This window comes from Micromonospora sp. RTGN7 (assembly GCF_033804645.1).
In the GTDB taxonomy this organism is placed as follows: domain Bacteria; phylum Actinomycetota; class Actinomycetes; order Mycobacteriales; family Micromonosporaceae; genus Micromonospora.
The window spans coordinates 1-57,006 of sequence record NZ_JAPZLF010000007.1; the positions used below are offsets into that span (position 1 = coordinate 1).

General features: G+C 72.3%; 52 protein-coding genes, 1 rRNA gene and 2 pseudogenes (1 of these 55 only partly in view). 42 read left to right on the top strand and 13 right to left on the bottom strand.

Translation table 11 applies throughout. The features are described from left to right. Nucleotides 1-102 (top strand): 5S ribosomal RNA (rrf, locus tag SNR22_RS11980); the annotation flags it as partial. Nucleotides 103-272: 170 nt separating this feature from the next. Here rrf and SNR22_RS11985 read toward each other — a convergent pair. Beyond that, the gene (locus tag SNR22_RS11985; RefSeq protein ID WP_320066606.1) at nt 273-956 is read right to left on the bottom strand and encodes a hypothetical protein; all 684 of its coding nucleotides are present in this window, start codon (nt 954-956) and stop codon (nt 273-275) included. Nucleotides 957-1,025: 69 nt separating this feature from the next. Here SNR22_RS11985 and SNR22_RS11990 point away from each other — a divergent pair, with 69 nt between their 5' ends. The 3 genes from SNR22_RS11990 (at nt 1,026) to SNR22_RS12000 (ending at nt 5,469) form a co-directional block, all read left to right on the top strand. Next, the gene (locus SNR22_RS11990) at nt 1,026-3,644 is read left to right on the top strand and encodes a valine--tRNA ligase (protein WP_320066607.1); all 2,619 of its coding nucleotides are present in this window, start codon (nt 1,026-1,028) and stop codon (nt 3,642-3,644) included. A 143-nt stretch (nt 3,645-3,787) separates the two neighbouring features. Continuing rightward, nucleotides 3,788-5,083: a folylpolyglutamate synthase/dihydrofolate synthase family protein gene (locus SNR22_RS11995; protein WP_320066883.1), complete on the top strand. Its 1,296-nt coding sequence runs from the start codon at nt 3,788-3,790 to the stop codon at nt 5,081-5,083. Then, entirely contained in the window at nt 5,080-5,469 is a 390-nt protein-coding gene (locus tag SNR22_RS12000) for a DUF4233 domain-containing protein (RefSeq protein WP_320066608.1), read from the top strand. Before SNR22_RS11995 ends, SNR22_RS12000 begins: the two co-directional genes overlap by 4 nt. 187 nt (nt 5,470-5,656) lie before the next feature. On the opposite strand, the gene SNR22_RS12005 is transcribed toward SNR22_RS12000, so the two are convergent. Further along, nucleotides 5,657-6,982, bottom strand: coding sequence for a VOC family protein (locus SNR22_RS12005; protein ID WP_320066609.1), 1,326 nt, complete (start codon nt 6,980-6,982; stop codon nt 5,657-5,659). 144 nt (nt 6,983-7,126) lie between these two features. On the opposite strand from SNR22_RS12005, the gene ndk reads away from it, so the two are divergent. Beyond that, nucleotides 7,127-7,552, top strand: a complete 426-nt coding sequence (ndk, locus tag SNR22_RS12010; RefSeq protein ID WP_320066610.1) for a nucleoside-diphosphate kinase — start codon at nt 7,127-7,129, stop codon at nt 7,550-7,552. 237 nt (nt 7,553-7,789) lie between these two features. Then, a complete protein-coding gene (locus tag SNR22_RS12015; RefSeq protein ID WP_320066611.1) occupies nt 7,790-8,491 on the top strand; it encodes a lysophospholipid acyltransferase family protein in 702 nt (233 codons plus the stop codon). An 18-nt stretch (nt 8,492-8,509) separates the two neighbouring features. On the opposite strand, the gene SNR22_RS12020 is transcribed toward SNR22_RS12015, so the two are convergent. Then, nucleotides 8,510-10,063 (bottom strand): hypothetical protein, encoded by a 1,554-nt coding sequence (locus SNR22_RS12020; RefSeq protein WP_320066612.1) that lies wholly within the window; start codon nt 10,061-10,063, stop codon nt 8,510-8,512. Between the two features lie 220 nt (nt 10,064-10,283). Here SNR22_RS12020 and SNR22_RS12025 point away from each other — a divergent pair, with 220 nt between their 5' ends. The 7 genes from SNR22_RS12025 (at nt 10,284) to obgE (ending at nt 19,416) form a co-directional block, all read left to right on the top strand. Further along, on the top strand, nt 10,284-12,260 hold the full coding sequence (locus SNR22_RS12025) for a TIGR03960 family B12-binding radical SAM protein (RefSeq protein ID WP_320066613.1): 1,977 nt from the start codon (nt 10,284-10,286) through the stop codon (nt 12,258-12,260). A gap of 168 nt (nt 12,261-12,428) precedes the next feature. Continuing rightward, the gene (locus tag SNR22_RS12030; RefSeq protein ID WP_320066884.1) at nt 12,429-13,142 is read left to right on the top strand and encodes a TIGR03936 family radical SAM-associated protein; all 714 of its coding nucleotides are present in this window, start codon (nt 12,429-12,431) and stop codon (nt 13,140-13,142) included. A gap of 138 nt (nt 13,143-13,280) precedes the next feature. Then, nucleotides 13,281-16,424 (top strand): Rne/Rng family ribonuclease, encoded by a 3,144-nt coding sequence (locus tag SNR22_RS12035; protein WP_320066614.1) that lies wholly within the window; start codon nt 13,281-13,283, stop codon nt 16,422-16,424. A gap of 117 nt (nt 16,425-16,541) precedes the next feature. Then, complete coding sequence (locus SNR22_RS12040) at nt 16,542-17,069, top strand: hypothetical protein (RefSeq protein ID WP_320066615.1); 528 nt, start codon at nt 16,542-16,544, stop codon at nt 17,067-17,069. A gap of 198 nt (nt 17,070-17,267) precedes the next feature. Beyond that, nucleotides 17,268-17,582, top strand: a complete 315-nt coding sequence (rplU, locus tag SNR22_RS12045) for a 50S ribosomal protein L21 (RefSeq protein WP_320066616.1) — start codon at nt 17,268-17,270, stop codon at nt 17,580-17,582. Nucleotides 17,583-17,593: 11 nt separating this feature from the next. Then, the gene (gene rpmA / locus SNR22_RS12050; RefSeq protein WP_161691815.1) at nt 17,594-17,851 is read left to right on the top strand and encodes a 50S ribosomal protein L27; all 258 of its coding nucleotides are present in this window, start codon (nt 17,594-17,596) and stop codon (nt 17,849-17,851) included. An 89-nt stretch (nt 17,852-17,940) separates the two neighbouring features. Continuing rightward, the gene (gene obgE / locus SNR22_RS12055; protein WP_320066617.1) at nt 17,941-19,416 is read left to right on the top strand and encodes a GTPase ObgE; all 1,476 of its coding nucleotides are present in this window, start codon (nt 17,941-17,943) and stop codon (nt 19,414-19,416) included. A gap of 166 nt (nt 19,417-19,582) precedes the next feature. On the opposite strand, the gene SNR22_RS12060 is transcribed toward obgE, so the two are convergent. Beyond that, entirely contained in the window at nt 19,583-20,062 is a 480-nt protein-coding gene (locus SNR22_RS12060) for a DUF4383 domain-containing protein (RefSeq protein WP_320066618.1), read from the bottom strand. A 190-nt stretch (nt 20,063-20,252) separates the two neighbouring features. Here SNR22_RS12060 and SNR22_RS12065 point away from each other — a divergent pair, with 190 nt between their 5' ends. From SNR22_RS12065 to SNR22_RS12075, 3 genes are read left to right on the top strand one after another with little or no spacing between them, the layout of a single operon-like run. Continuing rightward, nucleotides 20,253-21,050: a hypothetical protein gene (locus SNR22_RS12065; RefSeq protein ID WP_320066619.1), complete on the top strand. Its 798-nt coding sequence runs from the start codon at nt 20,253-20,255 to the stop codon at nt 21,048-21,050. 31 nt (nt 21,051-21,081) lie between these two features. Continuing rightward, complete coding sequence (locus SNR22_RS12070; protein ID WP_320066620.1) at nt 21,082-21,546, top strand: phage holin family protein; 465 nt, start codon at nt 21,082-21,084, stop codon at nt 21,544-21,546. After that, entirely contained in the window at nt 21,543-22,193 is a 651-nt protein-coding gene (locus tag SNR22_RS12075; protein WP_320066621.1) for a DUF3618 domain-containing protein, read from the top strand. The genes SNR22_RS12070 and SNR22_RS12075 overlap by 4 nt, the downstream gene beginning before the upstream one ends. Nucleotides 22,194-22,302: 109 nt before the next feature. Here the strand turns inward: SNR22_RS12075 and SNR22_RS12080 are convergent, their stop codons facing one another. Beyond that, complete coding sequence (locus tag SNR22_RS12080) at nt 22,303-23,352, bottom strand: glycosyltransferase family 2 protein (RefSeq protein ID WP_320066622.1); 1,050 nt, start codon at nt 23,350-23,352, stop codon at nt 22,303-22,305. A gap of 286 nt (nt 23,353-23,638) precedes the next feature. Between SNR22_RS12080 and SNR22_RS12085 the strand changes: the two genes are divergently transcribed. After that, the gene (locus SNR22_RS12085; protein WP_320066623.1) at nt 23,639-24,052 is read left to right on the top strand and encodes a hypothetical protein; all 414 of its coding nucleotides are present in this window, start codon (nt 23,639-23,641) and stop codon (nt 24,050-24,052) included. Between the two features lie 106 nt (nt 24,053-24,158). Here SNR22_RS12085 and SNR22_RS12090 read toward each other — a convergent pair whose 3' ends face one another. Beyond that, nucleotides 24,159-24,377 carry a DUF397 domain-containing protein gene (locus SNR22_RS12090; protein ID WP_320066624.1) on the bottom strand — a complete coding sequence of 73 codons (219 nt, stop codon included), beginning with the start codon at nt 24,375-24,377 and terminating at the stop codon, nt 24,159-24,161. A gap of 67 nt (nt 24,378-24,444) precedes the next feature. Between SNR22_RS12090 and pepN the strand changes: the two genes are divergently transcribed. The 9 genes and pseudogenes from pepN to SNR22_RS12135 all read left to right on the top strand — a co-directional run. Then, a complete protein-coding gene (pepN, locus tag SNR22_RS12095) occupies nt 24,445-26,961 on the top strand; it encodes an aminopeptidase N (RefSeq protein ID WP_320066625.1) in 2,517 nt (838 codons plus the stop codon). 66 nt (nt 26,962-27,027) lie between these two features. Next, the gene (gene nadD / locus SNR22_RS12100; RefSeq protein WP_320066626.1) at nt 27,028-27,624 is read left to right on the top strand and encodes a nicotinate-nucleotide adenylyltransferase; all 597 of its coding nucleotides are present in this window, start codon (nt 27,028-27,030) and stop codon (nt 27,622-27,624) included. 110 nt (nt 27,625-27,734) lie between these two features. Next, on the top strand, nt 27,735-28,145 hold the full coding sequence (gene rsfS / locus SNR22_RS12105) for a ribosome silencing factor (RefSeq protein ID WP_320066627.1): 411 nt from the start codon (nt 27,735-27,737) through the stop codon (nt 28,143-28,145). Next, nucleotides 28,142-28,771, top strand: a complete 630-nt coding sequence (locus tag SNR22_RS12110; RefSeq protein ID WP_320066628.1) for a histidine phosphatase family protein — start codon at nt 28,142-28,144, stop codon at nt 28,769-28,771. Before rsfS ends, SNR22_RS12110 begins: the two co-directional genes overlap by 4 nt. Nucleotides 28,772-28,818: 47 nt before the next feature. After that, on the top strand, nt 28,819-29,700 hold the full coding sequence (locus SNR22_RS12115) for a DegV family protein (RefSeq protein WP_320066629.1): 882 nt from the start codon (nt 28,819-28,821) through the stop codon (nt 29,698-29,700). 227 nt (nt 29,701-29,927) lie between these two features. Next, nucleotides 29,928-30,821, top strand: coding sequence for an SGNH/GDSL hydrolase family protein (locus SNR22_RS12120; protein WP_320066630.1), 894 nt, complete (start codon nt 29,928-29,930; stop codon nt 30,819-30,821). A 230-nt stretch (nt 30,822-31,051) separates the two neighbouring features. Continuing rightward, on the top strand, nt 31,052-31,387 hold the full coding sequence (locus SNR22_RS12125; protein ID WP_320066631.1) for a hypothetical protein: 336 nt from the start codon (nt 31,052-31,054) through the stop codon (nt 31,385-31,387). A 20-nt stretch (nt 31,388-31,407) separates the two neighbouring features. Beyond that, entirely contained in the window at nt 31,408-32,019 is a 612-nt protein-coding gene (locus tag SNR22_RS12130) for a hypothetical protein (RefSeq protein ID WP_320066632.1), read from the top strand. Between the two features lie 443 nt (nt 32,020-32,462). Beyond that, nucleotides 32,463-33,380 (top strand): annotated as a pseudogene (locus SNR22_RS12135) (ISAs1 family transposase); the annotation flags it as partial. Nucleotides 33,381-33,545: 165 nt separating this feature from the next. Here the strand turns inward: SNR22_RS12135 and SNR22_RS12140 are convergent. Continuing rightward, a pseudogene (locus SNR22_RS12140) lies at nt 33,546-34,080 on the bottom strand (IS5/IS1182 family transposase); the annotation flags it as partial. Nucleotides 34,081-34,651: 571 nt separating this feature from the next. Here SNR22_RS12140 and SNR22_RS12145 point away from each other — a divergent pair. The 4 genes from SNR22_RS12145 (at nt 34,652) to SNR22_RS12160 (ending at nt 39,410) form a co-directional block, all read left to right on the top strand. Next, nucleotides 34,652-35,428, top strand: coding sequence for a helix-hairpin-helix domain-containing protein (locus SNR22_RS12145; protein WP_320066885.1), 777 nt, complete (start codon nt 34,652-34,654; stop codon nt 35,426-35,428). A 29-nt stretch (nt 35,429-35,457) separates the two neighbouring features. After that, nucleotides 35,458-37,845, top strand: a complete 2,388-nt coding sequence (locus SNR22_RS12150; RefSeq protein WP_320066634.1) for a ComEC/Rec2 family competence protein — start codon at nt 35,458-35,460, stop codon at nt 37,843-37,845. Nucleotides 37,846-37,968: 123 nt separating this feature from the next. Beyond that, on the top strand, nt 37,969-38,949 hold the full coding sequence (holA, locus tag SNR22_RS12155) for a DNA polymerase III subunit delta (protein ID WP_320066635.1): 981 nt from the start codon (nt 37,969-37,971) through the stop codon (nt 38,947-38,949). 26 nt (nt 38,950-38,975) lie between these two features. After that, a complete protein-coding gene (locus tag SNR22_RS12160) occupies nt 38,976-39,410 on the top strand; it encodes a hypothetical protein (protein WP_320066886.1) in 435 nt (144 codons plus the stop codon). Nucleotides 39,411-39,511: 101 nt separating this feature from the next. Here the strand turns inward: SNR22_RS12160 and rpsT are convergent, their stop codons facing one another. Then, a complete protein-coding gene (gene rpsT, locus SNR22_RS12165; RefSeq protein WP_320066636.1) occupies nt 39,512-39,778 on the bottom strand; it encodes a 30S ribosomal protein S20 in 267 nt (88 codons plus the stop codon). A 112-nt stretch (nt 39,779-39,890) separates the two neighbouring features. Continuing rightward, nucleotides 39,891-40,940: a phosphotransferase family protein gene (locus SNR22_RS12170; RefSeq protein WP_320066637.1), complete on the bottom strand. Its 1,050-nt coding sequence runs from the start codon at nt 40,938-40,940 to the stop codon at nt 39,891-39,893. A 166-nt stretch (nt 40,941-41,106) separates the two neighbouring features. On the opposite strand from SNR22_RS12170, the gene SNR22_RS12175 reads away from it, so the two are divergent. The 8 genes from SNR22_RS12175 (at nt 41,107) to SNR22_RS12210 (ending at nt 48,909) form a co-directional block, all read left to right on the top strand. Then, a complete protein-coding gene (locus SNR22_RS12175; protein WP_320066638.1) occupies nt 41,107-41,640 on the top strand; it encodes a DUF4240 domain-containing protein in 534 nt (177 codons plus the stop codon). 156 nt (nt 41,641-41,796) lie between these two features. Beyond that, on the top strand, nt 41,797-43,674 hold the full coding sequence (gene lepA, locus SNR22_RS12180; RefSeq protein WP_320066639.1) for a translation elongation factor 4: 1,878 nt from the start codon (nt 41,797-41,799) through the stop codon (nt 43,672-43,674). A gap of 342 nt (nt 43,675-44,016) precedes the next feature. Next, nucleotides 44,017-44,304: a GlsB/YeaQ/YmgE family stress response membrane protein gene (locus tag SNR22_RS12185; protein WP_320066640.1), complete on the top strand. Its 288-nt coding sequence runs from the start codon at nt 44,017-44,019 to the stop codon at nt 44,302-44,304. A 218-nt stretch (nt 44,305-44,522) separates the two neighbouring features. Next, nucleotides 44,523-44,804 (top strand): GlsB/YeaQ/YmgE family stress response membrane protein, encoded by a 282-nt coding sequence (locus SNR22_RS12190; RefSeq protein ID WP_320066641.1) that lies wholly within the window; start codon nt 44,523-44,525, stop codon nt 44,802-44,804. Between the two features lie 215 nt (nt 44,805-45,019). Further along, entirely contained in the window at nt 45,020-46,309 is a 1,290-nt protein-coding gene (locus tag SNR22_RS12195; protein WP_320066642.1) for a sugar ABC transporter substrate-binding protein, read from the top strand. After that, nucleotides 46,306-47,292 carry a sugar ABC transporter permease gene (locus tag SNR22_RS12200; protein ID WP_320066643.1) on the top strand — a complete coding sequence of 329 codons (987 nt, stop codon included), beginning with the start codon at nt 46,306-46,308 and terminating at the stop codon, nt 47,290-47,292. The genes SNR22_RS12195 and SNR22_RS12200 overlap by 4 nt, the downstream gene beginning before the upstream one ends. 11 nt (nt 47,293-47,303) lie before the next feature. Further along, complete coding sequence (locus SNR22_RS12205; RefSeq protein WP_320066887.1) at nt 47,304-48,137, top strand: carbohydrate ABC transporter permease; 834 nt, start codon at nt 47,304-47,306, stop codon at nt 48,135-48,137. A 127-nt stretch (nt 48,138-48,264) separates the two neighbouring features. Further along, nucleotides 48,265-48,909 carry an MOSC domain-containing protein gene (locus tag SNR22_RS12210; protein WP_320066644.1) on the top strand — a complete coding sequence of 215 codons (645 nt, stop codon included), beginning with the start codon at nt 48,265-48,267 and terminating at the stop codon, nt 48,907-48,909. A gap of 70 nt (nt 48,910-48,979) precedes the next feature. On the opposite strand, the gene SNR22_RS12215 is transcribed toward SNR22_RS12210, so the two are convergent. The 3 genes from SNR22_RS12215 to SNR22_RS12225 form a co-directional block, all read right to left on the bottom strand. Next, a complete protein-coding gene (locus tag SNR22_RS12215; protein WP_320066645.1) occupies nt 48,980-49,882 on the bottom strand; it encodes a phytanoyl-CoA dioxygenase family protein in 903 nt (300 codons plus the stop codon). A gap of 260 nt (nt 49,883-50,142) precedes the next feature. Then, nucleotides 50,143-51,006, bottom strand: coding sequence for a hypothetical protein (locus tag SNR22_RS12220; RefSeq protein ID WP_320066888.1), 864 nt, complete (start codon nt 51,004-51,006; stop codon nt 50,143-50,145). Between the two features lie 144 nt (nt 51,007-51,150). Continuing rightward, entirely contained in the window at nt 51,151-51,933 is a 783-nt protein-coding gene (locus SNR22_RS12225) for an enoyl-CoA hydratase-related protein (protein WP_320066646.1), read from the bottom strand. A gap of 18 nt (nt 51,934-51,951) precedes the next feature. Here SNR22_RS12225 and hemW point away from each other — a divergent pair, with 18 nt between their 5' ends. Beyond that, the gene (gene hemW, locus SNR22_RS12230; RefSeq protein ID WP_320066647.1) at nt 51,952-53,175 is read left to right on the top strand and encodes a radical SAM family heme chaperone HemW; all 1,224 of its coding nucleotides are present in this window, start codon (nt 51,952-51,954) and stop codon (nt 53,173-53,175) included. Nucleotides 53,176-53,219: 44 nt separating this feature from the next. Here hemW and SNR22_RS12235 read toward each other — a convergent pair whose 3' ends face one another. Next, the gene (locus SNR22_RS12235) at nt 53,220-53,873 is read right to left on the bottom strand and encodes a DUF4870 domain-containing protein (protein ID WP_320066648.1); all 654 of its coding nucleotides are present in this window, start codon (nt 53,871-53,873) and stop codon (nt 53,220-53,222) included. Nucleotides 53,874-54,126: 253 nt separating this feature from the next. Between SNR22_RS12235 and hrcA the strand changes: the two genes are divergently transcribed. From hrcA to SNR22_RS12250, 3 genes are all read left to right on the top strand, one after another. Beyond that, nucleotides 54,127-55,149 (top strand): heat-inducible transcriptional repressor HrcA, encoded by a 1,023-nt coding sequence (gene hrcA, locus SNR22_RS12240; protein WP_320066649.1) that lies wholly within the window; start codon nt 54,127-54,129, stop codon nt 55,147-55,149. 73 nt (nt 55,150-55,222) lie between these two features. After that, nucleotides 55,223-56,362 carry a molecular chaperone DnaJ gene (dnaJ, locus tag SNR22_RS12245; protein WP_320066889.1) on the top strand — a complete coding sequence of 380 codons (1,140 nt, stop codon included), beginning with the start codon at nt 55,223-55,225 and terminating at the stop codon, nt 56,360-56,362. 47 nt (nt 56,363-56,409) lie between these two features. Further along, nucleotides 56,410-57,006: the 5' portion of a 16S rRNA (uracil(1498)-N(3))-methyltransferase gene (locus tag SNR22_RS12250; protein WP_320066650.1), read on the top strand. 138 nt of this gene lie beyond the right edge of the window; 597 of the gene's 735 nt are visible here — the first part of the coding sequence; it begins with the start codon at nt 56,410-56,412; its stop codon lies off the right edge, out of view.

Consider the following 57,006-nt stretch of genomic DNA (forward strand, 5'->3'; position numbering starts at 1 on the left):
GGAGGGGAAACGCCCGGTCACATTCCGAACCCGGAAGCTAAGCCCTCCAGCGCCGATGGTACTGCACTCGTGAGGGTGTGGGAGAGTAGGACACCGCCGGACAATCTTTCCGTCAGGGCCACCCCTTTGAAGGGGTGGCCCTGACGCGTTTCCCGACCCAGGGCCGACCCAGGGGCCGGTGACCGAACTATGGCTGGCTCGGGGGCCGAACCACGGGCTCGGGGCCGCCGAGGCGTCTGGTGTCCTACCCGGCCCGGGGGCAGACAGGGCCGTCAGTTGCGGGTCTGGACGTCTTCGCGGATACGGCGCATCAGCTCGGCGGCGGCGTCCACCGGGCGCCCCGGGAACATCGCCAACGCGACGCTGCCGTGGTCGGCCCAGCCGCAGATGGCGAAGTCGCCGCCGTCACCGCTGGTGGTCCCGCACTTGATCACCCCGCCGAGCCGGCCGGCCGGCACCTCGCGCAGCCCGGTCACCTTCCCGGTCTCGTCGGCCATCAGTCCGAAGAGGATGTCCAGTTCGCGTTCGGGCTGCCAGAGCAGGGTCGTACCGCCGAACAGCAGCACGGAGCGCTTGTCGTCCGCCGGGTCGCGGTACACCGTGCCGAGGCTGCGGTCCAGGTCGATGTCGGCCGACAGGCCGTCGCGCAGGTAGTCGGCGGTGCTGCGGGCGCGTTCGCTGTCGTCTCGTCGCAGGTCGGCGGCGGTGGTCGGAGCGGACAGCCGGGCGTCCTTCTGCTGCACCACCCGCCAGCCGGCGACGCCCAGCGCGCCCGCCCCGGCGAGGCCGGCCGCCAAGACCACCGAGAGGACGATCCGTCGGCGCCGGGACCGGGGCGCGTCCCGTCGCGGAGCATCCTCCGAGTCCCGGTTGCTGAGCCGGATCGGTTCCTCGCTGAGGTTGATCGGCTCCGGCTCGTCGGCGAACGAACGCTCGGTGAGATGTGCGTCGGACATAGCCGACACCGTACGCGAATGGCAGGTGGCGCACGTGGGGTCCGCGGAAGCGCTCCGTAGACTCGTAGAGTGACCGACAGACTGGATGCCCGACGCCCCGACGCCCCGACCCTGCCCGCTCAGTACCACCCGGGCGAGGTAGAGCAGCGACGGTACGAGCAATGGGTAGCCGACGGTCACTTCCGGGCGTCGGCCCGCAGCGACAAGCCTCCGTTCGCCATCGTCATTCCCCCGCCGAACGTCACCGGGTCGCTGCACATGGGCCATGCGTTCGAGCACACGCTGATGGACGCGCTGACCCGCCGCAAGCGGATGCAGGGCTTCGAGGCGCTCTGGCTGCCGGGCATGGACCACGCCGGCATCGCCACCCAGAACCTGGTCGAGCGGCAGCTCGCCGGCGAGGGCCTGTCCCGCCACGGCCTGGGCCGGGCGGAGTTCGTCGAGCGGGTGTGGCGGTGGAAGACCGAGTCCGGTGGGGCGATCCTGGGCCAGATGCGGCGCCTCGGCGACTCCGTCGACTGGGACCGGGAGCGCTTCACCATGGACGCGGGCCTGTCCCGGGCCGTGCAGACCATGTTCAAGAAGCTCTTCGACGACGGGCTGATCTACCGGGCCAACCGGATCATCAACTGGTGCCCGCGGTGCCTCACCGCACTCTCCGACATCGAGGTGGAGCACACCGACGACGACGGTGAGCTGATCTCCATCCGGTACAGCGACGAGGTCGTGGTGGCCACCACCCGGGCCGAGACGATGCTCGGTGACACCGCCGTGGCGGTGCACCCGGACGACGAGCGGTACCGGCACCTGATCGGCACCGAGGTGGCCCTGCCGCTGACCGGCCGGCGCATCCCGATCGTGGGCGACGCGCACGTCGACCCCAGCTTCGGCACCGGCATGGTGAAGGTGACCCCGGCGCACGACCCGAACGACTTCGAGATCGGCCAGCGGCACGGCCTGCCGGCGCTGACGATCATGGACGAGCGGGGCGTCATCACCGCGCCCGGCCCGTTCGAGGGCTTGGACCGGTACGAGGCCCGGCCGGCGATCGTCGCGGCCCTGCGCGAGCAGGGCCTCATCGTGGCCGAGAAGCGGCCGTACGTGCACGCGGTGGGGCACTGCTCCCGGTGCCGGACCACGGTCGAGCCGAGGCTGTCGCTGCAGTGGTTCGTCAACACCGCCCCGCTGGCGAAGGCGGCCGGCGACGCCGTGCGCGACGGCCGGGTGAAGATCGAGCCGGCCGAGCTGGCCAAGCGCTACTTCGCCTGGGTCGACAACATGCACGACTGGTGCATCTCCCGGCAGCTCTGGTGGGGCCACCGCATCCCCGTCTGGTACGGGCCGGCGGGCGAGATCGTCTGCGTCGGCCCGGACGAGGAGCCGCCGACCGGCGAGGGCTGGCACCAGGACGAGGACGTGCTGGACACCTGGTTCTCCAGCGGCCTGTGGCCCTTCTCCACCCTCGGCTGGCCGGAGCAGACCCCGGACCTGGCGAAGTTCTACCCGACCAGCGTGCTGGTCACCGGGTACGACATCCTCTTCTTCTGGGTCGCCCGGATGATGATGTTCGGCCTGTACGCGATGGACGGGAAGCCGCCGTTCGACGTGGTCGCCCTGCACGGCATGGTCCGCGACGAGCACGGCAAGAAGATGTCGAAGTCGTTCGGCAACGTGGTGGACCCGCTGGACTGGATCGACCGGTTCGGCGCCGACGCCACCCGGTTCACCCTGGCCCGGGGTGCCAACCCCGGCCAGGACGTCCCGGTCAGCGAGGACTGGTGCCAGGGCTCCCGCAACTTCTGCAACAAGCTCTGGAACGCCACCCGGTTCGCGTTGATGAACGGGGCGCACACGGGCGGCCCGCTGCCGGCGGCCGAGCAGCTCTCCACCGTGGACCGGTGGATCCTGTCCCGGTTGGCGCACGTCACCGCTGAGGTGGACGAGCAGTTCGAGGCGTACGAGTTCGCGAAGGTCTGCGACCTGCTGTACCACTTCGCGTGGGACGACGTCTGCGACTGGTACGTCGAGCTCGCCAAGCCGGTGCTCGGCGAGGGCGGGGCGGCGGCCGACGCCACCCGTCGGGTGCTCGGGCACGTGCTGGACCAGCTGCTGCGGCTGCTGCACCCGGTGATCCCGTTCGTCACCGAGGAGCTGTGGATCGCCCTCACCGGCGGGGAGACGGTCATGACGGCCGAGTGGCCGGTCGCCGACCGTACCGGAATCGACGACGCCGCGGAGGGCGAGGTCGGCGCCGTCCAGCGGGTGGTGACCGAGATCCGGCGGTTCCGGTCCGACCAGGGGCTGCGGCCCACCCAGCGGGTGGTCGCCCGGCTCGACGGCCTGGCCGCCGCGGGCATCGCCTCCCACGAGCGGCTGATCCGCTCGCTGGTCCGGCTCGACCCGGCCGACGACGACTTCCAGGCCAGCGCCACCCTCGCCATGCCGGGCGAGGTGAGCGTCGCGCTGGACACCCGGGGGACGATCGACCTGGCCGCCGAGCGGGCCCGACTGACCAAGGACCGGGCGGCCGCTGAGAAGGAGGCCGGCCAGGCCCGGGCGAAACTGGACAACCCGGCGTTCGTGGGGAAGGCCCCGGAGCCGGTGGTCGCCAAGATCCGGGACCGACTCGCCACCGCCGAGGCCGATCTGCTCCGCATCAACGCCGCTCTGGAGGCGCTCCCCTCGTGACCGAAAGTAACGAACACATCGACAGTGACGAACGCGCCGAGCGGGCCCAGCGCGCTGAGATCGTCGGCCGTGCCGCTGCTCGCCTCGACCGGGCTGGTCGCGGCGACGGCGGCGACCCTCAGTTCGCCACCGTCGACGCCGAGCTGGCCGCGCGCGGCTTCACCCGGCTGCACTTCGAGCTGGACCGGATCGAGAGGCTGCTCGACCTGCTCGGCAGCCCGCAGCGGGCGTACCCGTCGATCCATCTCACCGGGACCAACGGCAAGACCTCGACCGCCCGGATGATCGACTCGCTGCTGCGGGCGTTCGGGCTGCACACCGGCTGCTACACCAGCCCGCACCTGGAGACCGTCCGGGAGCGGATCAGCCTGGACGGGGAGCCGGTCAGCGAGGAACGCTTCGTGACCACGTACCGCGAGGTGGCGCCGCTGGCCGAACTGGTCGACGAGCGCTCCGCCGAGCCCCTGACCTACTTCGACATGACCACCGCGCTGGCGTTCGCCACGTTCGCGGACGCCCCGGTCGACGTCGCGGTGGTCGAGGTGGGGTTGGGCGGAGTGGAGGACGCCACCAACGTGATCCAGGCCGGGGTGGCGGTGCTCACCCCGATCGGCCTCGACCACACCGAGTGGCTGGGCGACACGCTCCAGGACATCGCCCTGCACAAGGCCGGCATCATCTACCCGGGCGCCACGGTCGTCTGCGCGGCGCAGGAGGAGGAGGCCGCCCGGCCGATCCTGGAACGCTGCGCCGAGGTCGGTGCGACCGTCGCCCGGGAGGGGGTGGAGTTCGGCGTGCTGCGCCGGTCGGTCGCGGTCGGCGGCCAGGTGCTCAGCCTCCAGGGCCTGGGCGGGGTGTACGAAGACGTGTTCGTCCCGCTGCACGGCGCGCACCAGGCGCAGAACGCCGCAGTGGCGCTCGCCGCCGTGGAGGCGTTCCTCGGGGCGGGGGCGAAGCGTCAGCTCGACGTGGAGATCGTCCGGGAGGGTTTCGCCATGTCGAGCTCGCCCGGCCGGCTGGAGAAGGTCCGCACCTCGCCGACCATCCTGCTCGACGGGGCGCACAACCCGCACGGGATGGCGGCCACCGTTACCGCCCTCCAGGAGGAGTTCGCGTTCAGCAAGCTGGTCGGGGTGCTCGCCGTGTTCGGCGACAAGGACGCGATGAGCCTGCTGGAGCTGCTGGAGCCGGTGCTCGACTACCTGGTGGTCACCCGCAACAGCTCGCCCCGGGCCATGCCGGCCGAGGAGCTGGCCGAGCTGGCCTGGGAGGTCTTCGGGCCGGCGCGGGTGGAGGTGGCCGACAACATGCCCGACGCGATCGAGGCGGCGGTGGCCCAGGCCGAGTTCGAGGTCCCCGGCGAGTTGGCCGGGGTCGGCGTGCTGATCACCGGCTCGGTGGTGACCGTGGCCGAAGCCCGCCGGTTGCTGAAGCGATGACCACTCCCGACGAGAACCGTGGAGAGGCCGGCGGGCCGGGTCAGCGGCGCTCCGGGCTGCGTAACCCCGCTGGGGCGGTGCGTGGCCTGGGCGCCGGGACGCTGGGCCTGGAGGCGCTGGTGCTGCTGCTCGCGATCCAGCCGATCCGGGTCGTCGGCGGTGAGCTGAGTGGCGTGGCCATCGCGGTAATCGTGGCGCTGGCCGTGGCGGCGGTGGTGCTCGCCGGAATGATGCGCCGGCCGTGGGCCTGGTACGCCGGCACCGCGCTCCAGGGGGCGCTGCTGCTCGCCGGGTTGCTGCACTGGTCGCTGCTCGCGCTGGGGATCATCTTCGCCCTGGTCTGGGGGTACGCCCTGCACGTGCGCCAGGTGATCCTCGGCCGCTGAAGCCGGGCCCCGGGGCTCGGGCTCACCTCGGCGGCCTCAGCCGGCTGGGCGGTGGTCAGCGGCTGCCAGGGCGGGCCCCCTGCCCACGCGGCAGGTGTCGAGCCGCAGCGGCGCGGACGCGGCCGGGACCACGGAGCCCCCTGTCCTGCCCATGCGGCAGGCGTGCACAAGGGGCCCCGCGCACATCTCAGGCGTCGGCGCGGGTGCGCCACTCGGTGAGGGCGATGCCGTGGCCGTCCGGGTCGCGGAACGCCGCCGCCCAGACATCCAGCTTGGTGCCCCGGTTGACCACCCGCGGGGCGTACGTGAAGCGCACGCCCGAGTCGCGCATCCGCTCGTACGCGCCCTGGATGTCGTCGACCTCCAGGTTGACGTGCACCAGGCGCCGGCTGATCGGGGCCGCGCCGGTGACCTCGCGCAGCACCAGTCGGGTCGCCCCGGAGGCGAGCACGGCGTTGCCGGAGCCCCGGTCGACCTCCTCGAAGCCGAGGGTGTCCCGGTAGAACTCCATCGACCGGTCCAGGCCGGTGACCAGCAGGGTGATGCCGACGCCGTTGATCGGGGCGGCCCCATCGGCGGGCTCGGCCACCGGGTCGTAGCCGAAGATCGCCTCGTCCAGCTCGTGCTGGTCGAGGGCCGGCCCGGGGCCCGGGGCCGGATCGTCCAGGGGCACGTCGATCGGGTCGACGGGGCCGGCCGGGGTGCCCGCGTCGGCCGGGGTGCCCACGTTGATCGTCTCGACGGGGACGGTCGGGTCGAGGCGCTGGCCGGCCGGCGACCGGGGGGCGGGGGTGGCCCGCCGGGGCAGCGGGCTGGTGACGGGCTCCACGACCGTCCCCTCCAGCACGACCGGGCCGCCCGGGCGCTGGTGCATCACCACCGGCTCCCGGCCTTCCGACAGCGGACCCAGGTCGTGGTCGCGGAGCGGATCCGGCGCGGGTGGCTCCCGCAGTTCTTCGTGGAAGTCGTCGTCCGGGGCGCGGTCGGCCCACGGCGGCGCCTCCTGGTGGATGAGCAGATCGTCGAGCGGTTCGGTGCCCGCGTACTCGGGGGGAAGGTCGGTCGCCGCGGCGGCGGCGGTCTCGGCGTGCGTGGGCACCTCGTCCCAGAGGACGCGGACGTGCCGCTGGTCGTCCAGGGCCACCCGGATCGGCAGGGAGTGCCCGATCGAGGGCCACTTCGCCACCGGCACCCGCGGCTCAATGATCTTCTTCGACCGGGGTGGCAGGCCGGGCGCGTCGATGACCAACTGCAGCTCGCAGCGGCCGAACGCGTAGGCGCTGGGCGGCTCGGAGGCGCTGTGCACGTGACCGACGCCGATCACCCAGGTGCGACCGCCCCCGCGTACGGTGGCCAGGGCGATGGCCAGCACCAACAGCGCCACACCGAGCGCCACGATGGCCCAGCTGGTCATGCCCAGCCCGAACAGGACCACGAAGGCGGCCACGGTGCCCAGCACCGTGGCGATGAGTTTGCGTACCGGCGCGATGGGTCGATTCCCGCCATTCGCCACTGTGGACCTCCCAGGGGTCAAGGGCCAGGCTAGGCCGGATCGGCCACCCAGGGAATAGCGCAGCCGCCGCGCCGGCGCCTGCACCGGGTCGCTAGGCTGACCGTACCCAGCCGAGCCGTCTTCCGTGCACAGGAGGAACCCAGCGTGTCCAGCAGCAGCCCGGATGAGCGCACCCTCGTCCTGATCAAGCCCGACGCGGTTCGCCGTGGCCTGGTCGGTGAGATCCTCTCCCGCTTCGAGCACAAGGGCCTGCGGATCGACGCCATGGTGTCCCGGACGATGGACGGCGACTTCGCCGACCAGCACTACGCCGAGCACGTCGACAAGCCGTTCTACCCACCGCTGAAGGACTTCATGACCGGCGGTCCGCTGGTCGCCCTGGTGCTCTCCGGCGACCAGGTAGTCGAGGTGGTCCGCGGCATGATCGGCAGCACCGACGGGCGCAGGGCCGCCGCCGGCACCATCCGCGGTGACCTCTCCCTGTCCAACCGGGAGAACCTGGTACACGCCTCCGACTCGACCGACAGCGCCAAACGCGAGATGGTGCTCTGGTTCCCCGAACTGGGCTGACGGCTGCCGACACCGGGCCTGCGGGGGCAGCAGCCCGGCCCGATGGGGGCGGTGGCGGGTAGCCGGATCCGGCGCGCTCCCGCTCGTCGAGGGCCGAGGAAGGGCGCCTCACGCCCGGTGGCCACGGCGAACAGCCCGTCTCGAAGAGCACCGGACTGCCCGCTACCCGCTCGGCCCGACGGGACCGCATCGGCTAACGTGACAGCACCCCTGTCCAGCACGACCGCCGGAGGACCAGTGCCACTGCTCTACACCATCGGCAGGCTTACCGTGGCGCCTGCGCTCCGGTTGGCCTTCCGACCGACCGTGGAGGGTTTGGAGCACATTCCGGAGACCGGCGGCGCCATCTTCGCCGGCAACCATCTCTCCGTCGCCGATGAGCTGTTCCTCGGCACGGTGGTGCCCCGGCACCTGGCGTTCTGGGCAAAGGTGGAATATTTCAACAGCCCCGGTCCGAAGGGCGCGCTCTCGAAGTTCGTCCTTACCGGGCTGGGGGCGATCCCGGTCGAGCGGGCCGGCGGCCGGGCCGCGCTGTCCGCGTTCGACGCGGCGATCCCGGTGCTGAAGGGCGGTGACCTGGTCGCCGTCTACCCGGAGGGCACCCGCTCCCCGGATGGCCGGCTCTACCGGGGCCGCACCGGGGCAGCCCGGCTTGCGGTCGCGGCCGGCGTCCCGATCATCCCCGTCGGCATGATCGGCACCGACAGGGCGCAGCCGATCGGCTCCAGGATGCCCCGGCCGGGCCGGGCGGAGATCATCATCCGGTTCGGCAAGCCGCTGGACTTCACCGGACGCCCGGACGACCGGACCTCCCTGCGGGAGGTCACCGACGAGGTGATGGGCGAGATCCAGAAGCTCACCGGCCAGGAGTACGTGCCGCGCTACTCCCCGCCCCGCACCCAGGGGCCGGCCGTCGGGGATCCGCCGGACGCAGTCTGAGTGGTTCCGTTCCGGGCCTCAGCTCCCGGTGCCCGTCTGCGTTTCCCGATCCGCCGTGACGATCCGCTCACGCATCGTCTTCAGCAACCGGGCGCTGTCGTCGACCGAGAGCTGGGTGAACACGCCGGTGGTGAGGCTGCCGTGGTCGACCGAGGTGCAGACCACCACGTCCGTGCCGTCGAGGGCGCCGATGGCACAGCGCTCGAACCGGCCCCGGACGTCGGTCTCCACCACCTGTGCCTCCTGGAGCTGGTACTGCTCCTTGAGGCGGTTCATCTCGTCGGTCGCGTCGCCCTCCGGGGTTAGCCGGAATCCGGTGCCGCCGAAGACCGTCACCGGCTTGCCGGCCCGTGAGGCGTACACGCCGGCGAAGGTGTCCTCGCTCAGCAGGTGCGACTGGCGCACCTGGGCCTCCAGTTGCTTCGCGGTGGTCTGGCTGCGGGCGTCGTCGCGCAGCGACAGGTCGGCGATCTGTGGGGGCAGCGCGGCGCTCGCCGGGTACTGCTCCCACATCGGCTTCACCCAGTAGGCCGGGCAGCCGCAGCAGCAGGCGATGCTGAGCAGCAGCACCCATGGCCAGCGCCGCCGTCGCCGGCGGGGAGCCCTGGGCGGGGGTGCGGGCCGCTGCTGCTGCTGCGAGGGCTGGGGCGGGGGCGGGGGCGCCATGGGCCGGGCCTGCGACGGCACCACCTGGTGGGCCGGCGGCGGCGACACCGGCCGGACGGCGGCGGGGGACACCGGCCGGGCCGGCTGCGATGGGGTCACCGGATGGGCCACCGGCGGGGTGCCGGGACCTACGACGGGCGCCGAGCCGGCGAGCGGCCCCGGATACCGCCGGGTGGTCGAGGGCGTCGGATACGACACGGTCGGCGGAAGCGGGGGCAGTTCGGCGGAGTGCAGGTCCCAACTACCGGTGTCCACGCCGGCCCACGGGTCCACCGGGGTCTGGCTCTCCGGGGCAGGCAAGGGGTCGTGCCCGACCGGGGCGGGCGGCGGCGTGGGCTCCGCCGACTCGCCCCAGATCCGCCTGCGTGCCTGCGGCGGCGGGGGGACCGGAGCGGACCCGCTCCACCGCGGCGCCGGCGGCGGACCGGCGGCGGGGTCGATCGTGGTCCGGTCCGGCCGCGCGTCGATCTTCGTCGGGTCGGGGCCGGTGATCGGCGGGGGCGGGGTGACCGGCGCGGGCCGCGCCTCGGGGCCCGGAGCGGGGTCGACGCGGGTGGGCTCCGGGGAGGCCGGCGGCTCGACCCCCGGAGGGCCGTCGCCGGGCGGGTCGCCCGCCGGGGTGGCGTCGACCCGGGTCCCGTCGGAGGCGCCCCCGACGGGGACGGTCACCTCGGAGCCGTCGTCGGCCGGGGCGGTGGCAGGCCCGTTCGCCGCGGCGGTGTCGTTCGCCGCGGCGGTGGCATCCGTCGTCTCGTCGTCCGGGGCCGCCGGGCCGGCGGACGATGGTGTGGAGGAGGGGGAGTGGGAGGGGGTCGACTCGTCGGCGACCGCCGGATCCTGGTCCCGGCCGGCGGCCGGGGTGCCCCCGTCGGCCGGTCGGTCTGCTCCCGACTGCGGGTGCGGCATCGCGGCAATCTCCTCTCGCGCCGGTCCGAGGTTAGTACGGGCGTGCCACCGACGGCGATCCGCCCACGGCCCGGACAGTGGCGTCGCCCGAGCCCGGCGCCCCGACCGGTCCTCTCCCGGGGCGGGGACCGGACGCGAGGCGGGTCGACGGCGGACGTGACGCGGGTCGGGAGAGGCCGCGACGCGGGTGCCGGTGGACGGCCGCGTACCCTTGGACTTCATGAGCGTCCCGTCCACCATCCCGCGCCCCGTCGCGGGCACCTCAGTCTGGCCCCGGCTGGAGCCGCTGCTGCCCCAGGTGACCAAGCCCATCCAGTACGTCGGTGGCGAGTTGGGCGCGGTGGTCAAGGACTGGGACGCGGCGACCGTCCGCTGGGCCCTGATGTACCCCGACGCGTACGAGGTCGGCCTGCCCAACCAGGGCGTGCAGATCCTCTACGAGGTGCTCAACGAGCTGCCTGACGTGCTCGCCGAGCGGACGTACGCGGTCTGGCCGGACCTGGAGAAGCTGATGCGCGCCGACGGCGTGCCGCAGTTCACCGTCGACGCGCACCGCTCGGTGCGCGACTTCGACGTGTTCGGCGTCTCCTTCTCCACCGAGCTGGGCTACACGAATCTGCTCGCCGCGATCGACCTGGCCGGCATTCCGCTGCTCGCCGCGGACCGCACGGGCGCTGACCCGGTGATCGTGGCCGGCGGGCACGCCGCGTTCAACCCGGAGCCGATCGCCGACTTCATCGACGCCGCCGTGCTCGGCGACGGCGAGGAGGCGGTCCTGGAGATCACCGCGATCGTCCGGGAGTGGAAGGCGGAGGGCACCCCCGGCGGCCGGGACGAGCTGCTGCTGCGGCTGGCCCGCACCGAGAGCGTCTACGTGCCGCGTTTCTACGACGTGGACTACCTGCCCGACGGCCGGATCCAGCGGGTGGTGCCGAACCGGGCGGACGTGCCGTTCCGGGTGCACAAGCGCACGACGATGGACCTGGACGCCTGGCCGTACCCGAAGAAGCCCCTGGTCCCGCTGGCCGAGACCGTGCATGAGCGGTACGCGGTGGAGATCTTCCGGGGTTGCACCCGGGGTTGCCGGTTCTGTCAGGCCGGCATGATCACCCGCCCGGTCCGGGAGCGGTCGATCACCACGGTCGGCCAGATGGTCCGGGACGGTCTGGAGTTCTCCGGCTTCTCCGAGGTGGGGCTGCTGTCGCTGTCGTCGGCCGACCACTCCGAGATCGGCGACATGTGCTCCGGCCTGGCCGAGCAGTACGCGGGGACCAACGTGTCGCTGTCGCTGCCGTCGACCCGGGTGGACGCGTTCAACATCGACCTGGCCCAGGAGTTGTCCCGTAACGGCCGGCGCACCGGGCTGACCTTCGCCCCGGAGGGCGGGTCGGAGCGGATCCGCAAGGTCATCAACAAGATGGTGTCGAAGGAAGACCTGATCCGCACGGTCGTCACCGCGTACACCAACGGCTGGCGGCAGGTGAAGCTCTACTTCATGTGCGGCCTGCCCACCGAGACCGACGCCGACGTCCTGGAGATCGCGGACATGGCGCACGAGGTGATCAAGGCTGGCCGGGCCGCGACCGGTTCCAAGGACATCCGCTGCACGGTCTCCATCGGTGGGTTCGTGCCGAAGCCGCACACCCCGTTCCAGTGGGCGCCGATCGAGCGCCCGGAGGTCATCGACCACCGGCTCAAGATTCTCAAGCAGGCGATCAACTCGGACCGCTCGCTGGGCCGGGCGATCGGCTACCGCTACCACGACGGCGAGCCGTCGCTGATCGAGGGCCTGCTCTCCCGAGGCGACCGGCGGGTCGGTTCGGTGATCCGCAAGGTGTGGGAGAACGGCGGCCGGTTCGACGGTTGGAGCGAGCACTTCTCGTACCAGCGCTGGGTGGACGCGGCGGCCGAGACGCTGCCCGCGTTCGGGGTGGACCTCGACTGGTACACCACCCGCCAGCGCGATCAGCTGGAGGTCCTGCCCTGGGATCACCTGGACTCGGGTCTGGACAAGGACTGGCTCTGGCAGGACTGGCAGGACTCGATCTCGGAGTTCGAGCAGGACGACTGCCGGTGGACCCCGTGCTTCGACTGCGGCGTCTGCCCCTCGATGGACACCGAGATCCAGATCGGCCCCACCGGCAAAAAGCTCCTTCCCCTGACCCCGATCAAGGGCCTCAAGACCCCTACTTCCTGACCCCGGCCCCACCGGTCGCCCGCGTTGATCATGGAGTTGTTGCCAGCCACACGGCGTGTCGCCGACAATAACTCCATGATCAACCGGTGCTGAGTTCCGAGGAGCGAGACGATCAGTAAGAAACCACAGCCGGAGGGTGGGCAGGCCCCGGTCGTCCAGCGCGTCCGGATCCGGTATGCCAAGCGTGGACCGCTGCGATTCACCTCGCACCGGGACTTCGCCCGGGCGTTCGAGCGGGCGTTGCGCCGGGCGGGCGTGCCGATCGCCTTCTCGCAGGGCTTCACCCCGCACCCCAAGATCTCCTACGCCAGCGCCGCGCCCACCGGCGTGGCCAGCGAGGCGGAGTACCTCGAGATCGGCCTCCGTGAGCCGGTTGATCCCGAGCAGCTGTGCGCCGCGCTGGACGCCGCGCTCTCTCCTGGCCTCGACATCCTGGAGGCCGTCATCGTGGCCGGCGGCAGCCTTGCCGACCGGATCGAGGCGTCACACTGGCGCATCGAGTTGCCCGAGGTCGACCCGGCTGCGGCGCAGCGGGCGGTGGCCGCCTTCGCCGCCGCCGAAGAGGTGCAGGTCGAACGGATGACCAAGCAGGGCCGGCGCACCTTCGACGCCCGCTCGGCCGTCATGCGTATCGATGTGATGAGCCCTTCGGAGACGCCTTCCGGGGCCGCGGCCGTACCGTGTGCGATACTCGAACTGGTCGTGCGGCAGGTCACCCCGTCCGTACGGCCCGATGACGTCCTTTCCGGCCTCCGCGCGGTGGCCGACCTGGAGCCGCCGGTCTCACCGAGGGTGACCCGGCTGGCGCAGGGCACGTTGACCGCGCTGGGCGAGATCGTGGATCCGTTGGACGCGGACCGCGACGGGGCAGCCATCGTATGAGCGTTGACCGTCGGTCAACGTTCGGGCAGGCAGACTTCGGCGGTCGCGCATCTCGCGCGCCCGGCGGAAACACTTTTGCGGCGACCCTGCGTGGCAGCGCTTACCCGCGCCCGGGGCAGCCAGAACTGGAGAACCTCCATGCTCGCGAACGAGCCCGAGGGCGGCGAACGGACCGGTTCACAGCCGGCCGACGAGACCGCTGACCGCCCCACCACCGACGCCGGTGGCACCGTCACCGGCGCCGCCGACCTCACCCCCGAGGGCGCCGCCCCGGTCGACGATCCCACCGCCGCCGGGCAGCCAGCCGGCGGAGAGCCTGCGGCCCCTCCACCCCGTAAGCGGGCCACCCGGCGGCGGGCCGCCCCGCTGAACCAGCCGGAGCAGACCGGCGCGCCGGTGGAGGCGTCCACCTCCGCCGGCTCGGCCAGCGGCGAGGCCCCCCAGGTCGAGGTCTTCGCCCCGATCATCGGTGAACTGGAAGAAGCCCCGAAGACGCCGCGTCGACGCCGCAAGGCGACCACCGCGAAGGCGACCGAGGAACCGGTCGTCGTGACCGCTGCGGAGGAAGCCTCCGACGAGGTCGTACCACCGGTGAAGGTGACCCGGACCCGCCGCCGCAAGGCCGCCGAGCCTGCGGCGGAGGCCCCCGAGGCCGAACCCACCGGGCAGACCCGGGCCGGTACGGTGCCCGCCACCGAGGCGGAGGCGTCGTCCGCGCCCACCACCAGTACGCCCGCATCCGCGCCGGTCAGCGGCGTGCCGGAGGCCGTGGCCGAGGAAGCCGACGAGGCGACTGGAATCCCTGAGGCGCCTGAGGTCGTTGGGGCGCAGGCCGTCGGTGGCGCCCGGTCCAGCGGCGCGAAGGACCGCTCCGGGGAGGTGCCGTCCGGCGTGGCCGGTCCCGCCGAACCGCCGGCCGAGGCCGTCGAGCCGACCGAGCCGAAGACCCGGCGGCGCCGGGTCGTCTCCCCGCCGACCGTGCTCTTCATGCCCCCCCAGCCGGAGGCACTGCCGGTCGTCCGGGTCGTGGCCTCCGCCGTGGTCGAGGATGAGCCGGCAGAGGAGCAGCCGGAGACGACTCGCCGACGTCGGCGCGGCCGGCGCGAGGCCGAGCCCGTCGAGGTGGCGGAGGTCGAGGCGGAGCCCGCCACCGAGGAGGCCGACGAGGCAGCCGAGGGCGATGAAGACGACGACGATGACGAGACCGCCGCCGCTCGCCGGCGCCGCCGGCGCGGCCGCCGGGGCCGGGGTCGGGGCAAGGGCGGCGCGGACGACGCCGAGGACGACGAGTCCGAGGACGCCGCCCAGGCCGAGGAGGAGACCGCCGAGTCCGAGGCCGAGGCCGAGGGTGACGAGGCGGAGGGCGACGAGGACGAGGAGAGCGGGGACGGGGTGACCCGTCGCCGCCGCCGTCGGCGTCGCCGGGGCGCCGGGGACACCGACGGCGGTACCGACGACGGCGTGCCCACCGTCGTGAAGATCCGCGAGCCGCGCAAGGCCGTCGACGAGGTGCAGGGCGTCTCCGGGTCGACCCGGCTGGAGGCCAAGCGTCAGCGCCGCCGCGACGGCCGGGAGCAGCGGCGGACCCGTCCGCCGATCCTGAGCGAGTCGGAGTTCCTGGCCCGCCGGGAGGCGGTCGACCGGGTGATGGCGGTGCGCCAGCGCGGCGACCGCACCCAGATCGCCGTCCTGGAGGACGGCGTGCTGGTCGAGCACTACGTCACTCGCAACTCCTCCGGCACCATGGCCGGCAACGTCTACCTCGGCAAGGTGCAGAACGTCCTGCCGAGCATGGAGGCCGCCTTCGTCGACGTGGGTCGGGGCCGCAACGCCGTCCTGTACGCCGGCGAGGTGAACTGGGACACCACGGGCCTGGAGGGCCGGGCCCGCTCGATCGAGCAGGCGCTGCGCTCCGGCGACCCGGTGCTCGTGCAGGTCACCAAGGACCCGATCGGGCACAAGGGCGCCCGGCTGACCAGCCACATCGCCCTGTCCGGCCGGCACCTGGTGTACGTGCCGAACGGCAACGCCTCCGGCATCAGCCGCAAGCTGCCCGACAACGAGCGCAAGCGGCTGCGCGACGTGCTCAAGAAGCTGATCCCGGACGGCGCGGGCGTGATCGTCCGGACCGCCGCCGAGGGGGCGAACGAGGACGAGTTGGCGCGTGACGTCAAGCGGCTCCAGGCCCAGTGGGAGGACATCCAGGACAAGGTGGCCTCCGGCGGCGCCCCGGTGCTGCTCTACGAGGAGCCGGACCTGGTCATCCGGGTCGTGCGGGACCTGTTCAACGAGGACTTCCGCGAGCTGGTGATCGAGGGCGACGAGTCGTACGGGATGGTCGAGTCGTACCTCTCGCACGTCTCGCCGGACCTGGTCGACCGGGTGCGCCGGTACGTCGGCACGAGTGACGTGTTCGCCGACTACCGGATCGACGAGCAGATCCTCAAGGGCCTCGACCGCAAGGTCTTCCTGCCCTCCGGCGGTCACCTGGTGATCGACCGGACCGAGGCGATGACCGTGGTCGACGTCAACACCGGCAAGTACACCGGTGCGGGCGGCAACCTGGAGGAGACCGTCACCCGCAACAACCTGGAGGCGGCCGAGGAGACCGTCCGCCAGCTCCGGTTGCGCGACATCGGTGGCATCGTGGTGATCGACTTCATTGACATGGTGCTGGAGTCGAACCGCGAGCTGGTGCTGCGCCGGCTCACCGAGTGCCTGGGCCGGGACCGCACCAAGCACCAGGTCACCGAGATCACCTCGCTCGGCCTGGTGCAGATGACCCGCAAGCGGATCGGTGCGGGGCTGCTGGAGGCGTTCAGCGAGACCTGCGACTGCTGCAAGGGTCGCGGCGTGGTCATCCACACCGAGCCGGTGCCGGAGAAGCCGCGCGCCGCCACCGGTGCGGTGGAGAAGGTCAAGGCGGTCGCGGCGGCCGTCACGGCCCCCGCGCCGGCCGAGCAGGTCGGCGGGGCGTCGTCGCGGCGGCGGGCCCGCAAGGGTGCCGCGCCGGAGCGCACGGTGGTCGAGGTGGAGGCCCCGAGCGGGGGCGTGGAGCCGGAGTACCACGACACCATGGGCTACGACCTGTCCCGGTACGAGGCGGAGACGGCGGCGGTGGCGGCCGCAGCGGACAGCCAGCAGGGCGAGTCCGCCCGGCTCGCCGGGGCCGACGACCCGGACGCCCTCGGCGACGAGGCCGACAGCGACAGCGACACCGAGGGCGGTACCGGCCGACGTCGGTCCCGTCGCAGTGGCACCCGGCGGCGTACCCGCCCGTGACCGGCTGACCGCCCGTGCGTTTCGCAGGACCCCTTCCCCGGCAACAGCGCCGGCGGGAGGGGTCCTGTCGCGTCTCCGGCCCGGTTAAGATCGGCCACCCCCCGGTCAGGAGAAGAAATGCGTCGTCTGCTCGCCCTCACCGTCGCCGTGGCGGTTCTCTCCGCTGGCGCGGCCTGCTCCGCCGAGCGCTCCGGTTCCGAGCCCACCGGTGGGCCGGGCGGCTCCGCGCCTTCGACGGCGGCCGGGGCCGGCCCGGGGGCCGGGGGAGCCGGCTCGGGCGCCACCGGGTCGCCCGTACCGAGCGGAGCGGCCGGCGGCAACGGCCCGGCGGTCTGCGCCGCCGCCCAGCAGGCCAGCAGCACGGCGGTCCGCACCTACGTGGCGGAGCTGGGCAGGATGATCGGGGCGGTCGGGGCGAACGACAGGCTGACGGCGGAGGCCGCCCGGAAGCAGGCCGAGGCCGCGCTGGCCGGCTGGCGTGCCGCGCTTCGGCAGCAGTCGGCGCAGGCCACCGACCCGCAGCTGCGTACGCTCCTGTCCGACCTGGCCAGCGAGGTGGGCACCCTGGGTACCGACGTGGACGCGATCGACGAGGAGGAGCTGGATGGGCTCCAGCAGCGCCTCGATCAGCTCTGCGCCCGCTGAGGGGTGGCTGGGCCCTGCTCGGGTGGGGATCGGGGGGGGAGCCCGGTTTGGGGGTGAGCCCACCGATGACGTAGGCTATCTTGCGGCGCACTTTGGTGTGCCGAGTTCCCGCGTGCCCACGCCGCCGTGCCTCTGCTACCCGGTGAGCCGCCGAGGGAACGACCGCCAGCAGCCTCAACGACAGGGAGTGCGCCTCCGATGTACGCGATCGTCAAGACCGGCGGCAAGCAGTACAAGGTCGCCGAGGGCGACGTGATCGAGGTCGAGAAGCTCACCGGTGCCCCCGGTGACGCGGTGAAGCTCACCGCGGTGCTCCTCGTCGACGGTGACGACCTGGTGACCGATGCGGCGAAGCTCGCCTCGGTCGCAGTGTCCGGCGAGATCGCCGCGCACACCAAGGGCCCGAAGATCAAGATCCACAAGTTCAAGAACAAGACTGGCTACCACAAGCGCCAGGGTCATCGCCAGCCGTTGACCCAGGTCAAGGTGACCGGCATCTCCAGCGGGAAGTAGGTCGTCCTCCAATGGCTCATAAAAAGGGTGCGTCCAGCTCGCGTAACGGCCGTGATTCCGCGGCCCAGCGACTCGGCGTGAAGCGCTTCGGTGGTCAGGTCGTCAGCGCGGGTGAGATCCTCATCCGTCAGCGTGGCACCAAGTTCCACCCCGGTGACCTGGTCGGCCGTGGTGGCGACGACACGCTCTTCGCGCTGTCCGCCGGCTCGGTCCTGTTCGGCACCAAGCGCGGTCGCAAGACCGTCAGCATCGTACCGGCGCAGCAGTAGTTCGAAGGCGTTGCGGGCCGCGGACCTCAGGTCCGGGCCCGCTTCGCTTTTTCTCGTGCGGGGCGAGCCTCGCTGGAAGGATTGACGACGTGACGACGTTCGTGGACCGGGTCGTCCTGCATCTGCAGGCCGGTGACGGCGGGCACGGCTGTGTCTCGATCCACCGGGAGAAGTTCAAGCCCTTCGGCGGCCCGGACGGCGGCAACGGCGGGCACGGCGGCAGCGTGACCCTGGTCGTCGACCCGCAGGTGCACACCCTGCTCGACTTCCGCTTCCACCCACACGTCAAGGCCGACAACGGCAAGGGCGGCGCGGGCTCGAAGCGGGACGGTGCGAACGGGCGCGACCTCATGCTCAAGGTGCCCAACGGCACCGTCGTGCAGACCCCGGACGGCGAGGTGCTGGCCGACATGGTCGGCGCCGGCACGGCCTTCGAGGTGGCCCGGGGCGGTCGGGGCGGTCGGGGCAACGCCTCGCTGGCCAACGCCCGGCGCAAGGCCCCCGGCTTCGCCGAGCTGGGGGAGCCCGGCGACCAGCTCGACGTGGTGCTGGAGCTCAAGAGCGTCGCCGACGTGGGACTGGTCGGCTTCCCGTCGGCCGGCAAGTCCTCGCTGATCTCGGTGATCTCCGCGGCCAAGCCGAAGATCGCCGACTACCCGTTCACCACGCTGGTGCCGAACCTGGGTGTGGTCCGGGTCGACAACCACACCTTCACGGTCGCCGACGTGCCCGGCCTGATCCCGGGAGCGGCCACCGGCAAGGGCCTCGGGCTGGAGTTCCTCCGGCACATCGAGCGCTGCGCGGTGCTGGTGCACGTGATCGACACCGCCACCCTGGAGCCCGGCCGGGACCCGCTGGCCGACATCGACACCCTCGAGGCCGAGCTCGCCGAGTACGGCGGGCTCACGGACCGGCCCCGCATGGTCGCCCTGAACAAGATCGATGTGCCGGACGGCCGGGACCTCGCCGAGATCGTCCGTGCCGACCTGGAGGCCCGCGGCCTGCGCGCCTTCGAGGTCTCCGCGGCCACCCGCGAGGGCCTCAAGGAGCTGATGTTCGCCATGGCGGAGCTGGTCGAGCAGGCCCGCAACGCGGCCCCGCCGACCGAGCCGACCCGGATCGTCATCCGTCCGAAGGCGGTCGACGACGCCGGCTTCACCATTGAGGCGGACCCGGACGGGTCGTTCACAGTCCGGGGCGCCCAGCCGGAGCGCTGGGTACGGCAGACGAACTTCGACAACGACGAGGCAATTGGGTACCTGGCCGACCGCCTGGCCCGCCTGGGCGTCGAGGACAAGCTGGCCAAGGCGGGGGCGAACCCGGGCGACCTGGTGCGGATCGGCTTGCGCGACTTCGACTGGCAGCCCACCCTCTACGCGGGTGTCGACTTCGTCCCGGGCAACCGGGGCACCGACGTGCGTCTGGAGGAGAAGTCGAGTCGGGCCTCGGCCTCCGATCGGCTCGCCGCCCGCAAGGCCCGCCGGGTGCGGTCGGCCGACGAGGTGGGGGCCGACGCGGCGGACGACGAGCCTGCCGACGACTTCGACGACGACCTCGACGACTAAGCGCCGGCCGGGGCGTCCCTCGGCGGTTCCACCCAGCCCGCCCCCTTCGGACGTGGCCATGGTCACCTTTGGTGGTGACCATGGCCCGTTCCGGTCGGGCCGTCAACGACACACTCCTTGTGCCTGCGTGCCTCGCGCCCGTGGGCACAGCTGAGCGCGGCCCCGGTCAGGGGCGGTCGATCGGGTTGTCCAGCCGGCCGCCCGTGCCGGCCCGCTCGGAGAGCAGCAGCCCCAGGGCGAGCATGCCGAAGCCGAGCGCCAGGTGCAGCCAGTTGTCCGCGTTGTTGAGCGGGATGAAGTTGGCCGTGCCATGTTCGGCGAGGAACCCGACGGCCAGGCCGTAGAGCCAGAGCCCGAGGTAGAGCGCGCCGCCACCGGCCAGGAAGAGTCGCGCTCCGCCGATGCTGCGGGCCAGGACCAGGCCGGCCAGGCCGAAGACCAGGTGCAGGGCGTTGTGCAGGACCGACACCTGGAACAGGCCGAGCAGCTTTGCCCCCGAGGTGTGCCCGGCGAAGGCCAGGTCGCCGTAGCCGGTGGTGATGCCCGGGATGAAGCCGAGCACGCCGAGCAGGAGGAAGAGCGCGGCCACTGCGACGGCGGCCCGCTGCACCCGGGGCTTCGCCGCTCTGTGCCGGTCACGCGCCATCAATGTCACCCTCCGTGGATCAGCAGGCTCGATCCTCCATTTTCTCTGCGGGCCGACACCTTCCGCAGAGAAATCAGGAATCAGGTGTCGAGTCCCCGCCTAGGGGTAGGTGAAAAGAAGCCGGCGGTATGAACGCCTGCGAAACCCCCCGAAGTGCTACCGCTACGACTTTCTGAGCGGAAGGGACATCATGACCTACGATCTTTCACCCACGACCTCCACGTACGGGCAGGAGTCGAACAACGGCGTCCGGGACCAGGCCCGCCAGGTGGGCTCGGAGGCCGCGCACGCCGGCGGAGCCGTCGCCCAGACCGCCAAGGAGCAGGGCCGCGAGGTCATCGGCGAGGCGAAGCGCCAGGCCCGCGACCTCTACGGCGAGGCGCGCCACCAGCTCGTCGGCCAGACCGGTGAGCAGCAGCGCCGGGCCGCCGGCGGGCTCCGCTCGCTGGCCGACGAGATGCGCTCGATGGCGCAGAACAGCGGCCAGGCCGGCCCGGTGACCGAGCTGACCCACCAGGCCGCCGAGCGGGTGAACGGCGTGGCCGGCTGGCTGGAGGAGCGGCAGCCGGGCGACATCGTCGCCGAGGTGAAGGACTACGCCCGCCGCAACCCGGGCACCTTCCTGGTCGGCGCCGCCGTGCTGGGCGTGCTCGCCGGCCGGTTGACGAAGAGCCTCTCCGCGGTGTCCCACGACACCGGCGGCGCCCACGAGGCGTACCGCTCGACCAACGGCTACGACGACCCGGAGCGGACCGTGGTGATCCCGACCCCGCCGCCGGCCCCGCGCGCCGTGCCGGAGCAGGTCCCGCCGGGTGGCTACCTCGACCCGACCCCGGGCACCTACGCAACGCCCGACGCCGGCTACCCCGACCCGGGCACGAGCACCAGCTACGCCGACCCGGTGGGCGGCACCGGCCAGCCGCTGCCCCCGGTGACCCAGACCGACCCGCTGCCGGGCGTTCCGTCCAGCGGCAGTACCCGTCCGTGAGCGAGCGCGACATCCGAAGGGAGGCGACGGCATGACCGTGCCGACGCAGGATCCCGGAATCAACTCCGGGTACCACCCCGCGGGTGCGCCGCACACCGCGGACGAGGTCAGGGGCAGCTCGCTCGGTGAGCTGCTGCGGCAGGTGAGCACCGACCTCTCCACGCTGATGCGCCAGGAGGTCGAGCTCGCCAAGGCCGAGATCCGTCAGGAGGGCAAGAAGGCGGGCAAGGCCGCCGGTCTCTTCGGCGGCGCCGGCTTCGGCGGCTACATGGTGGCGCTGTTCCTGTCCATCGCCCTCTGGGCCGGGCTGTCCAACGTGATGGACGCCGGCTGGGCCGGGCTGATCGTGGCCGTGATCTGGGCCGCGATCGCCTCAGTCCTCTACTCCATGGCCAAGAAGAACGCCCAGCATGTACGCGGCCTCAGGCAGACCAACGACAGCGTGCAGCAGATCCCCGACGCGCTCAAGCCCCACCCGGAGGGAGTCACCCGATGAGCACCGATCCCGACCAGATCCGCCGGGAGATCGAGGCCACCCGCAACAGCCTCAGCACCGACGTGGACGCCCTGGCGTACAAGGTCAGCCCGGGCCGCATCGTCGACGACCGTAAGCAGCGGGCGCGCACCGCGCTGCAGAATGTGAGGGACAAGGTCATGGGTACCGCTTCCGACTACGGCCACAGCACCAGCTACGCCGCGCACTCCGTGGCCGACCGGGCCTCGTCGGCGGCCTCGACCGTGAGCGACAAGGCGCACTCGGCGGCCTCGACCGTCGGCGACGCCGCGCAGCGGGCCCCGCAGGTGTTGCGGGAGAAGTCCGAGGGAAACCCGCTGGCCGCCGGCCTGATCGCCTTCGGCGTCGGCATGCTGGCCGCCTCGCTGATCCCGGCCAGCCGCCGCGAGCAGCAGGCCGCGACCCAGGTCAAGGCGCGGGCCGGTGAGCACGCCGGTGCGGTGAAGGAGAAGCTCGGCGAGGTCGCCAACGAGCTGAAGGAGGAGCTGCGCGAGCCCACCCGGCAGGCCACCGAGTCCGTCAGGTCCACCGCCCAGGACGCCGTGCACGCGGTCAGGGACGACACGAAGTCGGCCGCGCACGACGTGAAGGACCAGGCCCAGCAGTCCCGCGAACAGGCCCGGTACTGACCAGGCACACCGTACGCCGCAGCTCGCGGCCACTCCCCGGTGCAGGCCGGGCAGTGGCCGCGAGCTGTCGTGTGTGTGGGCTCGTGGGCCCGCCGGGGGCCGGGGCTCGCTAGGCCCCGGACGTCGACGGTGCGGTCCGCCTCGCCCGTAGGGCGCCGGGGGTGTTCGCGGCGCGAGCGAACCGGGCGCCGGCGTAGGGCACGCCGCCGCGCAGCATCCGGTGGACGACGGCTAGCCACGAGCAGGCCCCGCGTTCGAGCAGCCACAGGGGAGCGGCCAGCGCCGCCGTGCGCGGAAAGACCCGCGCCCCGCCCGCCCGGCGGCGGCCCACCTCGGCGAGCGCCACCACGGCCGCCGCTGCGCCGAGCAGCAGACCGGGGCGGCGGGCCGCCAGCGCGGCCACCACGGCGGGCAGCACCGCCAGCGAGGTCACCAGCCGCGCCGGCTGGGCCAGGTCGTCGTACGCCTGGCGGACCCGCTGCCCGCGGAAGTGTGTGGCATCCGGGGGAAGCCGACGCACGTACAGGCCGGGCGGGGCCGCCTCGACGCCCCCGTACGCCCGCATGGTGCGGACCAGCTCCAGGTTCTCGAAGAGCACGTCCGGGTCGTACCCACCCATGGCCACGAAGGTGCTGCGGCGCACGGCCAGGGTGCCCGGCCAGTCCGCGCCGAGTGCCCGGTTGAGCAGGGACCGGCCGGTGTCCCACCAGGCGTGCCAGGGGACCGGGTCGAAGTAGTTCTGCGGGCGGACCAGGTCGACGTCGTCCAGCAGCCGGTGCACGGCGTGCAGTCCCGCCTCGTCATGGCGGACATCGTCGTCGGCGATCACCACATGTTCGTGCCGGGCCGCCGCCACCCCGGTCAGCACTCCGACGACCTTGCCGTTGACCCCGCGTACCGCCGGATCGGGGGCGAGGTGGCGCACCACGCCCCGCCACGCGGCGGCATGCCGGGCGAAGACCTCGGGGGCGGAGCCGTCGACGACGGTGACGTCGACGAGGCGGGCCAGCTCATTCAGGTAGCCGGTCAGCTCGGCCAGCCCGGCGTCGGTGGACCAGCGCAGCGGCAGGACGTACTCGACGGGGAGCCGCCGGGCCGTGCGGACCCGGCCCTCGTCGGCGGGGCCGACCGGCGTCCGGGCCGGGGCGTCGAAGGACACCGTCGCCTCCCGTCCGGTCTTGGCCGCAGTCTCGGCACCGGGTGCCCGCATTCGCCCTGGTCAAACCCGTTGTGGATGCCGCCCCGGCCGGCCAGGTCGCCGCGGTCGGCACCGGCCGGTCCTGGGAGGGGCCAGCGGGTCACCCCGCGGCTGGCCCCTCCCAGGGCGGCGGAAACCTGGTTCGCTGGATCGCGCGTGAGGTGTCGGTCGGCGAGGTGCCGGGCGTCGTTACGCAGGTGCCGGCGGCGGGGCGTCGGTCGGCGGGGACGGGAAGGGGGAGGGGCGCATGCAGGAACAGAACGGGTCGCGCTACTGGCAGGAGCGGCGGGTGGTCGGCGCACTGCGCCTGGGCATGGCGGGCGACGGTGGGATCGCCGGGCCGGGCCGGCCGCTGCTCGCCCCGCCCCGGCGGAAGGAACGGCCCCCGCGCCACTTCACCGTGCACCTCGGCTTCCTCGCCGACGGCGCCGACCTGGCCCGTGAGCTGGCTGTCGCGTACGCCGAAGGGCTGAGCCTGCTCCGCCCCGAGCTGGCCCTCGGCGCCGCCGCGCTCTCCCCGGCCGACGCGTGGCACCGGGCTGAGCGGCTCTTCTGCGGGGCGGTCGGCCCGGATGGCGAACGCTGCGTCGACGTGGCCGGGCATCCCGGTTTCCACCACGCCCCGGGCCCCGGCGGCCTGGGATGGGGCAACGGTGACTGAGGAGCGGGGCCGCCGAGCCATGGCCGCCCGCTGCTCCCGGGCCCGCTCCCGGCGAGGGCGTCCCGGTAAGCGACAGGCGAGCCTGGCTCGGCGGGTGCGTGCCGGCTCAGTCCAGGTCGAACTCGCCGTCCTGGGCGCCGGCGACGAAGGCGTCCCACTCGGCCTGGTTGAAGACGAGCACCGGGCCCTCCGGCTCGGCCGAGTTACGCATGCCGATCAGGTCGTCGACGAAGGCCACCTCGACCGCGCTGTCCGAGGTGTCGCCCTCGGCCCGTTGCCAGACCGCCCTGGACAGGTCGAAGTCGCCCTTGGGGTGCTGACCCATTGTTGGTTCCTCCATTGCGAAGCGTGATGGGAAGCGAGTGTGGTTCCCCATCGGGCAGGATAAGCGGATGCCGAGCCTGAGCCGTGTAGAGGCGACCGCGCGTGGCGCGTTGATTACCGTCGAGTCCTACCAGGTGGACCTCGACCTGACCGGAGGCGGCGAGCGGTTCCGCTCGCACACCACCATCCGCTTCCGGGCGACCACCGGGGCGGAGACGTTCGTCGAGGTCACCCCCGCCAGACTGCGGGCGGTACGCCTGAACGACCGGGATCTCGACCCCGGTTCCCTGGCGGGCAACCGGCTCCCGTTGACCGGGCTCGGCGAGGTCAACACGCTGGTCGTCGAGGCCGAGATGGCGTACTCGAACACGGGCGAGGGGCTGCACCGGTTCGTCGACCCCGCCGACGGCGAGACCTACTTGTACGCCATGTCCTTCCTGGACAACGCCCAGCGCATCTTCGCCGCCTTCGACCAGCCCGACCTGAAGGCCCCGGTCACCCTCGCCGTCACCGCCCCGGCGGAGTGGACCGTCGCGGCCAACGGCGAGCTGGCCGCCACCCCCAGGCCCGGGCGCTGGGAATTCGCCCCGACGGCACCGCTGGCGTCGTACTTCGTCACGCTGATCGCCGGGCCGTGGCACGTGCGTCGGGCCGAGCACGACGGCATCCCGCTGGGCATCTGGTGCCGGCGGTCGCTGGCGGAGCACCTGGACGCCGACGCCGACGAGATCTTCACCGTCACCCGGCAGTGCCTGGACCGGTTCCATGAGCTGTTCGCCGAGCGCTACCCGTTCGGCAAGTACGACCAGGCGTTCGTGCCGGAGTTCAACGCCGGTGCGATGGAGAACCCGGGCCTGGTCACCTTCCGCGACGACCTCGTCTTCCGCTCGGCGGTCACCGAACCCGAGCGCGAGCTGCGGGCCACCACCATCGCCCACGAGATGGCCCACATGTGGTTCGGCGACCTGGTCACCATGCGCTGGTGGGACGACCTGTGGCTGAACGAGTCGTTCGCCGAGTACCTGGGCACCCGGGTCACCGCCGAGGCGACCCGGTTCGACCGGGCGTGGACCACCTTCGCGCTGCGCCGCAAGGGCTGGGGGTACGCGGCCGACCAGCGCCCGTCGACCCACCCGGTGGCGCCCGAGGAGGTCGCCGACGCGGCCCTCGCGCTGCTCAACTTCGACGGCATCTCCTACGCCAAGGGCGCCAGCGTGCTGCGTCAACTCGTCGCATGGGTGGGCGACGAGGCGTTCCTGGCCGGGCTGAACGCGCACTTCGCGGCGCACCGGTTCGGCAACGCCACCCTCGCCGACCTGTTGGGCGCCCTCTCCGCCGCCAGCGGCCGGGACCTGTCCGACTGGGCGGAGCGCTGGCTGCGCCGGGCCCAGGTGAACACCCTGCGGGCCGAGGTGGGCGTCGACGCCGACGGCCGGTACGCCGAGGTGGCGATCGTGCAGACGGCCCCCGCCGCCCACCCCGTGCTCCGCCCGCACCGCATCGGGGTCGACCGGTACGCCGCCGACGGCGTGGTCACCCACGACGAGGTCGACCTCGACCCGGACGCCGACGGAGGACGGACGCTCCTCGCCGGGCTGGTCGGGGAGCCGGCCGCCCAGTTGCTGCTGCCCAACGCCGGCGACCTCACCTTTGCCAAGATCCGCCTCGACCCCTCCTCGGCGGACGCCGTCGCGCTGGTGCTGCCGACCCTGGCCGACCCACTGGCCCGGGCCCTGCTCTGGAGCGAGGCGCTGGACGCGGCCACCGACGGGGAGCGGCCGGTCGCCGGGCTGGTCGGGCTGATCGTCGCCGCGCTGCCCGCCGAGACCGAGGTGATCATTGTCGAGGACGTGCTGCGGGCGGTCCGACCGCTGGTCGACCAGCACCTCGACCCCCTGGCCCGGGAGGCGGCACTGCTCCGGCTCGCCGGGGCCTGCCAGCGGATGCTGGCCGCCGCCGGGCCGGGCGGGTCCCGACAGCTCGCCGCCGCCCGGGCCCTGATCGGCGCGAGCACCGACGTCGACCTGCTGGCCGGGTGGCTGGCCGGGCGGGGCGTCCCCGACGGGCTGGCCGTCGACACCGAGCTGCGCTGGTCATTGCTCGGCCGGCTGGTGGTGCTCGGCGCGGTCGGGGAGGACGAGATCAGCACCGAGGCGGCGGCCGACCCGAGCGCCGCCGGCGCCGAGCGGGCCGCCCGGTGCCGGGCCGCGCTGCCCGACCCGAAGGCCAAGGCGGCGGCGTGGGAGATCGTCGTGCACAACACCGAACTGTCCAACCGGCTCGTCGAGGCCGCCGCCCGGGGGTTCTGGCAGCCCGAGCAGGTCGAGCTGACCGCGTCGTACGTGCCGCGGTACTTCGCGGAGATGCCGGCGGCGTCGATGCTGCGTACCCCCTGGGCCGCCGAGCAGATCGCGAAGGACGCCTTCCCCCGCTACGCCGTGTCGCAGCCCACCCGGGATCTGGCCGCAGCGCTGCTGGCCCGCGACGACCTCGCTCCCGGCCTGCGGCGGGTCCTCATCGACCTGGACGACGACCTGCGTCGGGCCCTGGTCGCCCGCACGGCCGTCGCCGCGGCGGCGGCCTGACCCGGCGGTGCGGACGCCGACCAGGGCCGAAACCGCCGGTGCGCGGCACGGGCCTACGATCTCCGGATGCAGGAAGACTTCCGGCGGGTCGGCATCATGGGCGGCACGTTCGATCCGATCCACCACGGCCACCTGGTCGCGGCCAGCGAGGTCGCGGACCGGTTCGGGCTGGACGAGGTCGTCTTCGTGCCGACCGGGCAACCGTGGCAGAAGGCCGACCAGCCGGTCACCCCGGCGGAGGACCGTTACCTGATGACGGTGATCGCCACCGCCTCCAACCCCCGGTTCCAGGTCAGCCGGGTGGACATCGACCGGGGCGGCCCGACGTACACCGTCGACACGCTGCGCGACCTGCACGCGGAGTACGGCCCGAAGGTGCAGCTCTACTTCATCACCGGGGCGGACGCGTTGGAGCGCATCCTGTCCTGGAAGAACCTGGACGAGATCTTCGAGCTGTCCCACTTCATCGGGGTCACCCGCCCCGGGTTCGAACTGACCGACAAGCACCTCCCCGCCGACACGGTCAGCCTGGTGCAGGTGCCCGCGATGGCGATCTCCTCGACGGACTGCCGGGCGCGGGTGGCCCGGGGGGAACCAGTGTGGTACCTCGTGCCCGACGGTGTGGTGCAGTACATCGCAAAACGGCGGCTCTATCAGCAGTGACCGTGCCTGATATACGCCTGTCCGTCCTGAAAATCGACCAGAACTGACAAGTCGTCACGTCGTCGGGTGTGAGACGCTTGGACGGTCGCATGGTTGATCGAAGGAGAACGGTGTCAGTTTCCGAACGCGCTTACGAGCTGGCGATGGTTGCCGCCCAGGCTGCGGCCGACAAAAAGGCAGAGGACATCGTCATCATCGATGTCGGTGAACAGCTCGCCATCACCGACGCCTTCCTGGTCGCCTCCGCCCCCAGCGAGCGTCAGGTGGCCGCCATCGTCGACGCGATCGAGGAGCGGCTGCTCGAGTTGCCGGAGAAGGCCAAGCCGGTCCGCCGCGAGGGCGAGCGGGGTGGCCGGTGGGTGCTCCTCGACTACCTCGACATGGTGGTGCACGTCCAGCACACCGAGGAGCGGGAGTTCTACGGCCTCGACCGGCTCTGGAAGGACTGCCCGCAGGTCCAGTTCGTCGACCGGGACCTGGTCGCCGCCGAGGCCACCGTCGGCACCCCCGACGCGGAATGACCCGACTGATCGTCTGGCGGCACGGCAACACCGACTGGAACGCCGCCAACCGGGTGCAGGGCCAGACCGACGTGCCGCTGAACGATCTCGGCCGGGAACAGGCGCGGGCAGCGGCGCCGCTGCTCGCGGCGCTGCGCCCCGACGCGATCGTGGCCAGCGACCTGAGCCGCGCCGCCGACACCGCAGCCGCCCTGGCCGCGCTCACCGGGCTGCCGGTGCGCGCGGACGCCCGGCTGCGTGAGCGGCACTTCGGCAGCTGGCAGGGGCTCGCGCTCACCGAGGCGGCCGAGCGGTACCCCGACGAGTTCGCCCGCTGGCGGGCCGGCGACCCCGACCCGGGCGCGGGCATCGAAGGCCTTGACGACCTCGGTAAACGGGTCGGCACCGCCCTCCAGGACGCGGTCGCCGCAGTGCCCGGCGGCACCATCGTGGTGGCCACCCACGGCGGCGGGGCCCGACAGGGCTGCGGCTACCTGCTCGGCTGGGACCACACCGTGCTGCGGACCATCGGCGCGCTGCGCAACTGCCACTGGACCGAACTGCGCGACAACGAGCTTCGGGGCTGGCACCTGCGGGCGCACAATGTCGGCCCGATCACCGGCCAGGCGGCGAACGAGGCAGTCTGACCCACAGGCGCGGGCGGCCGGGGGTCAACATCGGCTACCGTGCCGACATGCCCGTCGCGGTCGTCACCGACTCCACCGCCTACCTTCCCTCCGAGCTGGTGCGGGCGCACCGGCTCACCGTCGTCCCGCTGACCGTGGTGCTCAACGGCGCGGAGGGCCTGGAGGGCGTCGAGACCTTCCCGGCGGACGCCACCCGGGCGCTGGGCGGCCGCCGCGTCTCGGTCAGCACCTCCCGGCCCGCACCGGAGCAGTTCGCCGGGACGTACCGTCGGCTGCTCGACGCCGGCGCGGACGGCGTGGTGTCGGTGCACCTGTCGGCCGAACTCTCCGGAACGGTGGAGGCGGCCCGCCTGGCCGCCGCCGAGGTCGGCGACCGGGTCACGGTCGTTGACAGCCGCTCCGCCGGCATGGGACTCGGCTTCCCGGCGCTCGCCGCCGCCGAGGCCGCCGCCGGGGGTGCCGACCTGCCGGGGGTACGCCGGGCGGCGCTCGACGCCATCGACCGCACCAGCATCTTCTTCTACGTCGACACGTTGGAGTTCCTGCGCCGGGGCGGCCGGATCGGAGCCGCCGAGGCGCTCTTCGGCACGGCCCTGTCGGTGAAGCCGATCATGCACATGCCGGACGGGGCGATCGTGGTCCGGGACAAGGTGCGCACCGCCAGCCGGGGGGTGGCCCGCCTGGTCGACCTGGCGGTCGAGGCCGCCGGCGACGCCGACGTGGACCTCGCCGTGCACCATCTGGCCGCTCCGCAGCGCGCCGAGCAGCTCCTCGCCGCGCTCACCGCGCGGCTCGGCGACCGGCTGCGCTCGTCGTACGTGACGGAGGCCGGCGCGGTGGTCGCCGCCCACGCCGGCCCCGGGCTGGCCAGCGTCGTCGTGCACCGCCGCCCCGGCGTAGCCGACACCGACGAGCGGGCGGCCCGCTGATGCCTCTCTCCGACGCCCCACGCTGCCCGGCCGGCCCGGGTTCGTTCGTCGTGACCGGCGGCGGGGCGTTGATGCCGGGCCAGGACGACGCCCGGTGGCCAGCAGGTGGTCACGACCTGCCCGGATTCCACGCGATTTGCAGGCAGTAATCGCCGTCGATATTGACGTATGGCGACGGCGCGGACAGAATCACGGCACCCACCATGATCCCCCCTCTGGGAGATGCCATGACCCGTCCCATCCTGCCGTTCCTCCGGGCGGCTGGCCGCCTGGCCGCGTTCGCCGTGGCTACCGCCGGTGTGCTGCTCGCCTCCGGCGTACCGGCCAGCGCTGCCGTGCCCACCGGCCGTTACGTGGCGCTTGGCGACTCGTACGCCGCCGGTTCGCTGATCCCCACCCAGGTCGACCTGAACTGCCTGCGGTCGAACCGCAACTTCTCGTCGCTGGTCGCCGCCTCCGCCGGATCGTCGTCGTTCGTCGACGTGAGCTGCTCCGGCGCCACCACCGACGACATCCTCAACGCCGGTGAGGGCGTGCTGGGCATCGCGGTGCCTGCACAGCTCAGCGCCGTCACCGCGAACACGGCGCTGGTCACCGTGCAGATCGGTGGCAACGACATCGGCTTCTCCGGCATCATCACCGACTGCGCGGAGGCGAGCCTGAGTAGCCCGCTCGGCTCGCCCTGCAAGAAGAGCTACACCGCCGGGGGAGTCGACCAGTTGCAGGCCAGGATCACCGCCACGGCACCGAAGGTGACCGCCGTGCTCCAGGCGGTCCACCGGGCGGCCCCGAATGCGCGGGTCGTGGTGCTCGGATACCCGGCGATCCTGCCGGACAGCGGCAACGGCTGCTGGCCGTTGGTTCCGATCGCCTACCAGGACGTGCCGTACCTGCGCGGTATCGAAAAGTCCCTCAACTCGATGCTCGCCAGGACCGCGGCCGCGAACAACGCCACCTACGCCGACGTCTACACCCCGTCCGTCGGCTACGACACGTGCAAGAGCCGCAGCACCCGGTGGGTCGAAGGGCTGATCCCGCAGAATGCCGCTGCCCCGTTCCACCCCAACGCCAAGGGCCAGCAAGGCATGGCCAACGCGCTGCTGGCCAAGCTGAACAGCTGACTTATCCTCCCCACCGGCGGGTACAGACCCCGCCGGTGGGGCCGCCGCCCCGGTGGCGTGCCTCCCGCCACCAAGCCAGCACGTCGGTGCCGTGCCGCTCGGCCATCCAGCCGGCTAGGTGATCCTCCGCCCAGCGCACTGGCGGCACCCGCCGGGCCCGGTGCACGATCCGCACCGTTGGCCGTCGCGGTGCTGCTCCACGCTCCGCCGGCCGCCAGGAACAGGTCCGCGTGGCTGGGTGGTCCGTCGTCCATGTGGTAGCCGGCAACACGACGGTCCTGGTTCACAACACCAACTGCCCGGCCGCATCCAAATATGAGGACATCACTGCACCCGGCGCCCGCATGCTCAACAAATCTACGGACGTGGGTCCCGTGGCCTTCGGGAGGAATCTTGAGGCAAATGGATGGGTCCGCACCGACAAGGGTCCGAACATTATGTATGAGAAGGATGGGGCAAGGTATTTTCTTCGAGGGAAGGCCAACAGCCACGAGGGGTGGACGGCGGACTACTACAAGGCGGGGTCCAAGAAGGCCGATATCAAGATCAGGCTTGGTGATGAGTAGTGGCAGGGGCGGGTCCAATCGTGCTTGATCGCAATGGCTACCTGGATGTTCGATCCCGTAGTGCAGCCACCTTCTTTCTTGATGCCAGGTTGCCTGAACAGGTCTTCAAAGAAGATGTAAAGGACTCGTTGTTCTGTGAGTTCGATGCGGTCCTCACGCCGGAATTTTGGCTGGCGCTTTGCGCGATAGCCCGATGGCATGGCGACGGGCACGTCGAACTGCTGGTTCTGGAGCCGGATTGCGATTCCTTCTACTTTCCGGAGTATCAGATGTACCCTGCGATGTCGTTGTCCGTCGAAGCCGAGGTGGACGACTATTGGGCGGTGATCGGTCACGAGCCGAACGGCGACATCATGGGGTCGATCGCGATCTCTGCTAACGTTATCGCTGTTACCGGACCGTCCGGAAGATGGGGATGCTGGGGCGAAAGGGATCCGGAGGTTGCAGTTTTCCGGGGTTTCCCGAACGCAGCCGCACGGAATGAATGGCGTGCACAGTTCGGGCCTTTCCTGGAGGCGTCAGGCGCACTGGATTCGTATCTCCCGCTGACCTTCGCGGATCGGACCGTCCCTGACGGGTACGCCGCAACCCTGACCGCCACTTATGGACCTCCGGACGTTAGTCGGCCGTGACGTAATAAAGCGTCTCGCCGGAACTTCGGCGGGATTCTTCGTCGGCATCATGGGGACTGAGCCTCCTTGTCGAGTTCCACAATCGGCCCAGTTGCTGAATCCGCGCAATAGCATGCCTCTGCAAGTTTGAGGCCCCGTCAGGTAATGTCTGGCGGGGCTTCTGCATCAGGGCTCAGGCAAGGTAGCGATATGCCCGTCGTGAGTGTTTCGGGGCGGACGCTCCTGATCATGGTGATATGAGGCCGGGCGCGGCTTTTCGGTGATCATTCAGGTGTCGAAGCCGAAAGATCATCCGAGGACCGCGCCCGTTGGGAACATCATCGCTGATCGGTGTGCTGGCCGTGCACGCGGATCATGTTGGAGTGTCGCTGCCTGCCTTGCGCCGGACGAGTCTTGTCGAGGCGTTGACGGCCGTGCCGGATCGGCGGGACCCGGGGGGTGTGGTGTATCCCCTCGCGGGAGTCCTGGCGGTCGCGGTCGCGGCGGTGCTGGCCGGTGCCAGGTCGGCGGCGGCGGTCGCCGAGTGGGCGAACGACGCCCCGCAGCAGGTCCTCGCCGGGCTCGGCGCATGGCGGGACCCGTTCACCGGGGTGTACCGGGCGCCGGACGAGTCCACCTTCCGCAGGATCCTGGCCGGTGTCGACACCGACGCGTTGGACGACACGGTCGGCCGGTGGATCCTCGCCTCGCGGCCGGCGACGACCACGGGCCGGCGGGTGTACAGCGTGGACGGCAAGACGCTGCGGGGCAGCGGCCATGCCGGTGAACAGGTCCATCTCCTCGCAGCGCTGGACCAGCACACCGGGACCGTCCTCGGCCAGGTCGACGTTGACGGCAAGACCAACGAGCTGACCCGCTTCCAGCCGCTGCTGGACCCCCTCGACCTGACCGCGGTGCTCGTCACCGCAGACGCCTTACACACCCGACGCGAGCACGCCCGCTGGCTGACCGAGACCAAGCAGGCCGGTTACGTGTTCACCGTGAAGCGCAACCAGCCGCGTCTGTATCGGCAGCTCAAAACCCTGCCCTGGGCGAAGATCCCGGTCCAGGGCGAGACCAGCAGTCGCGGACACGGCCGCTACGACATCCGCCGCCTGCAAGCAGTCACCTGCACCGGAGCACTCGCCCTCGACTTCCCACACGCCGTGCAAGCACTACGAATCCGACGTCGCCGACTGAATCTGCCCACCGGCCGCTGGTCCACCGTCACCGTCCACGCGATCACCAACCTGACCGCCGGCCAGGCCAGCCCGGCAGGCCTAGCCGACGCTCTCCGCGGACACTGGGCCATCGAGATCCTGCACCATATCCGCGACACCACCTACGCCGAAGACGCCAGCCGCCTGCGCACCGGCAACGCACCCCGCGCCATGGCCACCCTGGGCAACACCGCGATCAGCCTGCTCCGCCTGGCCGGCATCACCACCATCGCGAAAGCCCTACGCCGCAACAGCGGAAACCCACACCGACCCCTACAACTACTCGGGATCACCTAAAAACGGGCGTATGGCTACCTTGCCTGAACCCTGGTCGGGCATCGGCCCGACCTGCGTCGCCGCCGCTTCGCAGGTCGGACGGAGCAGCGGCGAGTCATGCCGGTTGGCCGGCGTGGACACCACGGCCAGAGGGATGCCGTCGCCCTCGACCTCGGTGGGGCGCTTCAAGCCGCCCTTGCCTCGGTCGACCGGCGAGCGGCCGGCCCGCTCGCCGCCGCAGGGCGCCTTGGTGATCGCGCCATCCACGCTGAGGTCCTGCAACGACAGGCCGATCATCTGGTCGTAGGCGGTTAGGGCCAACGCGTGGACCTTCTCGCCGATCCCGGCCACAGCCCAGTCCTTGAGTCGGCGGTGGATGGTGCGGTCCGAGCACCGGGTGCTGGCGATGCGTTCGTAGCCTGAGCCGTGGACCAGAGCGTCGATGACGTGCTCGAACACGACGCGGTCGGGGATACGGCGGCGGTGGCAGCCCCGGATGGGCCGGGTCGAACTCCGGCCGCTGGGGAAGTAGCGCGGCGAACTCGACCCAGACGGGGTTCAACAGCGATGATGGCAGGGCAGGCACGGGACTCCTGTCGATCACTGAGCGTAGAGAACTCCATGATCGATGGATCCCGTGCCTGTTTGCTACTCCCGACCAGCCGTCTGTCCGAATCGTTGCCTACCGCCGGTCGCTCTTAGCACACCACGGGCATGATCAGGCGGTTGTCCACAAGTAGGCCGGTTGTCCACAGGCGACGACGACAAGGCCGCACGGCGTCCGCCCGCCGACCTAGCCTCGCCCCGTGTCAGACGACGAGGAGACGGTCGTACGGCGGCGGTTGCGCTGGCTGGCGGCCGAGCCGGCGCCTTCCGACGACCTGCCGCCGGCCGGGGAGGCTTTCCCGGCGAGGCCGGCCGGTGGCGGGGTTGCTTCTGCGGTGCCGCCCGAGATCCGGCCAGTGTCGGCGGGCGACCGGTCGGCCGAGCGGCCGGCGGTGCGTGCGCCGGAGGACCGGTGGGCGCCGGACGGCGGCCCGCCGGCAGAGCGGCCGGTGCCATGGCCGGGTCGGGCGGGCCTGGGGTCGCGCCGACGCCCTGAACCCGGGCCCGCGCACCCGCCGGCGGCCGGCGGCCCGGGGCCCAGACCGCAGCCGCTGGCCAACCCGCTCGCCGTGGGTGGCCCGGAGCCCGCGGCGTCGGCGGCGGGTCTCTCTGCCGTCGGCCTGAACTTTCCCGGCGGGCCCGGGGACGAGCCGACGTCCGACGAGCCGACGGCCGAGGCGCGGCCGTCCCGGCTGCCGGGTCCCGGCGCGTTCGACCCCGGGCGGCGCGGCGTGCGGGCGCTGGCGGCGGTCGCCGTCGCGGTGGTGCTCGGCGCGGCCCTCTGGGCATGGCAGTCCCGGCCGCAGGCCGAACCCGTCGGGGCCGCACCGTCCGCCGCCTCGGGCGCCGAGGCGCCGGGGGAGGCGCAGCCGCCGGCCGCCGGGCCGACGCCGGGCGGCGAGCTGGTGGTGGCGGTCGCCGGCAAGGTACGCCGCCCGGGGCTCGTCCGGCTGCCGGCCGGTGCCCGGGTCGCCGACGCGGTGCGGGCGGCCGGCGGCGCGCTGCCCGGTGTGGACGTCGCGCTGCTGAACCCGGCCCGCAAGGTCACCGACGGGGAGCTGATCCTGGTCGGCGTGGCTGCCCCGGCGGGCCAGCCCGGCACCGCCGTTCCCGGCGCGAATTCGCCGGCCGCCGGTGGCCTGGTCAACCTGAACACGGCCACGCTCGCCCAGCTCGACACGCTGCCCGGGGTGGGCCCGGTGCTCGCCCAGCGCATCCTGGACCACCGCGACCGCAAGGGCGGGTTCCGCTCGGTGGGCGACCTGCGCCAGGTGGAGGGCATCGGCGACGCCCGGTACGAGCAGCTCAAGGAACTGGTGACGGTGTGAGCGGCCCGGCCGGGCCGGACGATGGCGCGATGGGGGAGGAGGACCCCGGGGGCGGTGGGGGAGGCGTACCCGACCTGCGGTTGGCCGGGCTTGCCGTGGCCGCCTGGCTGACCGCGTTGGCCGGTCTGCACCTTGGTCCCCGCCCGACGGTGCTGCTCGCCGCCGGTGCCGCCGGGCTGGCCGCGTGCACCGTCGCGTACCTGCTCGGTGTGCTGGGCCGCCCGGCGCTCTTCGTTCGCCGGTACGGGTGGATCGCGGTGGCCGTACTGCTCGGTGTGGTCTGCGGCGCGTCGGCGACCGCCGCCCGGCTCGTGGTGCGGGACGCCCCCGCCGTCCGGTCCCTCGTCGACGACCGGGCCACGGTCGACGCCGAGCTGGTGGTCCGGGACGATCCACGCCCGGTCCGTGGTGTCGCGGGCCGGCCGGCCACCCTGCTGGTCCGGGCCGACCTCGTGGCCCTGACCGGCCCGAACGGCACGCGGGTCGTCGCCCCGGTGCGGGTCCTGGTGCTCGCCACCGACCCCGGGTGGCGGGGTCTGCTCCCCGGGCAGCGGCTCACCGCCGAGGGCCGGCTGGGTGCGCCGCGCGGCGGTGACCTGACCGCTGCGGTGCTCACCGTACGTGGGCCGCCGACGCGGCATGGTCAGCCGACGTGGTCGCAGCGGGCCGCCGGTGTGCTCCGCGCCGGCCTGCAACGGGCCTGTGAACCGCTCCCCGACGAGCAGGGCGGGCTGCTGCCCGGCCTCGTCGTCGGCGACACCAGTCGGCTTCCGCCGACGGTCGAGGAGGACTTCCGGGCAACCGGGATGACCCATTTGAACGCCGTGTCCGGCTCGAACGTGGCGATTGTCGTCGGGGCGGTGCTGCTGCTGGCCCGCTGGTCCCGGGCCGGTCCGTGGGCGGCCGCCGGGCTGTGCGGGTTGGCACTGGTGGGCTTCGTGATCCTGGTCCGCCCCTCGCCGAGCGTGGTGCGCGCCGCCACCATGGGCGCGATCGGCCTCGCGGCGCTGGCCACCGGCCGGCCCCGGGCGGCCCTGCCGGCGCTCGCCGCGGGGGTGGCCGGGCTGGTGCTGTTCGATCCGGATCTGGCCGGCGATCCGGGGTTCGCGCTGTCGGTGCTGGCCACCGCCGGTCTGCTGCTGCTCGCCCCCGGGTGGCGCGACGGGCTGCGGCGGCGAGGGGTGCCGCCCGGGTTCGCCGAGGCGTTGGCCGTGCCGGCCGCCGCGCAGCTCGCCTGCGGTCCGGTGGTCGCCGGGATCTCCGGCACGGTGAGCCTGGTGGCGGTGCCGGCGAACCTGTTGGTGGTGCCGGCGATCGCGCCCGCCACGGTGCTCGGGGTGGCGGCGGCGGTGCTCTCCCCGGCCTGGCCGGCGGGGGCGGAGTTCGTGGCCTGGCTGGCGAGCTGGCCGGCCTGGTGGCTGGTCACCGTGGCCCGGCACGGGGCGCGGCTGCCGGCGGGCACCCTGCCCTGGCCGGGCGGGGCGCCGGGGGCGATGCTGCTGGCCGGGCTGACCGTGGCGTTGCTGATCGCCACCCGCCGGCCGCTGGTGCGCCGGCTCGTGGCGGTGGTCGCGGTCGCCGCGATCGCCGGGACCCTGCCGGTCCGGCTGGTGGCCGGCGGCTGGCCGCCGCCCGGCTGGGTGGTGGTGGCGTGCGCGGTGGGCCAGGGCGACGCCCTGGTGTTGCCGGTGGCCGCCGGCCGGGCCGTGGTGGTCGACGCCGGCCCGGACCCGGCGGCGGTGGACGGCTGCCTGCGGCGGCTCGGCGTACGGGAGATCCCCGTGCTGATCTTCAGCCACTTCCACATCGACCACATCGGCGGGGTCGCCGGGATCTTCCGGGGGCGTCGGGTGGCGGCGGTACGCACGCCGCAGTGGGCCGAGCCCGCGGCCGGGCGGGACCTGGTGCGCTCCGCCGCCACGGCCGGCGGGGCGGTGCTGGCTGCGGCGACTGCGGGGTGGGCGTACCGGGACGGCGGGCTGGAGCTGGTGGCGCTCGGTCCGCCGTACCCGCTGCGGGGAACCCGCTCCGACCCCAACAACAACTCGCTGGTGCTGCGGGCCACGGTGGCCGGGGTGCGGATGCTGCTGGCCGGGGACGCCGAGACCGAGGAGCAACGGGCGCTGCTCGACCGGCCCCCACCGGGCGGGATACGCGCCGACGTGCTGAAGGTCGCCCACCACGGGTCGGCGTACCAGGACCCGGCGTTCCTGGACGCGGTCCGGCCGAGGGTCGCGCTGGTGCCGGTCGGCGTCGGTAACTCGTACGGGCACCCGAACGCCGCCGTGCTCGCCCGGATCGCCCGGGGCGGAACGCGGGTGCTGCGTACGGACACCGACGGCGATGTGGCGGTGGTCCTCGGGCGGACCGGCATGGCGGTGGTCGCGCGGGGCGTTCCGCCGGGGCGGCAATCATGATAATCGATTGGCATTGGCAGCATTGGCGAAGGAGGTGGGCAAATGTCTTGATTTGCGCTGAGTGCGGGCTCCGCCGTCCGATGCCCCGACGAGCAGGCACGATCCCCGGGCTGGCGTGCGAACATGGGCGGCGTGACCGCCGCCGACCTCGCTCCTATTCTGCTAGTCCTCGGTGACGAGGAGCTGCTCGCCACGCGCGCGGTGACCGAAGCCGTGGCCCGGGTCCGCAGCGTCGACCCCGACGTGGACGTCCGGGAGTATCAGGCGGGGATGCTGGCCGTCGGCGAGATCGCCGAGATGCTCAGCCCGTCGCTCTTCGGCGGCCGGCGGGTGCTGGTGCTGCACTCCGGCCAGGACGCGCGCAAGGACCTGGTCGCCGCCCTGCTGGCGTACGCGAAGAATCCTGACCCGGATGTCCAACTCGTCGTCCTGCACCTCGGGGGCGCCAAGGGCAAGGCGTTCGCGGACGGGCTGCGGGCCGCAGGTGCCACGGTGGTGCCGGCGGCGAAACTCAAGGGGCACCGCGAGCGGGCCGCCTTCGTGCGGGACGAGATCCGCCGGGCCGGCGGGAAGTGCACCGACGACGCGGCCGAGGCGCTCATCGCGGCGGTCGGCAACGACATGCGCGAGCTGGCCGCGGCGTGTTCCCAGCTGATCGCCGACACCGACGGGCGGATCGGGGCCGATACTGTGGCCCGCTACTACACGGGCCGGGTCGAGGTGAGCGGCTTCACCGTCGCCGACGCCACCCTGATCGGCGATGTGCCGGCGGCACTGGAGGCGCTGCGCTGGGCGTTGCACGTCGGCGTCGATCCGGTGCCGATCGCCGACGCCCTCGCCGACGGCGTCCGTACCGTCGCCCGGGTGGCGGCGGCGGGGCGGGGCGACCCGTACCAGCTGGCGGGCACCCTCGGCATGCCGGCCTGGAAGGTCAAGAGTGCGCAGCAGCGGGCCCGGGGCTGGACGCCGGAGGGCCTGGTGCTGGCGATGCGGGCCGCCGCCGAGTGCAACGCGGCGGTCAAGGGCGGGTCGGACGACCGCGCGTACGCGCTGGAACGCGCGGTGTTCTCGGTCGCGGCCGCCCGGCAGGGTGGCGCCCGGTGAACCGGCCGGTCCGGGCGTCGTGGGCGATGGTCCCCTCCGACGAGGACCGGTACCGCCCTCTCTACGCCCGGGCCCTCGGCCTGCGGTTCGTCAACCCCGGCGGGGTGCTCTGCTTCCTCTTCTTCGAGGGGGCGGTCGCGCTGGCCGTCCTGCTCGCCCTGGCCGAGCTGGTGACCTGGTGGGCGGTGCTCGTCCTGCCCGCCGCCGTGGCGGCGATGGTCAAGCTCAACGACCTGGTGGCAGAGCTGGCGGTCCGGACGGCCGCCCTGGTCCCGGAGCAGGAACGCGACCGGTTCCGCCGGCAGATGGAGCCCGTGGTCGGTCGCGCCGCGGTGCGGAGCGTGGGCGCCTGTCCGGTCGGGTCTGGGAGAGCCGCTGTGGGCGGTCGGCCAGGGACGGACGATCGGCCCGGCGGGCTTGGCGGGACCGGGCAGGGGCCAGCCCATCGCCACGCTCAGTGAGACGAGTGGTCGAGTGGGGTACCAACCTCTGGGCACAGGGAAAACCGGAAGCCCCGGGAGTGGACTCCCGGGGCTTTCCGATCAGGTGTGTGCTCGCCGCCTCAGGCGGAGAACGACTCCACCCGCTTGGCGATCGCCGACTTGCGGTTGGCGGCCTGGTTGGAGTGGATCACGCCCTTGCTGACGGCCTTGTCCAGCCTCCGCGAGGCGTCCCGCATGAGCACGGTGGCCTTCTCGGCGTCACCGGCCTCCGCGGCCTCGTGGAACTTCCGGATAGCGGTCTTCAGCGCCGACTTGACCGACTTGTTGCGCAGCCGGCTCTTCTCGTTCTGCCGGTTGCGCTTGATCTGGGACTTGATGTTCGCCACGCGACAGCCTCGTCTTATAGCTCGGGTTGGTCAGCTTATGCGCCCGACGAGCATGCGTCATCGCTGCGCGAGTAGCCAGACTACCAGGTCCCCCGGGACGAGCCAAAACGGCTCACTCCCGGGCCCTCGGGGCAGACCGGTTTCCGACCTGCCGGGTGGTGAGCCGGCCCGGCTGAGGCGTCTCCCAGCCCTGCCGGGTGGCCAGCCAGCTCAGGGCCTGCTCGCCGCTCCACCGTTGGTGCGTCCGGATGTGCGGGGATGCGCTCGTCGGCCCGGCGGCGGCCGAGGTGAGCAGGTACCCGGAGAGCGCGGCGAGGGTCACGTCGAGGGCGTCCGGCGGCGCGTCGGCCGTCGCCGGGTGCCCGGCGAAGAGGGCGTCGGCGTCCAGGCCGCTGGCGTGGGCGGTGATCAGCAGGCTGACCAGGTCGAACCAGGCCGGTCCCCGGCAGATCCAGTTCCAGTCGCAGAACCACGCCCGGCCGGTCGGGTCCACGAGCACGTTGTCCAGCCGCAGGTCGCCGTGGGCCAGGCCGCCGCGCTCGGCGTACCCGGGCAGACGAGACTCCAGCGTGACCAGCTCGGGCAGTCGATCGCGCGACCCGGGCGGCAGCGCCGGCACGGGCTCCCGGCCGGCGGCCACCTCGACCCACCAGAGGATGTCCTCCCGGGCCAGATCGGCGAGCCGGGGCAGGCCGAGCGCGACCAGCTCTGGGGGCGGGTCGGCCAGGGCGGCGGCGATCTCGGCGTACCCGGTCAGGGTGGCGTCGAGGTCCGCCGGGGTCCAGGGCAGGTGGGGGGTGCGGCCGTCGACGGCGTCCAGGCCGAGCGCGAACCAGCCGGCCGCCGCGACCGTCCACCTCGGGCGGGGGACCGGCAGCCCGGCGGGGAGCCGGTCCAGGACCGCGGCCTCCCGGGCGTACCAGTCGACGAGGTGCCGCTGCTCGGCCAGCGAGGCCGCCTTCACGAACGTCCGTCGTCCGTCGGCGGTCTCCAGCACGGCGGCGAAGCCCCGGGTGAACCCGGCGGTGGCCACCCGCGCCGCCGCCACGGGCCCGCCCAGCCGGGCGGTCACCGCCGCCCGCAGCCCGGCGGGCAGCTCCCCCCAGTCGGGGCGCAGCGCCGTCGCGTCGTACGGCACCGGGGGAAGTGAGATCGCGGCCACCACACCATGCTGCCCCACCCCGGGCTCCGCCCACCGCTCGCCGGGCTCACGCACCGCCCGGCGTCCGGGCCGGGAGAGGCCGGCGCGATCCGCCGCCGAGGTGTGGCGGCGAGCCGCAGACCGCCGTGGCCGCGGCCGGGGGGCGGCTCTGCCAGACTGCCAAACCATGAGGACGGACGACTTCTGGCAGTTGATCGACCGGGCCCGCGCCGACGGGGGAGGGGTGGTGGGCGCGGTCGCCGTCCGGGCGGTCGCCCTGCTGGCCGAGCGCGAGGCCGCCGACATCGTCGGGTACGCCCGGCACCAGCGCCGGGTGCTCGCGGCGTCCCACCGGGCCGACCTCTGGGGCGCGGCGTACCTGATCAACGGCGGGGCGTCCGACGACGGGTTCGAGTACTTCCGGGGCTGGTTGATCACCCAGGGCCGGGAGGTCTTCGCCCGTGCGGTGGCGGATCCGGACTCGCTGGCCGAGCTGCCGCAGATCCGCCAGGCGGCGCTGACCGGCGAGGAGTTCGAGGCGGAGCCGATGCTGACGGTGGCCGAGGAGGCATACCGGAAGGCGACCGCCAGCGAGCTCCCGCCGGTGGAGCAGACGCCCTACCCGGAGCTGGACGAGTTCTGGGACTTCGACGACGAACAGGAGGCTCGCCGGCACCTGCCGAAGCTCGCCGCCCTCTTCGTGGAGCCGCCGCAGGAGTGATCCGGCGCAGGCGGCCCGGCGGTCGACACCCCGGCGCGGCCGGACCGCCGGGAGGAGTGCTCCGACCGCGCCCGGGGCGACGGGGGCGACGTGGGAACATGGAGGGGGTCGGCGTCGCGCCGGCTCGCTCACGTCAGCCGACCAGAACGGACCGCTGTGCCACCGACGCCCGATTCCGCCCGGAACGCTCCCGGTGCCACCGACCCGGCGCGCCTCCGGAACTTCGGCATCATCGCCCACATCGACCACGGTAAATCAACCCTGGCTGACCGGATGTTGCAGCTCACCGGCGTGGTCGATCCCCGGCAGATGCGCGCGCAGTACCTCGACCGGATGGACATCGAGCGCGAGCGCGGCATCACCATCAAGAGCCAGGCCGTCCGGATGCCGTGGACCATCCGTGAGGGCGACCGGACCGGTGAGCACGCGGTGCTCAACATGATCGACACCCCGGGCCACGTCGACTTCACCTATGAGGTGTCCCGGTCGCTGGCCGCCTGCGAGGGGGCCGTGCTGCTGGTCGACGCCGCGCAGGGCATCGAGGCGCAGACGCTGGCCAACCTCTACCTGGCGCTCGAGAACGACCTGCGGATCATCCCGGTGCTCAACAAGATCGACCTGCCGGCCGCCCAGCCGGACAAGTACGCCGAGGAGCTGGCCCATCTGATCGGCGGGGACCCGGCGGACTGCATCAGGGTCTCCGGCAAGACCGGCGCCGGCGTGCCGTACCTCCTCGACGAGATCGTCCGCCAGTTCGTCCCGCCGGTCGGCGACGCCGCAGCCCCCGCCCGGGCGATGATCTTCGACTCGGTGTACGACGTCTACCGGGGCGTCGTCACCTATGTCCGGATGATCGACGGGCGGATCAGCGCCCGGGACCGGATCAAGATGATGTCCACCGGCGCGGTGCACGAGCTGCTGGAGATCGGCGTCATCTCGCCGGAGATGGTGAAGGCCGACGCGCTGGGCGTCGGCGAGGTGGGATACCTGATCACCGGCGTGAAGGACGTCCGCCAGTCCCGGGTCGGTGACACCGTCACCATCAACACCCGGCCGGCGGCGAGCGCCCTCGGCGGCTACAAGGACCCGAAGCCGATGGTCTACTCCGGCCTCTACCCGATCGACGGGTCCGACTACCCGAACCTGCGTGAGGCGCTGGACAAGCTCAAGCTCAACGACGCCGCGCTCGACTACGAGCCGGAGACCTCGGGCGCGCTCGGCTTCGGCTTCCGCTGCGGCTTCCTCGGCCTGCTGCACATGGAGATCATCCGGGAGCGGCTGGAGCGGGAGTACAACCTCGATCTCATCTCCACCGCACCGAACGTGGTCTACCGGGCGGTCACCGACGACGGTGAGGAGATCGTCGTGACCAACCCGAGCGAGTACCCCACCGGCAGGATCGCCGAGGTGTACGAGCCGGTCGTGCGGGCCACCGTGCTCACCCCGAACGACTACGTGGGCGCGGTCATGGAGCTGTGCCAGGGCCGCCGGGGCAACCTGCTCGGGATGGACTACCTCTCGGCCGACCGGGTGGAACTGCGCTACACACTGCCCCTCGCGGAGATCATCTTCGACTTCTTCGACCAGTTGAAGAGCCGTACCAAGGGCTACGCGTCGCTGGACTACGAGCCTTCGGGCGAGCAGGCGTCCGACCTGGCCAAGGTCGACATCCTGCTGCACGGCGAGCCGGTGGACGCGTTCAGCGCGATCGTGCACAAGGACAAGGCGTACAACTACGGCGTCACGATCGCCGCGAAGCTGCGCAAGCTGATCCCCCGGCAGCAGTTCGAGGTGCCCATCCAGGCCGCCATCGGCAGTCGGGTGATCGCCCGGGAGACCATCCGGGCCATCCGCAAGGACGTGCTCGCCAAGTGCTACGGCGGTGACATCAGCCGCAAGCGCAAGCTGCTGGAGAAGCAGAAGGAGGGCAAGAAGCGGATGAAGATGGTGGGCCGGGTCGAGGTTCCCCAGGAGGCCTTCATCGCCGCGCTCTCCTCCGACTCCGGTGACGGCAAGGCCGCCGGCAAGAAGTGAGCCGCCGCAGCGGCCGGGACTGACCGACGGCCGGCGCCCCGAGGAACACGACTGTTTCCGGGGCGTCGGCCGTCGCCGTACCCGCTCGCGTCGCCACCTTGTCCCCGGTGGCGGGCGTACCGAAGGAATTTTTCACCGCGCGCCCGCCGCGCGTCGCGGCTCGTTGGGAGCCCTTCCACCTGCTCTTCTGCCTCCCCGTCGTGCTCGGAGGGGGCCGGCGGCGTCGATGTGTGCCAGCAGATCCTCCGGTGAACCCGGTTTGGATTTTCGGGCGTTCGGGAACTTAGCCGCCACCACAGTAACAACACACTTTGTGACACCATCTTAAGGAGGAGGGCGACCATGGAGCTCACCGTTTGGGGCATCATCACCGCCATCGTTGTCGGTCTCATCATCGGCGCGCTGGGCCGCCTGGTCGTCCCGGGCCGGCAGAACATGCCGATCTGGCTGCACATGCTGATCGGTGTCGGCGCCGCGCTGCTCGGCACCGTGCTCGCCCGCGCCATGGGCATCGCCACCGAGACGGCCGGGATCGACTGGGCCGAGCTGCTGGTCCAGGTCGTGCTCGCCGCCATCGCCGTGGCCCTGGTCGCCGGTGTCGGCCGTCGCCGGAGCGTCAGCCACCGGTAATCAGCACATCGTTTTCTTTCGAACGGGCGCCCGACCACTCCGGTCGGGCGCCCGTTCGCATGCGGCCCGCAGCTTCCGCGCCCCGCATGAGTACTGGGCCCATCGTGGAAATTGTTCGGGTCGTCCTCGGGATGACGTGTTTGGATGTCTGGCCGCCCGGGAACTATAGCGGCCACCACAGTGAACAACGTTTCTGAAGCTTCGTGAGGAGAACGACCATGACCGTTACCGGAATCATCACCGCGCTCATCGTCGGTCTGATCGTCGGCGCGCTGGGCCGCCTGGTCGTCCCGGGCCGGCAGAACATCCCGATCTGGCTGCACCTGCTCGTCGGCGTGGGCGCCGCCCTCCTCGGCACCGTGCTGGCCAACGCGATCGGCATCTCCACCGACACCGCCGGTGTCGACTGGGGCGAGCTGCTGGTCCAGGTCGTCGTCGCCGCCATCGCGGTCGCGATCGTGGCCAGCGTGGGCGGTCGCCGCGGCGTCACCCACCGGTAGTCAAATCCTGCTCCACGAACGGGCGCTCGGCCTCCACGGTCGAGCGCCCGTTCTCATGTGTACGGACGCTTCCACCCCGCCGTCGTACTGCCCGAGCGCCCCGCGCCTGCGGTACGGTCGCCTCGCTTCCGTACCGCCCCCTGTCGTAAAGGAATTTTTCCTACTAGGGTGCGGCGGAGAAGGTAAGTGCCAGGACGGCGTGAGGGAGATGTGGCGTGAACAGGTGGAAACGGCTGGCCCCGGTCACCGCCGTCGTGGCGTCGGCCGCGATGGTGCTCGCCGGCTGTGGCGGCTCGGGGGACGACAAGGCGGCCGACAACAGCAAGCTGACGGTCTGGATGATGGGCGAGGGCAGCGAGACGCAGACCGCGTTCCTCGAGGGCGTCGAGACCGAGTTCAAGAAGAAGCATCCCGATACCGACGTGGTCGTGCAGTACATCCCCTGGCTCGAGGCGCCCAAGAAGTTCCAGGCGGCGCTCGCCGGCGGTGAGGGGCCGGATCTGACCGAGCTCGGCAACACCGAGACCCAGGGCTGGGCCGACCAGGAGGCGCTCGCCGACGTCACGGCCAAGTTCGGCTCCTGGGCCGAGGGCAAGGACATCCTCCCCGACCTGGTCAAGAACGCCCAGCTCGACGGCAAGCAGTACGGCGTGCCGTGGTACGCCGGCGTCCGGGCGCTCTACTACCGCACCGACTGGTTCGCCGAGGCCGGCGTCAAGCCGCCGACGAACTGGGACGAGCTGGTCGCCGCCGCGAAGACCATCCAGGCCAAGAAGCCGGGCACCTACGGCATCGCGCTGCCGGGCAACTCGGAGCTGCCGTTCTACTCCTTCCTCTGGGGCGCGGGCGGCGAGATCGCCACCAAGCAGGGCGACACCTGGAAGTCCGGCTACACCACCCCGCAGGCCCAGAAGGCGGTCAAGTTCTGGACCGACCTGGTCACCGTCCACAAGGTCGCCCCGCCGGCCGCCGCTGGCTGGAACGAGGTCGACGCCCGGACGCAGTTCGCCACCGGCAAGGCGGCGATGGCCTTCGGCGGCAGCTGGCAGGCCGGCTCCATCAAGAAGGACAACCCCGAGATCGAGAAGGTCTGGGGCACCTTCCCCATCCCCGGCCCGGACGGCAAGCCGGCCCCGGCCTTCGCCGGCGGTTCGGACATCGCCCTGTGGAAGGACAGCAAGAAGCAGGACCTCGCCTGGGACTACCTGACCGTGCTGCTGAGCAAGCAGAAGGACAAGGAGTTCGCCAGCGGCCTCGGCTTCTTCCCGGTCTACTCGGATCTGGTCAGCGGCGGCGAGTACGCCAACGACAAGATCATGGCGGCGTTCGCCACCACGCTGCAGAACACGAAGCTCACCCCGCTCACCCCGAAGTGGGTCGAGGTCAGCCGCACCAAGACGGTGACCCAGGCGATGAACAGCTCGGTCATCAAGGGTCAGAAGACGGTCGAGAAGGCCACCGCTGACGCGGCCGCCGAGATGGAAAGCATCCTCAACGCGAAGTGACCACGCTGATCCAGGCGCCGGAGACGTCCGCCGCGCGGGAACACCCCGCGCGGCGGCGTCGCCGGGTGGACCGCCTGCCCTACCTGCTGCTCCTGCCCTCCCTGGTGATCATCGGCGTGCTGCTGCTGTGGCCGCTCGGCCAGGTGGTGGTGATGTCCTTCTTCCAGCTCAACAACGTCCGGCAGTTGCGCGGCGACCGGGAATGGCCGTGGGTCGGGTTCGGCAACTACGCCGAGATCCTCAGCGACCCGTTCTTCCTCACGGTGCTGCGCAACACGGTCCTCTTCGCCCTGGCCAACGTGGCGCTGACGATGATCCTGGGCACCCTGGTCGGGCTGCTGCTCAACCAACTCGGCAAGCGGATGGCCACCTTCGTGGCCAGCTGCGTGATGCTGGCCTGGGCCACCCCGGCGCTGACCGGCACCATCGTCTGGAAGTGGCTGTTCGACGACACCTCCGGCCTGGTGACCTGGCTGTTCAACGCCCTGCCCGACGGGCTGTCGAACGCGCTGTTCGGCCGCGCCGACTGGACCGGCTACGGCTGGTTCAACTCGCCGCTGATGTTCTTCTCGATCCTCACCCTCGTGGTGGTCTGGCACTCGTTCCCGTTCATCGCGGTCAGCGTGCTGGCCGGGCTGAAGAGCGTGCCGAGCGAGTTGCACGAGGCCGCCCGGGTCGACGGGGCCAGCCCGTGGAAGGTGTTCTGGCGGGTCACCTTCCCGCTGCTGCGCCCGGTCTTCGGGATCCTGGTGGTGCTCTCCACCATCTGGGACTTCAAGGTCTTCACCCAGCAGTTCGTGCTGGCCGGCGGCACCCAGGACCGGTCGACGTTCATGCTCTCGATCTACTCGTACGCCGAGGCGTTCTCGCCGCCCCCCAAGTACGGCCTGGGCGCGGCGATCGCCGTCATCCTCACGCTGATCCTGCTGGTGGTGACCGGCCTCTACGTGCGGATGGTGCTCAAGCAGGAGGAGGAGTCGTGAAGCGGGGCGTCTTGGTGAAGCGGGTCGCCCTCAACAGCGCGGGCCTGCTGGTGGCGCTCTTCGCGGCGTTCCCCGTCTACTGGATGATCGCCACGTCGCTCAAGCCGAACCGGGAGATCTTCTCGGCCACGCCCCGGCCGGTGCCGGCCCGCCCGACGCTGGAGCACTACCGGGAGATCCTGACCGGCAACCTGATCCCCGGCGTCACGTTCGGAGACTTCTTCCTGAACAGCGTCCTGGTGGCGATCTCGACCGTGCTGCTCAGCGGGCTGGTCGCGCTGCTCGCGGCGACCGCCGTGGCCCGGTTCCGGTTCAAGCTGCGGACCAGCTTCCTGATCATGCTGCTGGTGGTGCAGATGATCCCGCTGGAGGCGCTGGTCATCCCGCTGTTCCTGATGATCCAGCGGCTGGGCCTCTACAACACCCTGCCCAGCCTGATCCTCACGTACCTCGGCTTCTCGCTGCCGTTCGCGGTCTGGATGCTGCGCGGTTTCGTGGCCGCCGTGCCGAAGGAGTTGGAGGAGGCCGCGGCGATCGACGGGGCGAACCGGTTCCAGATCTTCCGCCGAATCCTGTTCCCGCTGGTCGCACCCGGCCTGGTGGCCACCAGCATCTTCTCCTTCATCACCGCCTGGAACGAGCTGATCTTCGCGTTGACCTTCGTCAACGACCAGGACCGGTACACCCTCCCGGTGGCGATGACCTTCTTCTTCGGCCGGGACGACACCGCCTGGGGGCCGGTGATGGCCGCCTCGACGCTGTTCACCCTCCCGGTGATCATTTTCTTCCTGTTGGTGCAGCGCCGGATGGTCTCCGGCCTGGTGTCGGGCGCTGTCAAGGGCTAAGACGCAAGGAAGGGCACCTTATTAACGTCTACGGTAGAGGAGGGTCCCCTTCTCACCGCCCCGGCCAGCGTGCGGCGGCGGGTCGGCCGGGGGACCCGGGACGGGTTCGCCGCCGTAGGCTGACGCCATGACGGGCAGGCTGGTGACGGTGAACCTCGGCGTGGTGACCGAGGCGCGGTGGGCGGGCGACGCGAGCGGTCGCAGCGGCATCGACAAGCGGCCGGTGGCCGGGCCGGTGCTGCTGCGGGCCGACGGCGTGGCCGGGGACTTCATCGCCGAGCGGGCCCAACACGGCGGTCCCGACCAGACGGTGTACGCGTACGCCGGGGAGGACGCCGCCTGGTGGGCGGCCGAGCTGGGCCGCGACGTCGGGCCGGGCGCCTTCGGCGAGAACCTGACGACGTCCGCGGTGGACGTGACCGGGGCGGTCGTCGGCGAGCGGTGGCAGATCGGTTCGGCGTTGCTGGAGGTGACCAAGCCGCGCACCCCGTGCACAACGTTCGCCGGGTTCTGGGGCGTGCCCGACCTGATCGGGCGGTTCACCGCGCGGGCGGCGCCCGGGGCGTACCTGCGGGTGTTGCGGGAGGGGGAGGTCGGCGCGGGCGACCCGGTGGAGGTGGTGGAGCGCCCGGCGCACGGGGTGACCGTGGGCGAGGTGTTCCGGGCGACCACCCTGGAGCCGGCGCTGCTGCCCCGGCTGCTCGACGTTCCCGAGCTGCCCGAATCGATCCGGCGGAAGGTCGAGCGCCGGCTCGGGGCGCGGGAGGCCTGAGGGCGCCCGGGTGTTAAGAAGGGCCCCCTGCTATGCCGAAGGCGTTAACAGGGGGCCCTTCCTTACCCCGTCAGCGGAGCCAGGGGATGTTGCGGTCCAGCTGGCCGCGCTCCTTGAGCTCCTTGCGCAGCGGGATCTCGTCGTCGACGTACCCGTTCCAGTTGATGCCCCAGTAGTTCGCGGTGTGGGTGCCCTCACCGCAGAGCTGGCGCTGCACCGGCGTGCGGTTGGCCCACCACTCGCTCTCGGGGTCGATGTGCAGCTCGTCGAGGGGGCGGATCCACCGGTAGGTGTAGCCGACGAAGAGCATCTTGCGGGTGATCGTGGAGAGGTTCGTCGACCGGGAGTGCCACTGGCGGCGGTCGAAGATGAACGCGTCGCCCGGGTTGGCGGCGATCTCCACCGTGCCCTCCGGGTCGGGGTTGTGCACCGTCAGGTCGTCCGGCCGGGGCAGCGAGTTCCACAGGTGGCTGCCCGGGATGACCTTGGTCGCGCCGCGCCCGTTCTCCGAGAGGTCGGAGAGCACGTACCCCACCTTCAGCGAGAACATCGGCCGCGGCAGGTTCGGGTCCATCGTCTCCGGGTCGGAGTTCTGCCGGTATCCGTCCTGGTGCCAACCCCAGTACGGCTTCTCCGGCTCCGCCGCCGGCGGGGTGACGTCCAGGTGGTTGTGGTGGGTGTAGATGTTCCACCCCGCCAGGCCCCACATGTACGGGAAGGCGATCGGGTGGGTCAGCAGCTGGCCGAAGAGCTCGTCCCGATCCAGGAAGCCCAGCAGGTGCAGGGTGCCGTCCTTGGTCGTGTTGCCCTTGGCCTGCTCCTCCGCGTAGACGCGGTCGACGGCCTCCTCCAGGGCAGCCCGGTGGTCCTCCGTCAGCACGTTCCGCCGCAGGAGGAATCCCTGCTCGTGGAACTCCTTGCGGTCAGTGTCGCTGATCGGTTCGTAGCCGGTCCGGCCGTCGTAATCGAACACCGCGTAGTACCCCTCCCCATGAGGTGACACCATTTCTGGCACAGGTAGCCGATGGTACTGCGCCCGTACTGGGGGGTGCCGGTCGCGCCCGGCTGCTGGGCCTCCGGCCCGACCGACGGCAGTGCATCCGATGCGCAGAGTGATGTTCGGTTGGTCGTCGGCGAACATTGCCGGATATGTCGAATTGCGCGGTGACCGTCAGTATGGAATCCGGACGGTCGGCTTCGGCTCCTCGCCGGCCGGCCGGCCCGCCCGCCGGGTCAGACGTCGGCGAACACCTCGGCCAGGACCCGCCGGTCGGCCACCGGGGCGTCGGTCACCCGGCCCCAGGTGCCGTCCTCGGCGGTCCACTCCAGCCCGTCGAACCGGACCCGCTTCACCCCGTGGTCGGAGGCGTGCGAGACGAGCCAGTGCGCATACCGCCAGCCGTTGAGCTGGTCGGCCGCCGGCACGGCGAGCCCCGGCAGGTCGGCCTGCGACGCCGTCCCCGGCAGCCCCCAGTCCAGGCTCAGGCCTCGGGTCAGGGCCGCCGCCGCGGCCTCGCCGCGCATCAGTGGCGTCGACCCCACGGTGCAGGCCACGGCCCCGGTCGCCTGACCGAGCAGCGCCCGGGTCAATACCTGCGACTCGTCGGCCCACTTCTCGTACGCCTCCGGGTAGGCGGAGCGCTGTACCCGCTGCGCCGCCTCGGTGACCCGCAGCTTCTCCCAGCCGCGTACCCGCTTGAGCGCGGCGTAGAACTTGTTCGCCGCGTACCGCGGGTCGCCGATCTGCTCCCCGGTGCCCCAGCCCTGGCTCGGCCGCTGCTGGAACAGCCCCACCGAGTCCCGGTCGCCCCCTGCGAGGTTGCGCAGCCCGGACTCCTGGTAGGCCGTGGCGAGCGCGACCACGACGGCCCGCTCCGGCATCTTCCGTTGGGTGCCGATCGCCGCGATGGTGGCGGCGTTGGCCATCTGGTCGGCGTCGAGCCGCACCTGGCCGTCCGCCTGCACGACGCAGGTGCGCCCGGCGAGGGGAAGCCCCAGCCGCCCACCGACCTGCCGAACCACGAGCCAGATCCCGACGGCGACGACAACGGCGACGACGAGACCAGCCGCGATTGCTGTCCGACTTCGCACCCGCACCCCCTGTTCGACGGCGTTCGACAAGAGTACGTCTCCGCCGCCATCGCCCGGCTCGTCCGACCAGTTCGCTCCGTTTAGTGGCGAGTCGACCGCATTCCGCGTTCGTTGCCCCGGGTGCCGGCGGGACGCCCGGAGCGCCGAGGATCAGGCGGTCGGCACCCAGCTCGCGTCGCGCTTCTCCCGGAACGCCAGGACCCCCTCGCGCCCCTCGTCGGAGAGGAAGTACCCGGTCGACAGCGCGGCAAGCTCGGCGATCTCGGCGCGCAGGTCGGCGGCGGGCGACCTGCGCAGCAGGCCCTTCGCCCCGGCCAGCGCGCGCGGCGCCCCCCGCACCAGCGACGCGCAGACCCGCTCCACCGCCGCGTCCAGCCCGTCCGCCGGCACGGCCGCGGTGACCAGGCCGATCTCGGCCGCCCGCCGGCCGTCGAAGGTGTCACCGGTGAGGTACAGCTCGGCGGCGGCCCGGGGCGCCAGCCGGGGCAGCACGGTCGCCGAGATCACCGCCGGGATCACCCCGATCCGCACCTCGGTGAAGGCGAACGTCGCCTCCTGGGCGCAGAGCGCCAGGTCGGCCGCCGCGATCAGACCCAGCCCGCCGGCCCGGGCCGGCCCGGCCACCCGGGCCACCACCGGCTTCGGGCACTCCCAGACCGCCGCGAGCACGTCGCCGAGCATTCCGGCCGGGACGCTGCCGCTGGCGTACGCGGCGGCGGTCTCCTTCAGGTCGGCGCCGGAGCAGAACACCGGGCCGGTGTGGTCGAGCACGACCACCCGGACCGCGTCGTCGGCCACCGCGGCGGAGAGCCCGGCCAGCAGCTCGGTCATCAGCGGCGTGGAGAGCGCGTTGCGGTTGTGCGGGCTGTTCAGGGTGAGGGTGGTCACCCCGTGGGCCGTGGTGACCCGCACGAGCGCGTCGGAGGAGGTCATGCGGGCACACTAGTGGCCATGCCCGGCGTCCTTCCAGAAGGCGAAGCCGTCCCCGTCGACGGCTCGCTGCCCGCCACCGCCACCCGCGCCGTCGGCGCCCGCGGTTTCGGGGTGTACGTACACGTGCCGTTCTGCGCCAGCCGCTGCGGCTACTGCGACTTCAACACGTACACCGCCGACGAGTTGGGCGGTGGGGCCAGCCGCGAGTCGTACGCCGACACGGTGCTGGCCGAGCTGGCGCTGGCCGGGCGGGTGCTGGGCGACACTCCGCCGCCGAGGGTCGACACCGTCTTCGTCGGCGGCGGCACCCCCACCCTGCTCCCCGCCGACGACCTGGCCCGCATCCTCGACGGCATCGACCGCACCTGGGGTCTGGCCGCCGACGTCGAGGTGAGCACCGAGGCCAACCCGGAGTCGGTCACGCCCGAGTCGCTGCGGATCCTGCGCGCCGCCGGGTACACCCGGATCTCGCTGGGCATGCAGTCCGCCGCACCGGGAGTACTGGCCGTGCTCGACCGCCGGCACAGCGCCGGCCGGGCCACCGCCGCCGCGGCCGAGGCGCGCGACGCCGGGTTCGACCACGTCAACCTCGACCTGATCTACGGCACGCCGGGGGAGAGCGCCGAAGACTTCGCCGCCTCCCTGGACCAGGTCGTCGCCGCCGGGGTGGATCACGTCAGCGCGTACGCCCTGATCGTGGAGGACGGCACCCGGCTGGCCGCGCGGATGCGGCGCGGCGAGCTGCCGTACCCCTCCGACGACGTGGCGGCGGACCGCTACCTGGCCGCGGAGGCCGCCCTCGGCGCGGCCGGTTTCTCCTGGTACGAGGTGTCCAACTGGGCGCGGACGACGGCCGGGGAGTGCCGGCACAACCTGCTCTACTGGACCGGCGCGGACTGGTGGGGACTCGGCCCGGGGGCGCACAGCCACGTCGGCGGGGTGCGCTGGTGGAACGTCAAGCACCCGAGCGCGTACGCGAAGCGGCTCGCGGCGGGGGAGTCGCCCGGCCTGGCCCGGGAGGTGCTCACCGCAGGCGAGGCGCACATGGAGGACGTGATGCTGCGGCTGCGGCTCGCCTCCGGGCTGCCGCTGGACGTCCTGGACGACGCGGGCCGGGCGGGTGCTGCGCGGGCCCTGGCCGGCGGGCTGCTCGACCCGGCCGGGCACACGGCCGGCCGGGCCGTGCTCACCCTGCGCGGCCGGCTGCTGGCCGACGCGGTCGTCCGCGACCTGCTGCCCTGAAGGTAGGTGGTGCCCGGCCGGCCGGGGGAGCGGCCGACCGGGGCTCACTTGATGAAGTTGGCGGACATCGGGTAGCGGTAGGGCTGCCCCTCGTTGGCCTTGACCCCGGCGACGATGCCGAAGATCATGCCGATGATCATCGCGGCGAAACCGATGAAGATTCCGATGACGATGCAGGCCAGGATCCAGCCCACCAGCGCGATGACCGACCAGAGGAGCTGGAAGTTCAGCGCGGCGACCGCGTGCGCGCGGACGGCCGGCGACTGGTTGCCCCGGGCCAGCAGTGCGATCAGCGGTGCCACCCAGCCCAGCACGCCGCCGCCGACCAACATCCCGGCCGCGCCGCCGAAGTGCGCGATCAGGATCCAGGTCTTGTCCTCCTTGTTGGCGTTTCCGCCGGAGGGGGCGCCGTAGGCGCCACCGGACGGGTATCCGCCGCCCGGTGGGTACCCGCCCGGCGGCGGATACCCGCCGGCCGAGGGCTGGTCACCGGCGGGCGGGTATCCCCCGGGCGGCGGATAACCACCGGGCGGCGGATAACCACCGGGCGGGGGATAGCCGCCCGCCCCGGGCGCCCCGGACAGTGGTGCGGTGGGGGGCTCGTTCGCCGAAGAGCCGTACGGTGTCGACGACGGGTTCGGCTCCGGCGGGTAGCTGTTGGGGTCGCCCGCGCCGGGAGGACGAGGTGGTTCAGTCATGTACGTCACGGTAGGGGCTACCGGCAAGGGGGCGCCAGGGCGACACTGGTCGGGTCCCACGGGATGATCGAACGGGAGCCGCGCCCGGCCCCGGACGGACCGATGGTCCGTCGTCGATCTTACCGACGGTGGGGCAGCCGACGTAGACTGGCACTCGTTACAGTCGAGTGCCAGGCTTCGACCATCGGTGGGCAGGCCGTCCCGGATCGCCCGCCGCGATGCCGGGCACCGACGTGCGACAGGAGGTGGGGGAGTGGGTCTCGACGACCGCAAGCTCGCCGTGCTCCGCGCGATCGTGGAGGACTACGTCGCCACGCAGGAGCCGGTCGGCAGCAAGGCCCTGGTCGAGCGGCACCAGCTCGGTGTCTCCCCGGCGACGGTCCGCAACGACATGGCGGTGCTGGAGGAGGAGGGCTACATCCGGCAGCCGCACACCAGCGCCGGCCGGGTGCCCACCGACCGGGGCTACCGCCTCTTCGTCGACCGGCTCTCCCGGGTCAAGCCGCTCAGCCCGGCCGAGCGCCGGGCGATCGAGCGCTTCCTGGTGGGCGCGGTCGACCTTGACGACGTGGTGCACCGCACGGTCCGGCTGCTGGCCCAGCTCACCCGGCAGGTCGCCGTGGTGCAGTACCCGTCGCTGGCCCGTTCCTCGGTGCGGCACCTGGAGCTGGTGCCGATCTCCACCACCCGGTTGATGCTGGTGATGATCGCCGACACCGGGCGGGTCGAGCAACGGCTGGTCGAGCTGCCTGCGCCGGTCCCCGCCGACGATGTCACCGACCTGCGGCGGCTGGTCAACGAGAAGCTGGTGGGCAGCCGACTGTCGGAGACCCCGCCGCTGGTGCAGGCGCTGGTCGAGGAGTGCACGCCGCTGCTGCGCCCAGCCATGACCACACTCGCCACCGTGCTGCTGGAGACGCTGGTCGAACGGCATGAGGAGCGCCTGGCGCTGGCCGGCACCGCCAACCTCACCCGGGGCGGCCTGCTCGACTTCCAGGGTTCGCTGCGGCCGATCCTGGAGGCGTTGGAGGAGGAGGTGGTCATCCTCAAACTCATCGGCGAGGCCGAGTCGAGCACGACCCGGGTGCTGATCGGCGACGAGAACGAGATCGACAACCTGCGCGCCGCCTCGGTGGTCAGCACCGGGTACGGCCCGGGTGCGACCGTCCTCGGCGGCTTGGGCGTGCTCGGCCCCACCCGGATGGACTACCCCGGCACCATCGCCACGGTGCGTGCCGTGGCACGCTACGTGGGCGAGCTGCTGGCCCAGAACTGACCAGTCAGGGCCGACGGCCGGCTCCGGCCGACGACCGGCGCAACGCGAGACGAACATGAGGACACGGAACGCAGTGGCCAGGGACTACTACGGCATCCTCGGTGTGAGCCGGGAAGCCTCCGACGACGAGATCAAGCGCGCCTACCGCAAGCTGGCGCGGCAGTTCCACCCGGACGTGAATCCGGACCCGGAGGCACAGGAGAAGTTCAAGGACATCAACGCCGCGTACGAGGTCCTCTCGGACGATCGGAAACGGCAGATCGTCGACCTGGGTGGCGACCCGCTCGCCCCGGGCGGCGGGGGCGCCGGCCCGGGCGGGCCCGGCGGCGCCGGCCCGTTCGTCGGCTTCCAGGACATCATGGACGCCTTCTTCGGCGGCGCCGGTGGCGCGCGCGGGCCGCGCCCGCGGACCCGACCGGGAGCCGACGCGATCCTGCGGCTGGAGCTGGACCTGCACGAGACGGCGTTCGGCGTCGAGGCGCCGATCACCGTCGACACGGCGGTGCTCTGCACCACCTGCTCCGGCGCGGGCACCGCCGCCGGCACCCACCTGGCCACCTGCGAGGCGTGCGGCGGCCGGGGCGAGGTGCAGTCGGTGCAGCGCACCTTCCTCGGCCAGGTGGTCTCCGCCCGGCCGTGCACCGTCTGCCAGGGGCACGGCACCACCATCCCGCACCCCTGCCCGACCTGCGCCGGCGACGGGCGGGTGCGCACCCGCCGTTCACTGACCGTCAAGATCCCCGCCGGGGTCGAGGACGGCATGCGCATCCGGCTGGCCCAGCAGGGCGAGGTCGGCCCGGGCGGCGGCACCGCCGGCGACCTGTACGTGGAGATCCACGAGCGGCCGCACGACGTCTACTCCCGCAAGGGCGACGACCTGCACTGCCGGGTCACCGTCCCGATGACCGCCGCCGCGCTCGGCACCCGGCTGACCATCAAGACCCTGGACAGCGAGGAGACGGTCGACGTCAAGACCGGTACCCAACCGGGCAGCACCCTGCGGCTACGCGCCCGGGGTGTGCCCCACCTGCGCGGCACCGGCCGGGGTGACCTCTACGTCCATCTCGACGTGCGGACGCCGACCAAGCTCGACGCCGACCAGGAGAAGATGCTGCGCGACTTCGCCAAGACCCGGGGCGAGGAGGTCGCCGAGCTGACCAAGCAGGGCGGCTTCTTCTCCCGGATGCGCGACGCCTTCAACGGCCACCCCTGACCGGCCTGGCCGCCCCGGCGTCCGTCGGGGCGGCTAACCTGATCGTCGTGTCCGCGCCGCTGTTCCTGGTCGAGTCGCTGCCCACCGTCGACCAGCTCACCCTGGACGGCCCCGAGGGGCACCACGCCGCCACCGTGCAGCGGCTGCGCGTCGGCGAGGAACTGCTGCTCGCCGACGGCCGGGGTGGCACCGCGTCCGCCGTGGTCACGGCCGTCGGCCGGGGCAGCCTGGAACTCGACGTCACCTCCCGGGGGTACGTCGACGCGCCCGTCCCCCGGCTCGTGGTGGTGCAGGGCATCGCCAAGGGCGACCGGGGCGAGCTGGCCGTGCAGGCGATGACCGAGGTCGGGGTGGACGAGATCGTGCCCTGGGCGGCGTCCCGCTCGGTGGTGCAGTGGCGTGGCGAACGGGGTGCCCGGGCCCGGGAGAAGTGGGTGGCGACCGCCCGGGAGGCGGCCAAGCAGGCCCGCCGGGCGTGGCTGCCGGTGGTCGCCGGGGCCCCTGACGAGTCCACGGTCACCGTGGCCCGCCGGATCGCCGGCGCAGCCGCCGTGTTCGTCCTGCACGAGGAGGCCGAGGACCGGCTCACCACCGTCGAGCTGCCGCAGGGCGGCGAGATCGTGCTCGTGGTCGGCCCGGAGGGC

Bases quoted from the DNA above. Each gene is read 5' to 3' on its own strand.
- SNR22_RS11985 (WP_320066606.1), bottom strand. From the start codon at position 956: ATGTCCGACGCACATCTCACCGAGCGTTCGTTCGCCGACGAGCCGGAG.
- SNR22_RS12000 (WP_320066608.1), top strand. From the start codon at position 5,080: ATGACCACTCCCGACGAGAACCGTGGAGAGGCCGGCGGGCCGGGTCAG.
- SNR22_RS12020 (WP_320066612.1), bottom strand. From the start codon at position 10,063: ATGCCGCACCCGCAGTCGGGAGCAGACCGACCGGCCGACGGGGGCACC.
- SNR22_RS12025 (WP_320066613.1), top strand. From the start codon at position 10,284: ATGAGCGTCCCGTCCACCATCCCGCGCCCCGTCGCGGGCACCTCAGTC.
- SNR22_RS12035 (WP_320066614.1), top strand. From the start codon at position 13,281: ATGCTCGCGAACGAGCCCGAGGGCGGCGAACGGACCGGTTCACAGCCG.
- SNR22_RS12040 (WP_320066615.1), top strand. From the start codon at position 16,542: ATGCGTCGTCTGCTCGCCCTCACCGTCGCCGTGGCGGTTCTCTCCGCT.
- rplU (WP_320066616.1), top strand. From the start codon at position 17,268: ATGTACGCGATCGTCAAGACCGGCGGCAAGCAGTACAAGGTCGCCGAG.
- rpmA (WP_161691815.1), top strand. From the start codon at position 17,594: ATGGCTCATAAAAAGGGTGCGTCCAGCTCGCGTAACGGCCGTGATTCC.
- SNR22_RS12060 (WP_320066618.1), bottom strand. From the start codon at position 20,062: ATGGCGCGTGACCGGCACAGAGCGGCGAAGCCCCGGGTGCAGCGGGCC.
- SNR22_RS12065 (WP_320066619.1), top strand. From the start codon at position 20,253: ATGACCTACGATCTTTCACCCACGACCTCCACGTACGGGCAGGAGTCG.
- SNR22_RS12070 (WP_320066620.1), top strand. From the start codon at position 21,082: ATGACCGTGCCGACGCAGGATCCCGGAATCAACTCCGGGTACCACCCC.
- SNR22_RS12075 (WP_320066621.1), top strand. From the start codon at position 21,543: ATGAGCACCGATCCCGACCAGATCCGCCGGGAGATCGAGGCCACCCGC.
- SNR22_RS12085 (WP_320066623.1), top strand. From the start codon at position 23,639: ATGCAGGAACAGAACGGGTCGCGCTACTGGCAGGAGCGGCGGGTGGTC.
- SNR22_RS12090 (WP_320066624.1), bottom strand. From the start codon at position 24,377: ATGGGTCAGCACCCCAAGGGCGACTTCGACCTGTCCAGGGCGGTCTGG.
- pepN (WP_320066625.1), top strand. From the start codon at position 24,445: ATGCCGAGCCTGAGCCGTGTAGAGGCGACCGCGCGTGGCGCGTTGATT.
- nadD (WP_320066626.1), top strand. From the start codon at position 27,028: ATGCAGGAAGACTTCCGGCGGGTCGGCATCATGGGCGGCACGTTCGAT.
- SNR22_RS12110 (WP_320066628.1), top strand. From the start codon at position 28,142: ATGACCCGACTGATCGTCTGGCGGCACGGCAACACCGACTGGAACGCC.
- SNR22_RS12115 (WP_320066629.1), top strand. From the start codon at position 28,819: ATGCCCGTCGCGGTCGTCACCGACTCCACCGCCTACCTTCCCTCCGAG.
- SNR22_RS12120 (WP_320066630.1), top strand. From the start codon at position 29,928: ATGACCCGTCCCATCCTGCCGTTCCTCCGGGCGGCTGGCCGCCTGGCC.
- SNR22_RS12150 (WP_320066634.1), top strand. From the start codon at position 35,458: ATGGGGGAGGAGGACCCCGGGGGCGGTGGGGGAGGCGTACCCGACCTG.
- holA (WP_320066635.1), top strand. From the start codon at position 37,969: ATGGGCGGCGTGACCGCCGCCGACCTCGCTCCTATTCTGCTAGTCCTC.
- SNR22_RS12160 (WP_320066886.1), top strand. From the start codon at position 38,976: ATGGTCCCCTCCGACGAGGACCGGTACCGCCCTCTCTACGCCCGGGCC.
- SNR22_RS12175 (WP_320066638.1), top strand. From the start codon at position 41,107: ATGAGGACGGACGACTTCTGGCAGTTGATCGACCGGGCCCGCGCCGAC.
- SNR22_RS12185 (WP_320066640.1), top strand. From the start codon at position 44,017: ATGGAGCTCACCGTTTGGGGCATCATCACCGCCATCGTTGTCGGTCTC.
- SNR22_RS12190 (WP_320066641.1), top strand. From the start codon at position 44,523: ATGACCGTTACCGGAATCATCACCGCGCTCATCGTCGGTCTGATCGTC.
- SNR22_RS12210 (WP_320066644.1), top strand. From the start codon at position 48,265: ATGACGGGCAGGCTGGTGACGGTGAACCTCGGCGTGGTGACCGAGGCG.
- SNR22_RS12225 (WP_320066646.1), bottom strand. From the start codon at position 51,933: ATGACCTCCTCCGACGCGCTCGTGCGGGTCACCACGGCCCACGGGGTG.
- hemW (WP_320066647.1), top strand. From the start codon at position 51,952: ATGCCCGGCGTCCTTCCAGAAGGCGAAGCCGTCCCCGTCGACGGCTCG.
- SNR22_RS12235 (WP_320066648.1), bottom strand. From the start codon at position 53,873: ATGACTGAACCACCTCGTCCTCCCGGCGCGGGCGACCCCAACAGCTAC.